57 protein-coding genes (1 of these 57 running past the window's edge) are annotated in these 55,940 nt (G+C 61.6%); 24 read left to right on the top strand and 33 right to left on the bottom strand.

Annotated elements, in window-relative coordinates; all coding sequences use genetic code 11:
- Positions 1 to 563 (bottom strand): AlgP family protein (locus tag BM110_RS22245; RefSeq protein WP_218189516.1); only part of this gene is annotated, 563 nt, incomplete at its 3' end.
- Positions 564 to 755: 192 nt separating this feature from the next.
- On the opposite strand from BM110_RS22245, the gene BM110_RS22250 reads away from it, so the two are divergent.
- Positions 756 to 1,433 carry an FKBP-type peptidyl-prolyl cis-trans isomerase gene (locus BM110_RS22250; protein ID WP_092241732.1) on the top strand — a complete coding sequence of 226 codons (678 nt, stop codon included), beginning with the start codon at positions 756 to 758 and terminating at the stop codon, positions 1,431 to 1,433.
- Between the two features lie 56 nt (positions 1,434 to 1,489).
- Here BM110_RS22250 and rsd read toward each other — a convergent pair whose 3' ends face one another.
- The 7 genes from rsd to BM110_RS22280 form a co-directional block, all read right to left on the bottom strand.
- Positions 1,490 to 1,948, bottom strand: coding sequence for a sigma D regulator (gene rsd, locus BM110_RS22255; RefSeq protein ID WP_092241730.1), 459 nt, complete (start codon positions 1,946 to 1,948; stop codon positions 1,490 to 1,492).
- Between the two features lie 210 nt (positions 1,949 to 2,158).
- The gene (locus BM110_RS22260; protein WP_071488036.1) at positions 2,159 to 2,680 is read right to left on the bottom strand and encodes a disulfide bond formation protein B; all 522 of its coding nucleotides are present in this window, start codon (positions 2,678 to 2,680) and stop codon (positions 2,159 to 2,161) included.
- Between the two features lie 236 nt (positions 2,681 to 2,916).
- Positions 2,917 to 4,158 carry a heme biosynthesis protein HemY gene (locus BM110_RS22265; RefSeq protein WP_071488037.1) on the bottom strand — a complete coding sequence of 414 codons (1,242 nt, stop codon included), beginning with the start codon at positions 4,156 to 4,158 and terminating at the stop codon, positions 2,917 to 2,919.
- A 5-nt stretch (positions 4,159 to 4,163) separates the two neighbouring features.
- Positions 4,164 to 5,276, bottom strand: a complete 1,113-nt coding sequence (locus tag BM110_RS29925; protein ID WP_093527184.1) for a uroporphyrinogen-III C-methyltransferase — start codon at positions 5,274 to 5,276, stop codon at positions 4,164 to 4,166.
- A gap of 18 nt (positions 5,277 to 5,294) precedes the next feature.
- Positions 5,295 to 6,053, bottom strand: a complete 759-nt coding sequence (locus BM110_RS29930) for a uroporphyrinogen-III synthase (RefSeq protein WP_092241727.1) — start codon at positions 6,051 to 6,053, stop codon at positions 5,295 to 5,297.
- The gene (gene hemC, locus BM110_RS22275; protein ID WP_093120456.1) at positions 6,050 to 6,991 is read right to left on the bottom strand and encodes a hydroxymethylbilane synthase; all 942 of its coding nucleotides are present in this window, start codon (positions 6,989 to 6,991) and stop codon (positions 6,050 to 6,052) included. The genes BM110_RS29930 and hemC overlap by 4 nt, the downstream gene beginning before the upstream one ends.
- Positions 6,992 to 7,129: 138 nt before the next feature.
- The gene (locus BM110_RS22280; RefSeq protein ID WP_093514192.1) at positions 7,130 to 7,876 is read right to left on the bottom strand and encodes a LytR/AlgR family response regulator transcription factor; all 747 of its coding nucleotides are present in this window, start codon (positions 7,874 to 7,876) and stop codon (positions 7,130 to 7,132) included.
- A gap of 504 nt (positions 7,877 to 8,380) precedes the next feature.
- Here BM110_RS22280 and argH point away from each other — a divergent pair.
- Positions 8,381 to 9,775, top strand: a complete 1,395-nt coding sequence (gene argH / locus BM110_RS22285) for an argininosuccinate lyase (RefSeq protein WP_071488042.1) — start codon at positions 8,381 to 8,383, stop codon at positions 9,773 to 9,775.
- Positions 9,776 to 9,803: 28 nt separating this feature from the next.
- Here the strand turns inward: argH and BM110_RS22290 are convergent, their stop codons facing one another.
- Complete coding sequence (locus BM110_RS22290) at positions 9,804 to 10,463, bottom strand: glutathione S-transferase family protein (protein WP_093514193.1); 660 nt, start codon at positions 10,461 to 10,463, stop codon at positions 9,804 to 9,806.
- A gap of 126 nt (positions 10,464 to 10,589) precedes the next feature.
- Between BM110_RS22290 and BM110_RS22295 the strand changes: the two genes are divergently transcribed.
- From BM110_RS22295 to BM110_RS22305, 3 genes are all read left to right on the top strand, one after another.
- The gene (locus BM110_RS22295) at positions 10,590 to 10,874 is read left to right on the top strand and encodes a hypothetical protein (RefSeq protein WP_058424213.1); all 285 of its coding nucleotides are present in this window, start codon (positions 10,590 to 10,592) and stop codon (positions 10,872 to 10,874) included.
- Positions 10,875 to 10,970: 96 nt separating this feature from the next.
- A complete protein-coding gene (locus BM110_RS22300) occupies positions 10,971 to 11,225 on the top strand; it encodes a TIGR02647 family protein (protein ID WP_010207442.1) in 255 nt (84 codons plus the stop codon).
- 168 nt (positions 11,226 to 11,393) lie between these two features.
- Positions 11,394 to 14,234, top strand: a complete 2,841-nt coding sequence (locus BM110_RS22305) for a class I adenylate cyclase (protein WP_092241720.1) — start codon at positions 11,394 to 11,396, stop codon at positions 14,232 to 14,234.
- Here the strand turns inward: BM110_RS22305 and rnk are convergent.
- The 3 genes from rnk to cyaY form a co-directional block, all read right to left on the bottom strand.
- Positions 14,231 to 14,644 carry a nucleoside diphosphate kinase regulator gene (gene rnk / locus BM110_RS22310; RefSeq protein WP_058424215.1) on the bottom strand — a complete coding sequence of 138 codons (414 nt, stop codon included), beginning with the start codon at positions 14,642 to 14,644 and terminating at the stop codon, positions 14,231 to 14,233. The genes BM110_RS22305 and rnk overlap by 4 nt on opposite strands.
- Positions 14,645 to 14,774: 130 nt before the next feature.
- Positions 14,775 to 14,993: a DUF1289 domain-containing protein gene (locus BM110_RS22315; RefSeq protein ID WP_092242377.1), complete on the bottom strand. Its 219-nt coding sequence runs from the start codon at positions 14,991 to 14,993 to the stop codon at positions 14,775 to 14,777.
- Positions 14,994 to 14,995: 2 nt separating this feature from the next.
- Positions 14,996 to 15,328 carry an iron donor protein CyaY gene (gene cyaY / locus BM110_RS22320; protein WP_092241718.1) on the bottom strand — a complete coding sequence of 111 codons (333 nt, stop codon included), beginning with the start codon at positions 15,326 to 15,328 and terminating at the stop codon, positions 14,996 to 14,998.
- A 238-nt stretch (positions 15,329 to 15,566) separates the two neighbouring features.
- On the opposite strand from cyaY, the gene BM110_RS22325 reads away from it, so the two are divergent.
- The 6 genes from BM110_RS22325 to BM110_RS22350 are packed head-to-tail and all read left to right on the top strand — an operon-like array spanning position 15,567 to position 20,152.
- Positions 15,567 to 15,737, top strand: a complete 171-nt coding sequence (locus BM110_RS22325; protein ID WP_010207449.1) for an LPS translocon maturation chaperone LptM — start codon at positions 15,567 to 15,569, stop codon at positions 15,735 to 15,737.
- 9 nt (positions 15,738 to 15,746) lie between these two features.
- Entirely contained in the window at positions 15,747 to 16,994 is a 1,248-nt protein-coding gene (gene lysA, locus BM110_RS22330) for a diaminopimelate decarboxylase (protein ID WP_092241716.1), read from the top strand.
- Between the two features lie 3 nt (positions 16,995 to 16,997).
- Entirely contained in the window at positions 16,998 to 17,828 is an 831-nt protein-coding gene (dapF, locus tag BM110_RS22335; protein WP_093120442.1) for a diaminopimelate epimerase, read from the top strand.
- 13 nt (positions 17,829 to 17,841) lie between these two features.
- A complete protein-coding gene (locus BM110_RS22340; RefSeq protein WP_071488047.1) occupies positions 17,842 to 18,558 on the top strand; it encodes a DUF484 family protein in 717 nt (238 codons plus the stop codon).
- A 2-nt stretch (positions 18,559 to 18,560) separates the two neighbouring features.
- A complete protein-coding gene (gene xerC, locus BM110_RS22345; RefSeq protein WP_093514194.1) occupies positions 18,561 to 19,460 on the top strand; it encodes a tyrosine recombinase XerC in 900 nt (299 codons plus the stop codon).
- Positions 19,457 to 20,152 carry an HAD family hydrolase gene (locus BM110_RS22350; protein ID WP_092241710.1) on the top strand — a complete coding sequence of 232 codons (696 nt, stop codon included), beginning with the start codon at positions 19,457 to 19,459 and terminating at the stop codon, positions 20,150 to 20,152. Before xerC ends, BM110_RS22350 begins: the two co-directional genes overlap by 4 nt.
- A 184-nt stretch (positions 20,153 to 20,336) precedes the next feature.
- On the opposite strand, the gene sutA is transcribed toward BM110_RS22350, so the two are convergent.
- The 4 genes from sutA to glnK all read right to left on the bottom strand — a co-directional run bounded on the left by sutA (position 20,337) and on the right by glnK (position 23,111).
- On the bottom strand, positions 20,337 to 20,660 hold the full coding sequence (gene sutA / locus BM110_RS22355) for a transcriptional regulator SutA (protein WP_092241708.1): 324 nt from the start codon (positions 20,658 to 20,660) through the stop codon (positions 20,337 to 20,339).
- 103 nt (positions 20,661 to 20,763) lie between these two features.
- The gene (locus tag BM110_RS22360; protein ID WP_010567185.1) at positions 20,764 to 21,189 is read right to left on the bottom strand and encodes a secondary thiamine-phosphate synthase enzyme YjbQ; all 426 of its coding nucleotides are present in this window, start codon (positions 21,187 to 21,189) and stop codon (positions 20,764 to 20,766) included.
- A gap of 211 nt (positions 21,190 to 21,400) precedes the next feature.
- Entirely contained in the window at positions 21,401 to 22,738 is a 1,338-nt protein-coding gene (locus BM110_RS22365; RefSeq protein ID WP_071488051.1) for an ammonium transporter, read from the bottom strand.
- A 34-nt stretch (positions 22,739 to 22,772) separates the two neighbouring features.
- Positions 22,773 to 23,111: a P-II family nitrogen regulator gene (glnK, locus tag BM110_RS22370; RefSeq protein ID WP_002555808.1), complete on the bottom strand. Its 339-nt coding sequence runs from the start codon at positions 23,109 to 23,111 to the stop codon at positions 22,773 to 22,775.
- A 422-nt stretch (positions 23,112 to 23,533) separates the two neighbouring features.
- On the opposite strand from glnK, the gene BM110_RS22375 reads away from it, so the two are divergent.
- Positions 23,534 to 23,797: an accessory factor UbiK family protein gene (locus BM110_RS22375; RefSeq protein ID WP_071488052.1), complete on the top strand. Its 264-nt coding sequence runs from the start codon at positions 23,534 to 23,536 to the stop codon at positions 23,795 to 23,797.
- Positions 23,798 to 24,010: 213 nt separating this feature from the next.
- On the top strand, positions 24,011 to 25,507 hold the full coding sequence (locus BM110_RS22380) for a YifB family Mg chelatase-like AAA ATPase (RefSeq protein ID WP_071488053.1): 1,497 nt from the start codon (positions 24,011 to 24,013) through the stop codon (positions 25,505 to 25,507).
- Here BM110_RS22380 and BM110_RS22385 read toward each other — a convergent pair.
- Positions 25,504 to 26,088, bottom strand: coding sequence for a TetR/AcrR family transcriptional regulator (locus BM110_RS22385; protein ID WP_071488054.1), 585 nt, complete (start codon positions 26,086 to 26,088; stop codon positions 25,504 to 25,506). The two genes, BM110_RS22380 and BM110_RS22385, sit on opposite strands and share 4 nt — an antisense overlap.
- A gap of 114 nt (positions 26,089 to 26,202) precedes the next feature.
- On the opposite strand from BM110_RS22385, the gene BM110_RS22390 reads away from it, so the two are divergent.
- On the top strand, positions 26,203 to 27,117 hold the full coding sequence (locus tag BM110_RS22390; RefSeq protein WP_093120431.1) for an ABC transporter six-transmembrane domain-containing protein: 915 nt from the start codon (positions 26,203 to 26,205) through the stop codon (positions 27,115 to 27,117).
- 3 nt (positions 27,118 to 27,120) lie between these two features.
- On the opposite strand, the gene BM110_RS22395 is transcribed toward BM110_RS22390, so the two are convergent.
- Both BM110_RS22395 and BM110_RS22400 read right to left on the bottom strand, forming a co-directional pair.
- A complete protein-coding gene (locus tag BM110_RS22395; RefSeq protein ID WP_093514195.1) occupies positions 27,121 to 29,097 on the bottom strand; it encodes a methyl-accepting chemotaxis protein in 1,977 nt (658 codons plus the stop codon).
- Between the two features lie 177 nt (positions 29,098 to 29,274).
- Positions 29,275 to 30,195, bottom strand: coding sequence for a LysR substrate-binding domain-containing protein (locus BM110_RS22400; RefSeq protein ID WP_093514196.1), 921 nt, complete (start codon positions 30,193 to 30,195; stop codon positions 29,275 to 29,277).
- Positions 30,196 to 30,344: 149 nt separating this feature from the next.
- On the opposite strand from BM110_RS22400, the gene BM110_RS22405 reads away from it, so the two are divergent.
- Positions 30,345 to 31,748, top strand: coding sequence for a NorM family multidrug efflux MATE transporter (locus BM110_RS22405; protein WP_093514197.1), 1,404 nt, complete (start codon positions 30,345 to 30,347; stop codon positions 31,746 to 31,748).
- A 66-nt stretch (positions 31,749 to 31,814) separates the two neighbouring features.
- Here BM110_RS22405 and BM110_RS22410 read toward each other — a convergent pair whose 3' ends face one another.
- On the bottom strand, positions 31,815 to 33,479 hold the full coding sequence (locus BM110_RS22410; RefSeq protein WP_071488058.1) for a putative bifunctional diguanylate cyclase/phosphodiesterase: 1,665 nt from the start codon (positions 33,477 to 33,479) through the stop codon (positions 31,815 to 31,817).
- 256 nt (positions 33,480 to 33,735) lie between these two features.
- On the opposite strand from BM110_RS22410, the gene rep reads away from it, so the two are divergent.
- Complete coding sequence (gene rep / locus BM110_RS22415) at positions 33,736 to 35,745, top strand: DNA helicase Rep (protein ID WP_093514198.1); 2,010 nt, start codon at positions 33,736 to 33,738, stop codon at positions 35,743 to 35,745.
- Between the two features lie 58 nt (positions 35,746 to 35,803).
- Positions 35,804 to 36,376, top strand: a complete 573-nt coding sequence (locus BM110_RS22420; protein ID WP_025856334.1) for a xanthine phosphoribosyltransferase — start codon at positions 35,804 to 35,806, stop codon at positions 36,374 to 36,376.
- A gap of 70 nt (positions 36,377 to 36,446) precedes the next feature.
- Here BM110_RS22420 and BM110_RS22425 read toward each other — a convergent pair whose 3' ends face one another.
- The 6 genes from BM110_RS22425 to dadA all read right to left on the bottom strand — a co-directional run bounded on the left by BM110_RS22425 (position 36,447) and on the right by dadA (position 42,543).
- Positions 36,447 to 38,369 (bottom strand): acetyl-CoA hydrolase/transferase C-terminal domain-containing protein, encoded by a 1,923-nt coding sequence (locus BM110_RS22425; RefSeq protein ID WP_093514199.1) that lies wholly within the window; start codon positions 38,367 to 38,369, stop codon positions 36,447 to 36,449.
- A gap of 137 nt (positions 38,370 to 38,506) precedes the next feature.
- The gene (locus BM110_RS22430) at positions 38,507 to 38,917 is read right to left on the bottom strand and encodes a c-type cytochrome (protein WP_043293857.1); all 411 of its coding nucleotides are present in this window, start codon (positions 38,915 to 38,917) and stop codon (positions 38,507 to 38,509) included.
- A 181-nt stretch (positions 38,918 to 39,098) separates the two neighbouring features.
- Complete coding sequence (locus BM110_RS22435) at positions 39,099 to 39,647, bottom strand: cupin domain-containing protein (RefSeq protein WP_003176893.1); 549 nt, start codon at positions 39,645 to 39,647, stop codon at positions 39,099 to 39,101.
- Between the two features lie 116 nt (positions 39,648 to 39,763).
- Positions 39,764 to 40,837 (bottom strand): alanine racemase, encoded by a 1,074-nt coding sequence (gene alr / locus BM110_RS22440; protein ID WP_093120418.1) that lies wholly within the window; start codon positions 40,835 to 40,837, stop codon positions 39,764 to 39,766.
- Between the two features lie 79 nt (positions 40,838 to 40,916).
- On the bottom strand, positions 40,917 to 41,270 hold the full coding sequence (locus BM110_RS22445; RefSeq protein ID WP_092241694.1) for a RidA family protein: 354 nt from the start codon (positions 41,268 to 41,270) through the stop codon (positions 40,917 to 40,919).
- A complete protein-coding gene (gene dadA, locus BM110_RS22450; RefSeq protein ID WP_092241692.1) occupies positions 41,242 to 42,543 on the bottom strand; it encodes a D-amino acid dehydrogenase in 1,302 nt (433 codons plus the stop codon). The genes BM110_RS22445 and dadA overlap by 29 nt, the downstream gene beginning before the upstream one ends.
- 156 nt (positions 42,544 to 42,699) lie before the next feature.
- Between dadA and BM110_RS22455 the strand changes: the two genes are divergently transcribed.
- Positions 42,700 to 43,188 carry an Lrp/AsnC ligand binding domain-containing protein gene (locus BM110_RS22455; protein WP_003176896.1) on the top strand — a complete coding sequence of 163 codons (489 nt, stop codon included), beginning with the start codon at positions 42,700 to 42,702 and terminating at the stop codon, positions 43,186 to 43,188.
- A gap of 68 nt (positions 43,189 to 43,256) precedes the next feature.
- On the opposite strand, the gene BM110_RS22460 is transcribed toward BM110_RS22455, so the two are convergent.
- Positions 43,257 to 43,610, bottom strand: coding sequence for a YkgJ family cysteine cluster protein (locus BM110_RS22460; protein ID WP_092241690.1), 354 nt, complete (start codon positions 43,608 to 43,610; stop codon positions 43,257 to 43,259).
- 115 nt (positions 43,611 to 43,725) lie between these two features.
- On the opposite strand from BM110_RS22460, the gene BM110_RS22465 reads away from it, so the two are divergent.
- The gene (locus BM110_RS22465; RefSeq protein ID WP_092241688.1) at positions 43,726 to 45,018 is read left to right on the top strand and encodes an NAD(P)/FAD-dependent oxidoreductase; all 1,293 of its coding nucleotides are present in this window, start codon (positions 43,726 to 43,728) and stop codon (positions 45,016 to 45,018) included.
- Here the strand turns inward: BM110_RS22465 and BM110_RS22470 are convergent, their stop codons facing one another.
- Positions 45,019 to 45,243, bottom strand: a complete 225-nt coding sequence (locus tag BM110_RS22470) for a DUF1127 domain-containing protein (protein WP_092242375.1) — start codon at positions 45,241 to 45,243, stop codon at positions 45,019 to 45,021.
- Between the two features lie 166 nt (positions 45,244 to 45,409).
- Here BM110_RS22470 and BM110_RS22475 point away from each other — a divergent pair, with 166 nt between their 5' ends.
- Both BM110_RS22475 and BM110_RS22480 read left to right on the top strand, forming a co-directional pair.
- The gene (locus BM110_RS22475) at positions 45,410 to 46,834 is read left to right on the top strand and encodes an aminotransferase-like domain-containing protein (RefSeq protein ID WP_092241686.1); all 1,425 of its coding nucleotides are present in this window, start codon (positions 45,410 to 45,412) and stop codon (positions 46,832 to 46,834) included.
- 62 nt (positions 46,835 to 46,896) lie between these two features.
- A complete protein-coding gene (locus BM110_RS22480; protein WP_093120408.1) occupies positions 46,897 to 48,462 on the top strand; it encodes a phospholipase D family protein in 1,566 nt (521 codons plus the stop codon).
- On the opposite strand, the gene BM110_RS22485 is transcribed toward BM110_RS22480, so the two are convergent.
- On the bottom strand, positions 48,459 to 49,601 hold the full coding sequence (locus tag BM110_RS22485) for an MFS transporter (protein ID WP_092241682.1): 1,143 nt from the start codon (positions 49,599 to 49,601) through the stop codon (positions 48,459 to 48,461). The two genes, BM110_RS22480 and BM110_RS22485, sit on opposite strands and share 4 nt — an antisense overlap.
- Positions 49,602 to 49,751: 150 nt before the next feature.
- Positions 49,752 to 51,245: an aldehyde dehydrogenase gene (locus tag BM110_RS22490; protein WP_093514200.1), complete on the bottom strand. Its 1,494-nt coding sequence runs from the start codon at positions 51,243 to 51,245 to the stop codon at positions 49,752 to 49,754.
- 229 nt (positions 51,246 to 51,474) lie between these two features.
- Here BM110_RS22490 and BM110_RS22495 point away from each other — a divergent pair, with 229 nt between their 5' ends.
- Entirely contained in the window at positions 51,475 to 51,837 is a 363-nt protein-coding gene (locus BM110_RS22495) for a cupin domain-containing protein (protein ID WP_092241680.1), read from the top strand.
- A gap of 70 nt (positions 51,838 to 51,907) precedes the next feature.
- Here BM110_RS22495 and rpmG read toward each other — a convergent pair whose 3' ends face one another.
- Both rpmG and rpmB read right to left on the bottom strand, forming a co-directional pair.
- Positions 51,908 to 52,063, bottom strand: coding sequence for a 50S ribosomal protein L33 (rpmG, locus tag BM110_RS22500; protein ID WP_003176906.1), 156 nt, complete (start codon positions 52,061 to 52,063; stop codon positions 51,908 to 51,910).
- 11 nt (positions 52,064 to 52,074) lie between these two features.
- On the bottom strand, positions 52,075 to 52,308 hold the full coding sequence (gene rpmB, locus BM110_RS22505; protein ID WP_010207494.1) for a 50S ribosomal protein L28: 234 nt from the start codon (positions 52,306 to 52,308) through the stop codon (positions 52,075 to 52,077).
- 458 nt (positions 52,309 to 52,766) lie between these two features.
- Between rpmB and BM110_RS22510 the strand changes: the two genes are divergently transcribed.
- A complete protein-coding gene (locus BM110_RS22510) occupies positions 52,767 to 54,359 on the top strand; it encodes an ABC transporter substrate-binding protein (RefSeq protein WP_093514201.1) in 1,593 nt (530 codons plus the stop codon).
- Positions 54,360 to 54,403: 44 nt separating this feature from the next.
- Here BM110_RS22510 and radC read toward each other — a convergent pair whose 3' ends face one another.
- Positions 54,404 to 55,078: a RadC family protein gene (gene radC, locus BM110_RS22515; RefSeq protein ID WP_092241676.1), complete on the bottom strand. Its 675-nt coding sequence runs from the start codon at positions 55,076 to 55,078 to the stop codon at positions 54,404 to 54,406.
- 152 nt (positions 55,079 to 55,230) lie between these two features.
- On the opposite strand from radC, the gene coaBC reads away from it, so the two are divergent.
- A protein-coding gene (gene coaBC, locus BM110_RS22520) for a bifunctional phosphopantothenoylcysteine decarboxylase/phosphopantothenate--cysteine ligase CoaBC (RefSeq protein WP_016970585.1) crosses the window boundary here: on the top strand, positions 55,231 to 55,940 show its 5' portion. It continues 499 nt past the right edge of the window; the window shows 710 of its 1,209 coding nt (coding positions 1–710); the start codon lies at positions 55,231 to 55,233; its stop codon lies beyond the right edge, outside the window.

The following is a 55,940-nucleotide window of genomic DNA, read 5'->3' on the forward strand; positions in this document are numbered from 1 at the left end:
GCAGCAGCGGTTTTAGCGGCTGGCTTGGCGGCTGGTTTTGCAGCAGCGGTTTTAGAGGCTGGCTTGGCAGCAGCAGGTTTTGCTACGGCTTTAGCGGGTGCCTTGGCAGCAACAGCTTTGCTCGCCGGCTTCTTCGCGCTCGCTGCAACAGCTTTAGCTGGGGTACGAGCGCCCAGCACCTTAGCAACGGCTTCCTTCACACGACCAACGCCCTGGGCCAGCTTCAGGCTTTCCTGAGCATCTTTTTTAAGTTGGGAAATGTAGGCGCGGGTTTCAGCTTGGCGATCCTTGAGGGCGTCCAGCAGATCCTCAAGTTCTTTGACAGCGTCTTTGGCTTTGGCTTGTGCCTTGGCCTTGCCGGCAGTAGCGGAGTCTTGCAGTTTGGTGCGGGATTTGTGCAGCTTCTCTTGCGCTTTACCGCGTTGTTTTTCCAGCTTGGCGAGCAGTTTTTCTGCATCGGCCAACGCTTGGGAACAAGCGCTTTCCAGATGCTCGAGCAAGCTGCCCGAGAGTTGTTGGAGTAAATGCAACGGGGTATTAACAGGCTTCTGTTTGGCCGACATGGTTTACCTCCTGGCTGACGTGGGTGCGGCTCATACTAGCCCTCTGCTCTTACCGCCGCTAGGGCATGTTGACAGTATCGTTTGCCTGGCGTTGCACCGTGAGAAAATTCTTATCGAGATAACGAAAATACGCGGCACTTTTTACGTCACCACACTGGCATAATCCGTCGCACTTTCGGCGGGAGGATGCCCATGTCGCGTTACTTTTTTCTTGTGCTTGGCCTGGCGATTTCGGTGGCCAATGCGAGCGAACAATCGCCGGTAAAAAACACCGACCAGAACCAGCACGACCTCGCCTACAGCCTGGGCGCCAGCCTCGGCGAACGCCTGCGCCAGGAGGTTCCCGACTTGCAGATCCAGGCGCTGGTCGAAGGCCTCAAACAAGCCTATCAAGGCAAACCCCTGGCGCTGGACAACGCACGCATCGAACAGATTCTTGCCCAGCACGAAGCACAAAGCGAAGCTGACGCGCAGGCACCTCAAAGCGAAAAAGCACTCGCGGCCGAACAACAATTCCTGAGCAAAGAAAAAGCCGCAAAGGGTGTGCGCGAGTTGGCGGATGGAATCCTGCTTACCGAGCTCACCCCAGGCACTGGCGACAAGCCGAAGGCCAGCGATCAGGTTCAAGTGAAGTACGTGGGACGGCTACCCGATGGGACAGTGTTCGACCAGAGCGCGCAACCTCAATGGTTTCGCCTGGACAGTGTGATCAGCGGTTGGAGCAACGCGTTGCAACAGATGCCGGTGGGCGCCAAATGGCGCCTGGTGATTCCATCGTCCCAGGCCTATGGCGCCGACGGTGCCGGCGAATTGATCCCGCCCTATACACCCCTGGTGTTCGAGATCGAATTGCTCGGTACCCGACACTGAGGCAACAAAAAACGGTGCGCCATGCGCACCGTTTTTTGTACCCCTATTATCGAGGATCAAGCCTGGGTAGCAGACTCTTCCTTGTGAGCGTTGTGCAGCACTTCGATCAAGCAGTCTTCCAGCTCGAATCGTTCGTGAAGCAACGCGCCCAATTCTTTGAATTTATCCGCCACACAGTTACCGGCATCGCACAGGTCGGTGAACTCGAGCAGCTTCTCAGTGATGACATCGATGCGCGGGTAGAGGGTCTCCGCCAAATCCAGGCCACGCTGATCGTCAAAGGCCTCCGCCTCCTTGGTCAGTTGCTCGTAGACACCGAAATGGCCGGCTGACACGTAGTCCACCAAGACACCACAAAAGTCCTGCAACGGTTCACGGTTCTCGGCCAGTGCTTCAGGCTTGGCGCCAAGAGCATCAAAGGCCCGAACCAGTTCGTGACGTGCCTTCAGCCAGCTGTCGATCAGCTTGTGCACCCCACCCCAGCGTTCCTGAGCATTCTGACAACTTTCCAGCATGATGATCTCTCTTCCCTAATAGGGGCGCTGCCGCCTGGTGCCCGCGCAACACTTCAAGGATAAAGCAGCAGCCGGACAAGGCCGCATCTGACAAACGGTTTGAACTACACGTGCGGGCCAGATTATGCCCGCATGACTATGGCTTCAAGGTACGCAGGAGAGAAAGTTCATACAAGTGTTTAATCCCGTCCTACAAACTGCGACCCGATATCAGCGCCTCGCCGGGCGCAAACGCTGGCTCAAAAACAGCTGTGAAAATTGCATGACGCCCAGTATCAACATCCCAATGAAGAACAGCAGGCTCCACTCCGGCAGGCTCAAGTCAAACAGCGTCCAGTTGATCTCAACGCAGTCGACGGTGCCTTTGACGGTCAATTGCAGAGCCTGCCAAAACGACAGGTTTTCGATCATGTAATGCAGGCTGGGCCAGCAATCAGCCGACTGTCCCGGTGCGGCGTTTTGCAGCAGTACCTGGCGTACGGCGGTAATGGCACCCAGCAGTGCGAAGCCCATGCTCGCCAGCCCATACAGGCAGATAACCGAGCGCTTGGGGTTATGAAGGGCGGCGACCAGATTGACTAATGTGAAACCGGCCAGGAAACCCCGCTGCATCTGGCACAGGAAGCAAGGACGCAACGAGACCCCGAACTCGAGGTAAAACGAGGCGCCCAATGTCAGCGCACCCGCCAGGAACGCAAGGACATACAAGGAGCGTGAAGGGGCCAAAGACATGCTTTATCCGCATCGCGAAAGATAGGTCGCTACGGTAGAGGAAAGGCCTGACCGCTTTCAATACATGCTGGAGCAGACGATTCCGCGAGAGGGTAAGGAGATCCCGCCAGAAGATGGAAGACTTTAGACAACAGAGGGTCGGACTTTACCTACAATCGCGCTGATAGCTGCTTTCCGAGGTCCTGAGGGATTGGCTGCCAGATATATCCGAGCCAACCCTCGCCTGTCTTCCTACCTCAAACCCGAGCCGGGACGGGTAACGGTGAGGCCAGCAAACGGTTATCCAGCAAACCCAGCCCTTCCTGGAACAATTGGTTACTGCGCTCGGTGTCACCCAGTTGGGCCAACAAGCGCGCCAGCTCGGCGCAGGCCTCAGGGTTACGCTGCACTTGCAGGCTGCTTTCCAGATAGTCTCGTGCCTTGCCCCACAAACTGTTTTGCAGGCACAGACGGCCCAACGTCAGCAGCAGGCTGGCATCGCCAGGATGATCCTTCAGCCAACCTTCGGCAAACTTCAGCTGCCGGGCCGGATCGCTGCCACGCAACAGACCATACAGCCGGATCAGGTGGCTGTCGTAACCACGCTTGATGGCGCCGCGCAATGCTTCCTCAGCCTTGGCGTCGGCGCCCAGTTGACGCAATTGCTCGGCATAGGCCAGGACCAATTGCGGCTCCTGACGCTGAGCGGATGTCAGTTGTTGCCAAGCCCGTTCAAGGGACTGCAAGCCGGCCTCGCCCTGTTCTTCACGTTGGGCTGCGAGGCTGAGGTTCTCGCCCCACGCACGACGCTCAAGCTCGGCCAGTTCACTGGCGGGCAGGACTTTGTCCTTGCGCAATTCCGGCAACAGGCGGATCACCGATGACCAGTCGCCCCGCTGCTGATGCAAGCGCTGCAATTGGCGCAGCACCTGCGCGTTATGGGGATGGCGTTCGTGCATCGCCTGCAAGGTGGTCAGCGCACCCTCCGTATCACCACGGTCCAGTTGCAGTTGGGCATGGCTCAAGGCAACCGCCAGCTCGGCCTGGGGCTGACGCTCCAGGGCACGCTCCAGCAAACCATCGGACTCTTCGTAGCGCCCCTGCTCATTGGCAGCACGGGCCGCGCCGAGGTAGTACAGCAGTGGCTGACGCTCGGCTTCGGCAGCGCGGTGCAGGTGTCGCTCGGCGCTGGCCCAGCGGCCTTCGGCGAGGTCCATCTGACCTTGTTCGATGGCGATCTGCACGCGGCGGCTGCGGTTGCGCCGCGACCACGGGTTGACCACGCCACCGGAAGTGGTGACCAGGCTCAGGAGCACGCGGATCAGGTAAATCGCCAAACCGATGGCAAACACCGCCACCACGGTCGCCCACAGGCTTGACTCGTAATGCAGCACGTGCGGGTAGGTGACCAGCACGTAACCGGTGTGTTTCGAAATGCCCACCGCCAGCGCCAGCGCGATGGCAATCGCCAGCACCAGGACCACATAGAAACGTTTCATCAGCTCTACTCCTGCTTCGCCGGCGTCGCCGCCGCCTTGGCTTCGTCGGCAGACAGATGACGCCGCTCAAGGTACGCCTGCACAGCCGCCAGGCTCGCAGCCAGGTCCGGCGTCACCACCGACACCGCCTTGGGCTCAAGCTCTGCAATACGCGCCAGCATCGCCTTGCTCTGTGGGTTGTCCTGGTTGAAGTTGTCCTGCAAGACGCTGCGCGCCTCGCCCAGGGAGCGGCTATAGACTGCCGACTCGCCATTGAGAGCGGCCCATTGTGCTTGCTCCAGGGCCAGGCTCAGGGCCAGGCGCACCTGGTTCAAGCCTTGGCCGGCCAGCAGCGGGCGGATGTTGTCATCCGGGTTGAAGTCGATGCGGAAGTAGCGGGAAATCTGCTCCCACCATTGGCTCCAGCGGCTTTCGGTGTCGGTGGTCGGGCGGCCTTGGGAGGCCGGCTCGGTCAACTGATATTCGGGGGCGATGGCCGCCAATTGCACGACCTGGTCGCGCAAGGCCGCCAATTGCAGGTACAGCCCGGTGCGGTCCGGCTGCTCGGTGCTACGCAGCGCGGCAAGGCTCTTGGCCAATTGCTCGCGTGCCGCGTAGGAGCCGGGATCGCTTTGCTCGCGAAGAATCTCGTCGGCACCCTGCACCAGCGCCTGCGCACTGTTGATGTCCTGCAGGGCAGACAGACGCAGGCTCGCCAGGCGAATCAAGTGTTCGGCCTCGGCCAGACGCCAGTCCTTGCGGCTGGCGCCCAGCACGGTTTCCAGGCGCTGGCTCAGACGTTGCTGGTCGCCCTGCAACTGGGCCACCAGACGACGGCGCTCCTCAAGCTCATCCGCACCCGGCAACTGCGCCAGGCGCGCCGCCAGTTGCTGCTGGCTTTGCTTGAGGGACTGGGACTGGTCATCGAGGGTCTGCACCTGGCCCAACTGCTGTAGGCTGCTGGCCTGCAGGGCGCGGACCTGCCAGATCCCCCAACCGCCGGCGGCAACACCGGCGGCTCCGAGCAGCAGGGCGACGATTGCCAGGCCATTGCCACGGCGCGGCGCGGTGACCGGTGACTCAACCGGCGCATCAAGTGCGGGTTGGGTTTCATCTTTAGGCAAGGCTGTTTCGCTCACGTATCCGTCCTTTGCGTTTCAGAGAGTGGGAACGGTATAGCTCCGTATCGCCACTAACAAAGCCGCGGCACTCGCACCACGACAATCCACAACTTTTTCTGCACCGGCGGCCCGCGCCATCTCCTGGACTCGCGGGCTCGGCACGAACAACGGTAGCTGTGCCACTTGCGGCCAATCGGCTCCGGCCAGGGCTTGCAGGTGTAGAAAACCCTGCCCACTGCTGACCACCAGGCCGTTCAAGCGTTCCAACTGGATGCGTTGCATCAGTACCCCGGCGTCGTAGGCCGGCAGGAAACGGCGATACAACTCCAGGTAGTCGACACTAGCACCTTGCTCACGCAAACGCTCCGCCAGCAGCTCACGACCACCCTCGCCTCGCAGGATCAAGACCTGGGCATCAGGGCGTGCGATAGCCTCGCGCAACGCAGGCAATTGAAGCAAGGCCTCGCTGTCGTCGCCAGTGGGGGGATAGTGAACGGTGAGGCCGTGATCAGCCAATACCTGCGCGGTGGCGGCGCCAACACTGAACCATGGCAACTGCGGCCATGCGCGATCCAACTGCGCGACCGCAAGTCGCGCCGCCGGCTTGCTTACCACGATCACCGCGCAGTAGCGGCTCAGGTCATGGAAGACAGCCTGCTGTTCAGGAGTGACCGGCAGCGGCTCAATATCCAGCAACGGCAAGCTGCTGCTGAAAACCCCCGCATCGGACAACGTGGCCGCCAGGGCCATCGATTCCTCGGCAGGCCGCGTCAGCAGCACACGCCATTCGGTCACTGCGGGCCGGCCTCGCCGTAGACTTTTTGCAGAATGGCACCGGCGCCCTTCTCCAGCAGCGCTTCAGCCACCTGGATACCGAGGGCCGTGGCATCACGTTGCGGGCCACGGACCTCGGCAGTCAGCAGGGTGCCACCCTCCGGATCACCCACCAGGCCACGCAACCACAGGTTTTCACCTTCGAGCACGGCGTAGCAGGCGATCGGCACCTGGCAGCCACCGTTGAGGTGCTTGTTCAGGGCGCGCTCGGCCGTGACGCGCACTTCGGTGTCCTGGTGATCAAGAGGTTTGAGCAGGGCGTGGATTTCTCGGTCGGCGGTACGGCATTCGATGCCAACGGCGCCTTGCCCACCGGCGGGAAGGCTGTCCTCGACGCTGATGGCCGAGGTGATGCGGTCTTCAAAACCGAGACGGATCAGGCCGGCGGCGGCGAGGATGATCGCGTCATATTCACCGGCATCCAGCTTCGCCAGGCGGGTGTTGACGTTGCCACGCAGGAAGCGGATCTGCAGGTCCGGACGACGAGTCAGCAGCTGCGCCTGGCGACGCAGGCTCGACGTACCGACGATGCTGCCCAGAGGCAACTCATCCAACGATGCATAAGTATTGGAAACGAAGGCGTCACGCGGGTCTTCACGTTCACAGATGCAAAACAGGCCCAGGCCTTCTGGAAAGTCCATGGGTACGTCTTTCATCGAATGCACGGCGATATCGGCTTCATTTTGCAGCAGCGCGGTTTCCAGTTCCTTGACGAACAGGCCCTTGCCGCCGATCTTCGACAGTGGCGAGTCGAGCAGCTTGTCGCCACGACTGACCATGGGCACCAGGGACACCTTGAGGCCAGGGTGGGCCTGCTCAAGGCGTGCTTTGACGTATTCGGCCTGCCACAAGGCCAGGGCGCTTTTACGAGTGGCGATGCGGATTTCGCGAGAGGACATGGATCAATCCGTACTGAATAGATACGGCAGATAATAACAGCTCAGGCAAATACGCTTTGATTTGAATCAGCAAGTGCGGGGCCTCCCTGGCCACCTCGCACCGGGATATGGAATGCAGGCCTCGCTACAACCCCTGGGCTAAAGCTGCTGCATCATCTTGCGCACACCGGCCACATGCCGCCGGCTGACGATCAACGCGTCGCCGTTAAGGCCTTTGAGGAAAAGCTGGAAATGCCCCAGGGGCGTGCGCTGCAAACGTTCGATGCGCTCACGGGCCACCAGCGCGTTGCGGTGGATACGCACGAAGCGGTCGCCGAACTCATCCTCAAGCGCCTTGAGCGGCTCATCGAGCAGCACTTCGCCGCCCTGGTGACGCAGCGTCACGTACTTGTGATCGGCAATAAAATAGACCACTTCACTCAGCGGGATAAGTTCGATGCCTTTACGGGTACGGGCGCTGATATGGCTGCGTGGCCCGTTACCACTCTGGGCGGCAGGCTGAGTCAGGGCGGCAAGCTGGACGCGGGTTGGGCGCTCAGCCTTTTTGAGGGCCTTGAGCAAGGCGTCGCCCACCACCGGTTTGATGAGGAAGCTGACACCGCTGGCTTCCAGCGTTTCCGTGGAAAACTCTTCACCGGTTGCGCAAAACACCACGGCAGGTGGCGACTCTCGCTCGCTCAATCGAGCCGCCACTTGCAAGCCATCGAGGCCCGGCATACGGATATCGAGCAACACCACATCCGGCTTGAGGCTGTCGATCAGCGTCAACGCCTCTTCGCCCGTGGTGGCGCTCGGCTCTAATACTGCGTAACCCTCGAGTTCACTGACCAGACGGCTCAGTCGCTCGCGGGCTTGGGGTTCGTCATCAACGATCAGGACATTCATATTGCGCTGGATTCCTGCGTGAGTCTCGCACAAGGATAGCGTAGACAGGTGCGGTGACTTGCGTCACAGCGATCCACGCTAAGACTAGCGCGAGCGGCAAAAAGTGCCCTGAGAGTGGCACCCATATTTACCCGGACCTGTTCAATAGCGCCCAAGACCTGCTGCCTTCGGGCATCGTCGTAGGGTTTGCTGATACACAATCCGAATACCCCCCTTTTTAATGGATAGTCTGGGCTCTGACCGCATTACCCGACTTTGGTGCATTCACACACTATCAGTCCAACTGTAGACGCTCGCCGAGACGACATTGCTCAATCGTCAAATATCGTTTCAATAAGCCCCTTTCCTCAGTCTCGTCCTGGACGCGGTCGACGGCAAGGCACTTAGCCATCCTTTGCACAAATAAAAATGCCGACGACCCGCAGCACCGCGTCCACGGGCAACCCTGTTATTATCGCCGGCACACTTCCATGCCTCTTTATTAAGCAGATCACGAGCGAATCCATGAGCACCGACAAGACCAACCAGTCCTGGGGCGGCCGCTTCAGTGAACCCGTCGACGCCTTCGTCGCCCGCTTCACCGCCTCCGTCACCTTCGACCAGCGCCTGTACCGCCACGACATCATGGGCTCCATCGCCCACGCGACGATGCTGGCCAAGGTCGGCGTGCTGACCGATGCCGAGCGCGATAGCATCATCGACGGCCTGACCACCATCCGTGGCGAGATCGAAGCCGGCACGTTCGACTGGCGCGTCGACCTGGAAGACGTGCACATGAACATCGAGGCCCGCCTCACCGACCGCATCGGTGTGACTGGCAAGAAGCTGCACACCGGCCGTAGCCGCAACGACCAGGTGGCCACCGATATCCGCCTGTGGCTGCGTGACGAGATCGACCTGATCCTGTCCGAAATCACCCGCCTGCAGAAAGGTTTGCTGGAGCAGGCCGAGCGTGAATCGGACACCATCATGCCGGGCTTCACTCACCTGCAGACCGCGCAACCGGTGACCTTCGGCCACCACTTGCTGGCCTGGTTCGAAATGCTCAGCCGCGACTACGAGCGCCTGGTGGACTGCCGCAAGCGTGCCAACCGCATGCCTCTGGGCAGCGCCGCCCTGGCCGGCACCACTTACCCGATCGACCGCGAGTACACCGCACAATTGCTGGGCTTCGACGCTGTTGGCGGCAATTCGCTGGACGGCGTGTCGGACCGTGACTTCGCCATCGAATTCTGTGCCGCCGCCAGTATTGCGATGATGCACCTGTCGCGCTTCTCCGAAGAGCTGGTGCTGTGGACCAGCGCGCAATTCCAGTTCATCGACCTGCCGGACCGCTTCTGCACCGGCAGCTCGATCATGCCGCAAAAGAAAAACCCCGACGTGCCCGAGCTGGTGCGTGGCAAGAGCGGCCGCGTGTTCGGCGCCTTGATGGGCCTGCTGACCCTGATGAAAGGCCAACCCCTGGCCTACAACAAGGACAACCAGGAAGACAAGGAGCCGCTGTTCGACGCCGCCGACACCCTGCGCGACTCGCTGCGTGCGTTTGCCGACATGATCCCGGCGATCAAGCCCAAGCACGCGATCATGCGTGAAGCGGCGCTGCGCGGGTTCTCCACGGCGACCGACCTGGCCGACTACCTGGTGCGCCGTGGCCTGCCGTTCCGCGATTGCCACGAAATCGTCGGCCATGCGGTGAAGTACGGCGTGGACACCGGCAAGGACCTGGCGGAAATGAGTCTGGAAGAACTGCGCCAGTTCAGCGACCAGATCGAACAGGACGTGTTTGCCGTGCTGACCCTGGAAGGTTCGGTGAACGCCCGCAACCACGTGGGCGGGACCGCCCCGGCGCAGGTAAAAGCCGCAGTGGTACGCGGCCAGGCCCTGCTCGCAAGCCGCTAAACAGGTGGGAGGTGCGGTGCAGCCTGGGTTATTTCTTGGCCGCAATCATGGCCCTGAACGCAGGCATCGCCGCCTCCCTGTCCTCCGCCACTTTCTGAGCGTTGGGCATCGCATGCAACATGTCCAGCAACGCCTTGGCCGCCGGCATTTCAGCCAGCAAATCCAGGCCGAACAGTTTTTCGCCCACCGCACAGGCGAGGTTCACGCTGTACATGAAGTACAAATCCGCAATCGTGAAGCTTTCCCCCGCCACATACGGCGCGAACTTGCCGTGCCTGCCCAGCGCACCGACCCCCAGCAGCAACTCGGACCTGGACTTCTCCTTGATCGCCTCCGGCACCGGCATGCCCATAAACGCTTCGGCGTAACACGCGCGGGCCGGCAGCTCGATGTACAACTCGATCTCCCTGCACAGCGCCAGCACCTGGGCTCGCTGGAACGGCTCGGCGGGCAACAGCGAAGGTCCTTCCTGGGTCTGTTCGATGTATTCGAGGATCACACTGGTTTCGTTGATAAACCCCTGCTTTACGCCGAGGGCCGGCACCTTGCCACGTGGGCTCACCGCAAAGACATCGGGGGTCTGCCCAGAGAAAAAGGGCACCTCTTCGAACGGCAGTCCCTTCTCCAGCAGCGCCAGCTTGACCATGTTGTAGTAGTTGCTGACCGAGAATCCGTAGAGCTTGAGCATTGCAGGTGCCTCCAGGCCGGGAATGGGGTTGGCTGCAAGGGTTATAGCCCCCAGGGCCCGGCCTTGCCAGCAGCATCACCCGCCTGAATGGGGGTAGACTGACGCCCTTTCCTTGAGGAGCCAGCCATGAGCGAGCCGACCGATATCGACAACGACGAAGAAGAATTCGCCGAAAACACCCTGATCGAAGCAATCGAGAACCAGATCGAAAGCGAAAACCCGCCGGCGGCCAAAGCCACGTTCAACAAGCTGACACTGGTGGGTTACGAGCGTGAAGAGATCCTGCAACTGATGGCCCACGTGCTGGCTGTCGAGATTGATGCGCTATTGGAAGAGGACCGTGCGTTCAATACCGAATGGTATGAAACTGCACTGCGCGCCCTGCCGGAACTGCCCCCGGAAAAGCAATAATCAGGGGGCGCAGCAACACGCTGGACAGTTCGGCAAAGTGCGTTCACCTTATGGCCTGCTAGCCTCTAATAAATTCTTAGAAAGTCTGGAGTCCTTATGTCGTATACCCCTGAGTTGGTTGCCGAACTGGAAATCCTTGTACTCTTCCCATTGGACAGCACCAAGGAAGGTCTGAAAGTTCACCAGACCGCCGCGCCCACTGCCATCGCTGCTGCCAAGCGCCTGCACGCGAAAGGACTTATCGACCAACCGGACGGGGGCTACCTGACCAGCCTTGGCCGGGACGCTGCCGAACAAGCCCAGACCCTGCTGACCATCCTGACCACTGCCACTACCAAAGAAGCTGCCTGATTCCCTACACCGCCCATGGAGTCCGCTACTGGCGGATTCCGGGGGCATTGCTTTGGAGGTGCGAAAATTCTGACGTCAAAATCCATTTCCCTCTAAACCTCCTACGCTACTGGCTGTAAACTCCTACATGGCCGCCCACGTCGGGCTCTGCGAGCCACCGACTTCGACATGACCCGCACCCATGAGATCCGCCCCGACCTGGACGAAGGCATCGACCGTAAGGTGCTGGCCCAATTGCGCGCGCGTTTCATGGCCCTCAACGAAGGGCGCATGGCCCGGGCTGTCGAAGGGCTGACTCCGCGTCAGCAAAGCGTGCTGACCTTGTTGCCGCTGTTCTTCCACGTCAATCACCCGTTGCTGCCCGGCTATGTATCGGGCAGTACACCGGCCGGCCTGTCGAATTTCGAACCCGACGCCCAGGCACTGACCGAAGCCCAGCGCCTGACCCGCTCGTTCTCCTACAAGCCACGCCACGGCAACCCACCGCGACCGATTCACGGCCTGTTTCTGATGGGCAGCCTTGGGACGCTGGCCCAGGCCGACCAGAGCGATATGGATGTGTGGGTGTGTCACGCCGCCGACCTGAGCGAGGTGGAACTGGCCGAACTGCGCAAGAAATGCCAACTGCTGGAAGCCTGGGCCCTGACCATGGGTGCCGAGGCGCACTTCTTCCTGATCGAGCCGACACGCTTTGTGCTCGGTGAGCGCGACACACAACTGAGTTCCGACGATTGCGGCACCACCCAGCATTACCTGTTGCTGGACGAGTTCTACCGCACCGCCATCTGGCTCGCCGGGCGTACACCGATCTGGTGGCTGGTGCCGGTGTATGAAGAGACTCGTTATGCCGAGTTCACCCACACGCTGATTTCCAAGCGCTTTATCCGTGCCGACGAAACCCTGGACCTTGGCCACCTGGCGCGCATCCCTCCGGGCGAATTCATCGGCGCCGGGTTGTGGCAGCTGTTCAAGGGCATCGAGTCGCCCTACAAGTCGGTGCTCAAGCTGCTGCTGACCGAGGTCTATGCCAGCGAACACCCGAACGTGCACTGCCTGAGCCTGCGCTTCAAGCGCGCGGTATTCGCCAACCAGATGGACCTGGACGAGCTGGACCCCTACATCGTGGTCTACCGCCGTATCGAGGAATACCTCAAGGCCCGCAACGAGCCAGAACGCCTGGAGCTGGTGCGGCGTGCGCTGTACCTCAAGGTCAACCGCAAGCTCAGCGCCGGCCAGCGCAGCACCAGCTGGCAACGCCTGCTGCTGGAGCGCCTGGCCCATGAATGGGGCTGGGACCAGCGCCAACTGACACTGCTGGACAGTCGCAGCCAATGGAAAGTACGCCAGGTCGCCTCCGAGCGCCGCGCACTGGTCAACGAGCTCAATTACAGCTATCGCTTCCTGACCCAGTTCGCTCGCACCGAACAGACCGTCAGCCTGATCAACAAGCGCGACCTCAACGTATTGGGCCGGCGCCTGTATGCCGCCTTTGAACGCAAGGCCGGCAAAGTCGAGTTCATCAACCCCGGCATCGCCCCGGACCTGGCCGAAGACACCCTGACCCTGGTGCAATCGCCCAATCGCAAGGAGCCGGGCCAACACCACTGGGGCCTGTACAACGGCAACCTCACGGCCCTGGAATGGGAGCACTTCGCGCCGATCAAGCGCAGCCGCGACCTGCTGGAGATGCTCACCTGGTGCCATCGCAACGGTGTGATCGACAGCAGCACCCGCCTGGCCCTGCACCCCGGCACCAGCGACATGACTGAGTTCGAGCTGTTCAACCTGCTGGGCAGCCTGCAACAGAGCGTCGCCCTGCCCCTGGCCAGCGTCGATGAAGAGCGCCTGCTGCGCTCGGCGGTGCCTGAGGAAGTCCTGCTGCTGATCAACGTCGGCGTCGACCCGCTCAAGCACCACCGCGACCTGAACATCCTGATGACCACCGAACGCACCGACTCCCTGAGTTATGCCGGTGTGCGCGACAACCTGGTGCTGACCCTGGACCAGGTCACGCTCAACAGCTGGAACGAGGTGATGGTCAGCCGCTACGACGGCCCTCACGCCCTGCTCGACTGCCTGCGCGACTACCTCAATCAATTGCCGGCGGACCATCTGCCACGGCTGCGGGTGCGCTGCTTCTGTCACAACCGCGCACAGTTCATTGCCCAGCGCGTGGAAGAAATCTTCGACACCGCCCAGAACCTGCTGCTCGGTCAGGGCAATCACCGTTACCTGCTCCAGGTACAGCAGCACTATCACGTGATGGAGCTGATACCGGGCCAGGCGACCCACGTGTCACTGCCCACCCAGGACGCGCTGATCGCCTACCTCAGCGAAGAACTGGCCTGCTACAGCCCGCTGCATCTGGACGCCATGGCCCTGGAAGACCATGACCTGGCGCTGCTGCTGCCGATGGGGCTAGCCGATTGCGTGCAGGTGTTCTACCGAGTCAACGAAGGCTTCGCCGAGTTGTATGTGCTGGATGAATTCAACGCGTTGTGGCAGCAGCGCTTGCCGTTCCATGACGAACAGAGCCTGCTGGCGCCGTTGCAGCGCTTTTTGCAGTCGATCATTTATCGCCGCGACGCGCTGTCACCGCTGGACACGCATGAGCCACTGGGCGCAGTGCAAACCTTGTATTACCAACTGTTGCCGTCGGGCAGCGGTCGCGCGCGCGGCATCGAGCCTCGCCCTGCGCCGTCGAACCCGGCGAATAAACCGTTCTATGACGTGCAGGCGATTATCGGCAAGGCAGCGCCGGGCCAAGTGGGGATCACCCTGTACTGCAATCAGCGGGAGTTTTCCGAGCTGGAATTTGGCGACCAGCTGTTTGCAGTGGTCGCCCAGGAAATCGTCGGGCAACGCCGGGAGCCCGAACGTTACCGCTGCTACATCACCGACTTAGACCTGTCCGGCCTGCTCGGTGATGTGCAAAGCCCCAGCAACCTGTACCTGCGCTACAAGGCCGAGCTGGAACTGTCGCTCAACGAGGCGCTGAGCCGGATTTAAAGAGGGAAGGCACCGCCGTCCTTGGGCTGGCCTTCAACACTGAGCAATTCCAGCTTGAGCGTCTTGCCGCCAGGGGCCGGCCAGTCGATATGCTGGCCAACCTGCAGGCCAAGCAAAGCACTGCCTACCGGTGCCAGGATCGAGATCTTGCCTTCATCGGCATTGGCATCTTTCGGGTAGACCAGGGTCAGGTGGTAGTCCTTGCCGCTGCCTTGCTCACGGCAATGCACGCTGGAGTTCATGGTCACGACACCCGCAGGCACTTCATCGTGGCCAACCACTTCTTCGGCGCGGTCGAGTTCGGCTTGCAACGCTTCGACGCCGGGAGATTCGTCGCCCAGGCGGTCGATCAGTTGCTCCAGACGCTGCACGTCAAGACGGGTGAGGATGATGGACGGTGCGGTGGTCATGATTCAGGCAGACTCCTTTTTTCTGCACAAAAAAGCAAAACCCCGCCAGGAAAGGCGGGGTTCTCACGGGCCTCGATGAGTTGAGGCGTATCCGGACACTACCACAGCGTCACAAATAAACAAGACGGCCTCAGGCGCGGGCCCGGCGCTGCTCGGCCTCGGCGCAGATGATCCGGCGCCGTGCATCGTCGGCAGAGCGCCATTCACGGATGTCTTCCACATGGCGGAAACAGCCGAGGCAGACTTTCTGCTCGTCCAGGCGACACAAACTGATACAAGGTGACGGCACCGCCGGGCTGACATTACTGAACAGCGGCTTGGGCGGACGGACGGGAGCAGGCTGGGTCACCATCAAATCTCGTCGAAATCCAGGTCGGCGCCGGCTTGTTCCTTGACCAGGCGCGCGAGCATTTCACTGAGCAGTTCATCGCTGGTGTCACACTGCCAATTGTTGTCTTCTTCGTTGAAATCAAAGTGAAAACCACCGGAACGCGCAGCCAGCCACAACTGACGCAGCGGTTCCTGGCGGCTGAAGATCAATTGAGTGCCGTTTTCAAACTTGACGGTCAGTACACCGGCCGAGTTTTCCAGGTCCACGTCCAGGCCGCTGTCGTCGAAAATATCTTCCAGCGCCTGCTGGGTCGAATCCACCAGGTCGTGAAAACGGGCTTCGGTCAAACTCATTGTGGCAACCTCAAAAGTGTCTGGTTTTGCTCGAGCGCCGCACGATACGGGCGAGCCCCGCCGATTGCAAAGGATACCGATTCCATCACGATTGGCGGTACGAAATATCCACGGCCAGCGTAGTCCACTTCATCTTCATGTCGGCAACCCCCCGCCGGACGGGTATTCCAGCGCATAGGCAAGCTGGCGGGTGGTCGGTATACTCGGGCGCAATTAATGCATATTCAAGGATTTCGCCATGAAGCGCCTGATCTCTTCCCTTGCTGCGCTCGTCGCGGTCGCTTGCCTCGTTAGTGCCTGTGGTCAAAAAGGCCCGCTGTACCTGCCCGATGACAGCAAAGACCCGAATGAACAGGCGCAATCGTCGCAAAAACCATCCAAAGCGCATAAGCACGACACCTACGAATAAGGGTACTCCATGGACGCTTTTAACTACCGGGACGGCGAGCTGTTCGCGGAAGGCGTGGCGTTGTCCGCGATTGCCGAGCGCTTTGGCACCCCGACCTATGTGTATTCCCGTGCGCATATCGAAGCCCAGTACCGCTCGTTCACCGATGCGCTCGACGGCGTGCCGCACCTGGTGTGCTACGCGGTCAAGGCCAACTCCAACCTGGGTGTACTGAATGTCCTGGCGCGCCTCGGCGCTGGTTTTGACATCGTCTCCCGTGGCGAGCTGGAACGTGTGCTGGCTGCCGGCGGCAAAGCCGACAAGATCGTGTTCTCCGGCGTCGGCAAGACCCGCGAAGACATGCGCCGCGCCCTGGAAGTCGGCGTGCATTGCTTCAACATCGAATCCACCGATGAACTCGAGCGCCTGCAGGTCGTGGCCGCCGAGATGGGCGTTCGCGCGCCGATCTCCCTGCGCGTCAACCCGGACGTCGACGCCGGCACCCACCCGTACATTTCCACCGGTCTCAAAGAGAACAAGTTCGGCATTGCCATTGCCGACGCCGAAGATGTGTACATCCGCGCCGCCCAACTGCCGAACCTGGAAGTGCTGGGCGTCGACTGCCATATCGGCTCGCAACTGACCAGCCTGCCTCCGTTCCTGGATGCCCTCGACCGCCTGCTGGCGCTGATCGACCGTCTCGGCGAATGCGGTATCTACCTGCACCACATCGACCTCGGTGGTGGCGTGGGCGTGCGTTACCGCGATGAAGAGCCACCGCTGATCGCTGACTATATCCAGGCCGTGCGCGAGCGCATCGAAGGCCGCGACCTGACGCTGATGTTCGAGCCGGGCCGCTATATCGTCGCCAACGCGGGCGTGCTGCTGACCCAGGTCGAGTACCTCAAGCACACCGAGCATAAGGACTTCGCAATCGTCGATGCGGCGATGAACGACCTGATCCGCCCGGCGCTGTACCAGGCCTGGATGAATGTCACCGCCGTGACGCCTCGCGCCAGTGAAGCCCGCGCCTACGACATCGTCGGCCCGATCTGCGAGACCGGCGACTTCCTGGCCAAGGATCGTCAGCTGGCCCTGGAAGAAGGCGATCTGCTGGCCGTGCATTCGGCCGGTGCCTATGGGTTTGTCATGAGTTCCAACTACAACACCCGCGGGCGTACCGCCGAGGTGCTGGTGGACGGTGATCAAGCGTTTGAAGTGCGTCGCCGCGAGACGGTAGCCGAGTTGTATGCTGGCGAAAGCCTGCTGCCGGAGTAAGCCATGCTGCTGCGTTTTACCAAGATGCACGGGCTGGGCAATGATTTCATGGTCCTCGACCTGGTCAGCCAGCACGCGCATATCCTGCCCAAGCACGCTAAACAGTGGGGCGATCGTCACACCGGCATTGGTTTCGACCAGTTGCTGATCGTCGAGGCGCCGAGCAACCCGGAGGTGGATTTCCGTTACCGGATCTTCAACTCCGACGGCTCCGAAGTGGAACAGTGCGGCAACGGTGCACGCTGCTTCGCGCGCTTTGTGCTGGACAAGCGCCTGACCGCCAAGCGGCAGATCCGCGTCGAGACCAAGAGCGGCGTGATCGAGCTGGATATCCGCAGCGATGGCCAGATCAGCGTCAACATGGGCGCGCCACGCCTGGTGCCGGCGGATATTCCGTTCCAGGCCACCGAGCAGGCTGTCAGCTATGCGTTGGACGTGGACGGCAAGACCATCGATATTGCCGCCGTATCCATGGGCAACCCCCATGCCGTGCTGCGGGTCGACGACATCAACAATGCGCCCGTGCATGAATGGGGGCCGAAGATCGAACACCACCCGCGCTTTCCGGCACGGGTCAACGTGGGCTTCCTGCAGGTGATCGACCGTTCCCGCGCGAAATTGCGCGTGTGGGAACGCGGCGCCGGAGAAACCCAGGCCTGCGGCACCGGTGCGTGCGCCGCTGCCGTGGCCGCGATCAGCCAGGGGTGGATGGATTCGCCACTGCTGATCGACCTGCCCGGCGGACGCTTGTCCATCGAGTGGGCTGGCCCTGGCCACCCGGTGATGATGACCGGGCCGGCCTCGCGCGTATACGAAGGACAGGTCCGTCTATGAGTGAGCCAAGCCAATGACCGATAAGCCTCAAGTACCCGCACAAGCATCCCCGAGCAACAGCCTGGAGGCCGCTGCTGTCGCGGCGTACCTTGAGGCTAATCCGGACTTCTTCGTCGAACACGAAGAGCTGTTGCCGGCCCTGCGCATCCCTCACCAGCGCGGCGATACCGTATCGCTGGTAGAGCGGCAGATGAAGATACTGCGCGAGCGCAACATTGAAATGCGCCACAAGCTCTCGCACCTGATGGACGTCGCCCGCGACAACGATCGCCTGTTCGAGAAAACCCGCCGCCTGATCCTGACCCTGATGGATGCCACCAGCCTTGAAGAAACGGTGATCGCGGTGGAAGACAGCCTGCGCCAGGACTTCCAGGTGCCGTTCGTGAGCCTGATCCTGTTCAGCGACAACCCGATGCCGGTGGGTCGTTGGGTCAGCGGCAGCGACGCACAAACCACCATCGGTGGCCTGCTGTCCGAAGGCAAGACCATCAGCGGCACCTTGCGTGAGCATGAGCTGGACTTCCTGTTTGGGGCCGAACAGCGCAAGCAGATCGGCTCCACTGCCGTCGTCGCCCTCAGTCATCAAGGCCTGCATGGCGTGCTGGCCATCGCCAGCCGCGATCCTCAGCACTACAAAAGCTCCGTGGGTACCTTGTTCCTGACCTACATCGCCGAAGTACTGGGCCGCGTCTTGCCGCGTTTCACCACCGCCCTGCGCGCGGTGCGCTAGCCATGGATCGGCAACTGGACGCTTACTGCGCTCACCTGCGCAACGAGCGCCAGGTGTCGCCCCATACCCTGGAAGCCTATCGACGGGACTTGAACAAGGTCCTGACGTACTGCGAAAAACAACAGATCAGCAGCTGGCAGGCCCTGGATATCCAGGGCCTGCGCAGCCTGATCGCGCGACTGCATCAGGCCGGCCAATCCTCGCGCAGCCTGTCGCGCCTGCTCTCGGCGGTGCGTGGGCTCTATCACTACCTGAACCGTGAAGGCCTGTGCGACCACGACCCGGCCAACGGCCTGTCGCCACCCAAGGGCGAGCGGCGCCTGCCCAAGACCCTGGACACTGATCGTGCCCTGCAACTGTTGGACGGTGCGGTCGAGGATGATTTCCTGGCCCACCGCGACCAGGCGATTCTGGAATTGTTCTATTCCTCGGGCCTGCGCCTTTCTGAGCTGACCGGCCTGAACCTGGATCAACTGGACCTGGCCGACGGCCTGGTGCAAGTGCTCGGCAAGGGCAGCAAGACCCGCGTCCTACCGGTAGGCCGCAAGGCACGGGAAGCATTGCAGCTGTGGTTGCCGCTGCGCCTGCTGACCAACCCGGCGGACGATGCGGTGTTCGTCAGCCAGCAAGGCCGGCGTCTTGGACCAAGGGCGATTCAGGTGCGGGTGAAGGCCGCCGGGGAGCGAGAGCTGGGGCAGAACCTGCACCCACATATGCTGCGACACTCTTTCGCCAGCCATCTGCTGGAATCGTCCCAGGACCTGCGCGCCGTGCAAGAGCTACTGGGCCACTCCGATATCAAGACCACACAGATCTATACCCATCTGGATTTCCAACACCTGGCAACGGTATACGACAGCGCCCACCCAAGGGCCAAACGCATCAAGGACGGCGACTCATGAGTATCAAGCTGATCACCTTCGACCTGGACGACACGCTCTGGGACAACGTACCTGTCATCATCAGCGCCGAGGCGTCGATGCGCGAATGGCTGGCGCTTAACGCCGCCAAGGTCGGCGATTTGCCGCTGGAACACTTCGCCAGTCTTCGCCAACAGGTGCTGGAGCGCCATCCCGAGCTGAAACACCGCATCAGCATCCTGCGTCACCGGGTGTTGATGCATGCATTTGAAGAGGCTGGTTATCCGCAGCCTGAGGCCACGGAAATGGCCGATGTGTGCTTCGAAGCATTCATTCATGCGCGCCACCAGCTCACTCCGTTTCCCGAAGCCGAGCCTATGCTCCAGGCGCTACGCCAGCACTTCCTGCTGGGTGTGATCACCAACGGCAATGCCGATGTGCAGCGTGTTGGCCTGGCGGACTACTTCCATTTTGCACTGCGGGCCGAAGATATCGGCATCGCCAAGCCAGATGCGCGGTTGTTTCAGGAGGCCTTGCAGCGTGGTGGCGTGGACGCAAGTGCGGCGGTGCATGTTGGCGATCATCCGGGGGATGACATTGCCGGGGCGCAGCAGGCGGGGTTACGGGCAGTGTGGTTTAACCCGACGGGTAAGGCATGGGAGGGGGACAAGCGACCGGATGCGCAGATTCGTAGCCTGACAGAGTTGCCGGAACTGCTGCGCAGCTGGAAGTAACACCGTAGGTCAGCATGTGGGAGGGGGCTTGCCCCCGATTACAGTGGGTCAGCCAATATATTCGTTGGCTGATACACCGCTATCGGGGGCAAGCCCCCTCCCACATTTTTTATCGCCGGTAACGTCCAGGCATGAAAAAACCCGCAGCGACGGCGGGCTTTTTCTTACAAGCAGGTGACTGACCTCAAATAGGTCGGCTGCCGTACTTGTTATCCGGCTTCTTCGGTGGGTCTGCCACCACGTTGGCCTCGACTTCCTGCACTTTGCCGCCTTTAGCGAGGAACTCTTCCATCGCACGGGCCAGGGCATCACGCTCTTTGTTCTTGGCTTCAACGCTTGGCAATTCATCTACCGACACAGCTGCCTTGGCTTTGCCTTTGGCGGCCGGGACAGGCGCATCATCGCCACTGTCGTCGTCGGCAACGTCTTCCGCCGCCTCAAGGCCTTCTTCGGTGTCGTCTTCGTCACCTACTTCGAGTTCGTCGTTTTCCAGATCATCGTCGCTCATGTTCTACCTCATGACTTGCGAAAAGCAGATTAGTTATAGCCCAGCTTCACCCTCTGTCGACGGCTGCCGGAAAAAAATCAACATCCACTGGTTAACCAGTGGCTTATGCCCCATCACCGTGCAAGGTGGCGAGGACTTTACGAGCACCGCCATGATCACGGTGCTCGCCCAGATAAACACCTTGCCAGGTCCCCATCGCCAAGCGGCCGGCCTTCACCGGCAAACTCAGCTGGCAGCCCAGGAGACTGGCCTTGAAGTGCGCCGGCAGGTCGTCCGGACCTTCGTCGTTGTGTTCGAACCCTGCGAGGCCTTGCGGCACCAGCGAATTGAAATAACGTTCGAAGTCACGGCGTACCGCCGGGTCGGCATTCTCGTTGACGGTCAACGAGGCCGAGGTGTGCTGCAGCCACAGATGCAACAAGCCCACGCGACAGGCCTTCAATTCAGGCAAGCCGGCCAGCAACTCATCGGTTACCAGGTGAAAGCCCCGGGGCTTGGCCCGCAGGGTAATCAGGGTCTGTTGCCACATACAGTTCTCCGCCCATCGGCGCGCATTCTAGCGCGCTCAGGGAAAAAACAAAGTGCCGAATACGCCTACATGCCTGTAAGACATTGGCATGCGGAAAAGTGCCGTGTGCATCCCATCACAAACACTGGATAAAAACCGGTACAGCTCGTTATGACTGACAAACAACAGACAAAAAAATGCCCGGCAAGCCGGGCGTCTTTTTTTCGCGTACTTACAGGTTGTAGCCGCGCTCGTTGTGTTGCGCCAGGTCGAGGCCGACCGCCTCTTCCTCTTCGGTCACCCGCAGGCCCATGACCATGTCCAGCACCTTGAGGATGATGAAGGTCACGATAGCGGTGTAGATCACCGTGAAGCCGACCCCTTTGGCCTGGATCCAGACCTGTGCAGCCACGTCAGTCACCGTGCCGAAGCCGCCCAGCGCAGGGGCTGCGAATACACCGGTGAGGATCGCGCCGACGATACCGCCGATACCGTGCACGCCGAATGCGTCCAGGGAGTCGTCGTAGCCAAGCTTGCGCTTGAGGCTGGTGGCGCAGAAGAAGCAGATCACACCGGCGACCAGGCCGATCACCAGGGCGCCCATCGGCCCGACGGTGCCAGCGGCTGGGGTGATGGCTACCAGGCCAGCCACCACACCCGAGGCGATGCCCAGTGCGCTTGGCTTACCGTGGGTGATCCACTCGGCGAACATCCAGCCCAGCGCCGCAGCAGCAGTAGCGATCTGGGTGACCAGCATCGCCATGCCGGCAGTGCCGTTGGCCGCAGCGGCCGAGCCGGCGTTGAAGCCGAACCAGCCGATCCACAGCATGGCCGCGCCGATCAGGGTGTAACCGAGGTTGTGCGGTGCCATCGGGGTGGTCGGGAAGCCTTTACGCTTGCCGAGCACGATGCACGCCACCAGGCCAGCCACACCGGCGTTGATGTGCACCACTGTGCCACCGGCGAAGTCCAGCACGCCCCAGTCCCACAGCAAGCCACCATTACCGCTCCAGACCATGTGTGCGATTGGCGCATAGACGAGGGTGAACCAGATGGCCATGAAGATCAGCATCGCGGAGAACTTCATACGCTCGGCGAACGCACCGACGATCAGCGCCGGGGTAATGATGGCGAAGGTCATCTGGAAGGTGATGAACACCGCTTCCGGGAACAACGCCGCAGGCCCGGTGATGCTGGCCGGGGTTACGCCCGCCAGGAACGCCTTGCCCATGCCGCCGAAGAAGGAGTTGAAGTTGACGACGCCCTGCTCCATACCGGTCGTGTCGAACGCGATGCTGTAGCCGTAGATGACCCACAACACGCTGATCAGGCCAGTGATGGCGAAGCATTGCATCATCACGGAAAGAATGTTTTTGGAGCGCACCATGCCGCCGTAGAACAGCGCCAGGCCTGGAATGGTCATGAACAGCACCAGCGCGGTGGATGTGAGCATCCACGCTGTGTCACCGGAATTGAGGACTGGAGCCGCCACTTCGTCTGCCGCCATGGCCAGGCTTGGCATTACGATGGACAACAGGGCTCCGAGCCCTGCGAATTTACGCAGAGTCATATTGTTTTCTCCTGGGGCGTTGGGGTTTGGCGGCTTAGATTGCGTCGGTATCGGTTTCGCCGGTACGGATACGAATAGCCTGTTCCAGATTGACCACGAAGATCTTGCCGTCACCGATCTTGCCAGTGTTGGCGGCCTTGGTTATCGCCTCGATAACCCGGTCAAGATCCTTGTCGTCAATCGCGACATCAATCTTCACCTTCGGCAGGAAATCGACTACGTATTCCGCGCCGCGATACAGCTCGGTGTGACCCTTCTGCCGACCGAAGCCTTTGACCTCAGTAACGGTAATGCCCTGCACGCCGATCTCGGACAACGACTCGCGTACATCGTCCAACTTGAACGGCTTGATGATGGCAGTGACTAGCTTCATGAAAACTCTCTCCCGAATTGGTGGACTTGCCCCAGGAAAACAAACCCGTCTCAAGTCTAAGCGCAGTGCCTGGCTTTGTAACGCGTCGTCGCCTCGGCATTTGCCGTTGCGACGCCAGCGAACCACTGGTGACGAAACCTGTACCCCTGATCCGTCGGCGCACTGCATTCGTCACAGCGACTGCATCAGTGCATGGGTCATGATCGTCTAAGCAGAAACCTTGCCAGCTCCGTAAAAATCACTGAAATCAGTCCTTTGCTCACTTTTGCCCAACTGCGGGGCTTTTTGATGGCGGCAATGCGCACAAAAACAGTGCGCAACCGCCCGACCCGCTGCGCGAAAAGCGTGCGCTCGCCGCCACGGAAAAGACTATAGACGCTGCGTGGTACACTGCCGGCCAACAGTATTCCGGAATATTTCCCATGCTCGCGCCCAAAGACCTCCTCGACGCCCTGAGCGGCCACGCCTCTCGCCTGTTCAGCGGCGACACCCCGCTGCCCCGCAATGAAATCGAAAGCCAGTTCAAGGCGCTGCTGCAAAGCGGCTTCAGCAAACTCGACCTGGTGAGCCGGGAAGAGTTTGATAGCCAGATGGTGGTGCTGGCCCGCACACGTGCGCGGCTGGAGAGCCTGGAGGCGAAGGTGGCGGAGCTGGAAGCACGACTGACGCCGCCCTCTGCTGAATAAACGCGGTCAGTGTGGGAGCTGGCTTGCCTGCGATGCAGACGCCTCGGTGTATCAGTTGCACGTAGGCGATGCTATCGCAGGCAAGCCAGCTCCCACATAAAGCGCTGCGAACGACGCTGGATACGTTCTGTAAAACCTCCCTCGCCTCGCATTTCTCCACCTCGTCTACCCTTGAAAAACCGCAGGAAGCGGCCCTCTTTTCAAGGAACGAGCATGTCCCTCGCCATCGTCCACAGCCGCGCCCAGATCGGCGTCGAAGCCCCTGCCGTCACCGTCGAAGTGCACATGGCCAACGGTTTGCCATCCCTCACCCTGGTGGGTTTGCCGGAAACCGCCGTCAAGGAAAGCAAGGACCGGGTGCGCAGCGCCATTCTCAACTCCGCCCTGCAATACCCTGCCCGGCGCATCACCCTCAACCTGGCACCCGCCGACCTGCCCAAGGACGGCGGACGCTTTGACCTGGCGATAGCGCTGGGCATCCTGGCGGCCAGCGTTCAAGTGCCGGCGCTGATGCTCGATGAGGTGGAATGCCTCGGCGAGTTGGCGCTGTCCGGCGAAGTGCGAGCAGTGAAAGGCGTGCTGCCGGCCGCGTTGGCGGCACGCAAGGCCGGGCGCACCGTGATAGTGCCGCGGGCGAATGCCGAGGAGGCGTGCCTGGCCTCGGGGTTGAAGGTGATTGCGGTAGATCATTTGCTGCAGGTCGTGGCGCACCTGAATGGGCATCAGCCCATAGAGCCCTACAAGTCCGACGGCTTGCTGTACCTGAACAAGCCATACCCGGACCTGAGCGAAGTACAGGGCCAGCTCGCCGCCAAGCGCGCACTGCTGATCGCGGCGGCGGGCGCGCATAACCTGCTGTTCAGCGGCCCGCCCGGCACCGGCAAGACACTGCTTGCCAGTCGCCTGCCGGGTTTGTTGCCACCGTTGAGCGAGCAGGAAGCCTTGGAAGTGGCGGCTATCCAGTCGGTCGTCAGCCTGGCACCGCTGAGTCACTGGCCACACCGACCGTTTCGCCAGCCGCACCACTCTGCATCAGGTCCGGCATTGGTGGGCGGCGGGTCGAAACCGCAGCCTGGGGAGATTACCCTGGCCCATCACGGCGTACTGTTCCTCGATGAATTGCCGGAGTTCGACCGCAAGGTGCTGGAGGTGCTGCGCGAGCCTCTGGAATCGGGCCACATCGTCATTTCCCGCGCCCGCGATCGCGTCAGCTTCCCGGCCCGCTTCCAACTGGTAGCCGCCATGAACCCCTGCCCTTGCGGGTACATGGGCGAACCCAACGGGCGTTGTCGCTGCACGCCGGAGCAGGTTCAGCGCTATCGCAACAAGCTCTCCGGCCCTTTGCTGGACCGCATCGACTTGCACCTCACTGTGGCGCGGGAAACCACCGCGTTGAATCCAACCCAGCAGGTGGGCGATAACACGGCCGAGGCATCGGCACGGGTCGCCCAGGCCCGCGATCGCCAACGGCAACGCCAGGGCTGTGCGAATGCGTTCCTTGATCTGCCAGGGCTGCGCAAGCACTGCAAGCTGACGAAGACCGATGAAGGCTGGCTGGAAACCGCCTGTGAACGGTTGACGCTATCCCTGCGCGCGGCCCATCGCCTGCTCAAAGTGGCGCGTACCCTGGCTGACCTCGAGCACGCCGATAACATCACTCGACCGCACCTGGCGGAAGCGCTGCAATATCGGCCCGCGGCCGTCGGCTAGGGCGCCTCTGGGAAGTCCAGCAGCAGCCGCGCCACTTCCATCACTTCATCCAGGGCCGCTTCGGCCGACTCCATGGAGGGTTTGAGCATCAGGTCGTCGGCATAGCCCATCGCCACGGCAAAGATCTGGCGGGCAGCGCGTTGTGGCGAGTCACAACGCAAGACGTTGGCAGCCACACCCCGCTCGATCACTTCGGCGAGCATGCCTTGCCATTGGGCGTTGATCGCCAGGTAAGCCTGGGCCATTTCCGGGTCCTGCATGGCTTCGTCCCAGGCATCCAGCCACAGCGCCCACCCCGCATCGGCGGTGCTTGGCAGGCAGTCGCGCAAAAACCCCACAAAGGCTTCCAGGGGCGCTGCTTCTGCCAGGGGCGCGCGTACTTCGTCCAGCTGTTCGTTGGCAAATCGCACGAAGGCTTCGCGGCGCAGCTCCTTCCAGTCGCTGAAGTAGTGATAGACGTGGCTGCGGGACAGGCCTGCATGTTCGGCCAGGTCGCGGGTGGACACATCGGCAAAACCCTTGCTGCGAAACAGTTCCAGGGCGGCGGCGATGATCTGGTCTTTACGGTCGATACGCGACATGGGCAATTCCTTCCAGGCACCGGCAGATAAGCGGCGCTTGCTTTTTGAGCGATCGCTCAAGGATACTTGAGCAGTCGCTCAATAATAGCGTCTATCACTCCTTTGGTGCACCCCATGTCATCCGTCACACCGCAAATCCTGATCGAAGAAAGTCAGAAAATCGGCCAGCAATCCGCCGGCCAGACGCTCAAGGCCATTGCCAAAGCCTATCCGGGCAAGCTGTCCGCCACGCTGTCGCTGGTCGCGCTGGAGAACGCGCTGCTGCTGGCCTACCCGTTGTTTGCCGGGTTTGCGGTGGACGCGATCATCCGCGGCGACACGGGTAACGCGCTGCTCTACGCCGCCGTGGTCCTGGCGTTCTGGGTGGTCGGCGCGGCGCGCCGGGCGTTGGATACGCGGACTTTCACGCGGATCTACGCCGATCTGGCGGTGCCGGTGATCCTCAACCAACGCCTGCAGAACCACAGCACGTCGAAATCGGCGGCGCGGGTGGTGCTTGCTCGGGAGTTCGTCGACTTCTTTGAAAAGCATGTACCGATCATCGCCACGGCGCTGGTGTCGATTATCGGCGCGGCAGTGATGTTGATCGTGATCGAGCCCTGGGTAGGCCTGGCGTGCCTGGGCGCGCTGGTGCTGTGCATCACGTTGTTGCCACGCTTTGCCCGGCGCAACCAAGCGCTGCATGAACGGCTGAACAACCGGCTGGAAAAAGAAATCGGCCTGGTGGAAAAGGTCGGCGCACCGACCCTGCGGCGCCACTACCAGGTGCTTTCGCGCCTGCGCATCTGGCTGTCAGACCGCGAGGCGGCTGCGTACCTGTTTCTTGGCACGCTGGCCGCCTTGCTGTTTGTGGTCGCCATCAGCCAGTTGGCACAGTCACCTGCGGTCAAGGCCGGCCATATCTATGCAGTCATGACTTACCTGTGGACCTTCGTCACCAGCATGGACGAAGCCCCCGGCATGGTCGACCAACTGGCGCGCCTGAAGGACATCGGCAAGCGCGTGGACCCCGGCCTGGGCGACCGCTAGGCCTCAACGAAACCGATCTACCTCATGCCGCAAGCCTGCCGCCAGGGTCTCCAGTTCCTTGGCGGTAATCGCCAGGTTCGACACCACTTCCCGCTGCTCGCTATTGGCCAGCGCGATGCTCTGCAAGTTGCTGCTGAGCAAGGTCGCGGTGCTGCTCTGTTCCTGAGTGGCGGTGGTGATCGCGGCAAACTGCTGACCGGCCGAGCGGCTTTGCTCGTCGATACGCGCCAGGGCCGACGCCACGTCGGCGTTACGCGACAGGCCTTCCTGCATCAACACATTGCCGCGCTCCATAGTGCTGATGGCGTTGCCGGTTTCCTGCTGGATGCTCTGGATCATTCCGGAGATTTCGTCAGTGGCCTCTCGAGTACGCGACGCCAGGTTGCGCACCTCATCGGCGACCACCGCAAACCCACGGCCTTGTTCACCAGCGCGGGCAGCCTCGATGGCGGCGTTGAGCGCCAGCAGGTTGGTCTGTTCGGCAATCGAGGTGATCACACCGACGATTCCGCCGATCTCTTGGGAGCGTTGTCCCAGGGTGTTGATCACCGTGGCTGTGCTGTTGAGCGCGGCAGCGATGTGTTCCAGGGATGACGACGCCTCTTGCATCGAGTTGCGCCCGATGCGGGTTTGTTGGGCGTTTTCCTGGGCCAGGCGTTCGGTGCTGCCCATGTTGTCGGCGATGTTCAGCGAGGTGGCGCTGAACTCTTCCACCGCGCCGGCCATGCTGGTGATCTCGCCGGACTGCTGCTCCATGCCTTCATAGGCGCCACCGGACAAGCCGGACAGCGCCTGCGCACGGCTGTTGACCTCTTCAGCCGCCTTGCGGATATGCGAGACCATGGTCGACAGCGCTTCACCCATCTGGTTGAAGCTGCGCGCCAGTTGGCCGATTTCGTCATGACTGGACACATTCAAGCGCGCGCTCAAGTCGCCCGCGCCCAGGGCTTCGGCCTGGCGCACCAGGTCGCCCAACGGCGCCAGCTTGCTGCGCAGCAGCCACACCGTTGCACCAACCGCCAGCAGCATGGCCAGCACGCTGCCTATGACCAGGCGGATACCGACGTCCCACGTCACCGAGCGGATCTCAGCCTTGGGCATGCTCGCGACAACGGCCCATGGCCCGCCCTCGAAGGGTACCGACACGCTGTAGAAATCTTCGTTTTTGTCTGCCCAGAAGCGCCCGGTGCCCGGCGTCTTGGCCAGGTCCAGCATCACGGGTACGGCTTGATCCAGCGCCTGCACGCCTGCCGGCGGTACAAGCCAGCGCTTCTGCTCATCCAGCAAGGCGAGGGAGCCGGTCTGGCCGATGCGGAAACGCTTGAGGTTCTCGAACTGGGCATTCTGCGCATCGGTGTAGTCGAACCCGATGAACAACACCGCGATCACCTGCCCACTGCTGTCGCGCACCGGGCTGTACTGGGTCATGTAGGAGCGGTCGAACAGCACCGCGCGGCCGATATAGGTCTGCCCGCCGAGCACCCGCTGGTAAGCCGGGCCCTGGCGATCCAGCACCGTGCCGATGGCCCGGTTGCCATCCTGCTTGGTCAACGAGGTGCTGATGCGGATAAAGTCTTCGCCGCTGCGCACGAATACCGTGGCCACGCCGCCGGACATCTGCTTGAACTCATCCACTTCATTGAAGTTGTTGTTCAACACCTGATTGCCCAGGTACAGGCTAGGCGTCTGCACACCGGCCACGGTCACAGGCTGGTCCGCATGCACGCTCAAGCCGGCGCCGAAGCGCTTTTCAAACAGCCCGCCCAAACGCTGGGTACTTTCGCGCAAGGTGCTGTGGAAGGTGTTGAGTTGGTCGGCGAGCAAACGTGCCTCGCTGGCCAGGTGCTCCTCGCGGGTAGCGAGATTGGCGGAGTCGAGGGAACGCAAGGCAAACACGGTGCTGCCGCTGATGACGACAGCCAGAATCACGGCTAATGCCAGGCCTAACTGGGAGGCTATCCGGGCGCGAGGTTGAGACATGACGGCTCCTGGCCGAGGCCAGGATCATCCTGATCTCATAGCGTTGCTCGGCAAATTATCCAGTGGGAAACGTTGGTGTACGATGGTTCCAACACACCTACTTCGGCGAGCCGAGGCAATACTTGAGCGATCCGCAGGGGTATCACGCAAACGATTGCACAAACAGTCTGTCGCCCCTCACTCGAGGCGTTCGACCTGAGGCAATTCCATCGCCTTGACTTCCGCCTGCAGAAACTCCGCCAAGCGCCGCAAACGCTCACCGCCGGGGCGGGTTTTCGGCCATACCAGGTAGTAGTTTTCGCCACTGGCCACCGCCGTTGGCCAGGGCAGGCTCAATCGACCCTGGGCCACGTCTTCGGCCACCATCAGCAAATCGACCATGGACACACCGTAGCCCCGCGCAGCGGCGATCATGCCCAGTTCGAGGGTATCGAATACCTGCCCGCCCTTGAGCGACACCTGGGATGACAACCCCATGCGCTCCAACCAATTGCGCCAATCGCGACGGTCGGGCGTGGGGTGCAGCAATTCAGCGGTGGCCAGGCGTGCAGCATCCCAGGGCCCGTCCTCCAGCAGGTTCGGCGCACCTACCGGGATCAGCAGCTCCGGAAACAGGTAGCTGGCCTCCCAGTCCGCCGGGAAGTGCCCGTAGCTCAGCAGCACCGCGCAGTCGAAGGGCTCCTGGTTGAAATCCACCTCGTCCACGCTCATCCACGCGCTGGTCAGTTGCACCTCATTGCCTGGCTGCAACGCGCGGAAGCGGCTGAGCCGCGCCAGCAGCCAGCGCATGGTCAGGGTCGACGGTGCCTTCATGCGCAGGATGTCGTCTTCGGCGTTCAAGGTATGGCAGGCCCGCTCCAACGCTGCAAAACCTTCGCGCACGCCGGGCAAGAGCAGGCGCGCCGCCTCGGTGAGCTGCAAGGTGCGGCCACTGCGCTGGAACAGGCGACAGGCGAAATGCTCTTCCAGCGTGCGGATATGTCGGCTCACCGCACTTTGCGTGATGGAGAGCTCCTCCGCTGCCCGAGTGAAGGAATTGTGCCGAGAGGCGGCCTCGAATGCGCGCAAGGCATACAGCGGAGCAAGGCGACGAGACATCGGTAAATTCCTGCATAGCGATCCACCAACACTATCAGATCAATACACATGAGTTTAAGTCATGTACACCATCGCTTTAATCCTTTTGTGTAATTAACCCAGAGCGCCGAGAATCAAGCCTTCCCCAACCCTCTGACTTGTCGAGCGTGATGATCATGCAACATCCGGCACGTACCGAACTCTGGGCCATTCTGCGGCTGTCAGGGCCGTTGATTGCCTCACAGTTGGCACACATGCTGATGGTGCTGACCGACACCCTGATGATGGCGCGCCTGAGCCCCGAAGCCCTGGCCGGTGGCGGCCTGGGCGCGGCGACCTACTCGTTCGTGGCGATTTTCTGCATCGGCGTGATTGCCGCCGTGGGCACGCTGGTGGCCATCCGTCACGGCGCGGGCGATATCGACGGCGCCACCCGCCTGACCCAGGCCGGGCTATGGCTGGCGTGGCTGATGGCCCTGGCGGCCGGTTTGCTGCTGTGGAATCTCAAGCCAGTGCTGCTGATGTTTGGCCAGACCGAGACCAACGTGCACTCGGCCGGGCAATTCCTGACGATCTTGCCGTTCGCCCTGCCCGGCTACCTGAGTTTCATGGCCCTGCGCGGCTTCACCAGTGCAATCGGCAAGGCGACGCCAGTGATGGTGATCAGCCTTGGCGGCACGGTAGCCAACTACCTGCTCAACCACGCGCTGATCGAAGGCATGTTCGGCCTGCCCAAGCTCGGCCTGATGGGTATCGGCCTGGTCACGGCCATCGTTGCCAATGGCATGGCGCTGACGCTGATGTGGTACATCCGCAGCAACCGCACCTATGCGGCCTACCCGCTGAGCACAGGCCTGTTTCGCCTCAACACCCAGTACCTGCGCGAATTGTGGCGCCTGGGCCTGCCGATCGGCGGCACCTATGCGGTGGAGGTCGGGTTGTTTGCGTTTGCGGCGCTGTGCATGGGCACCATGGGCAGTACGCAGTTGGCGGCGCATCAGATCGCATTGCAGATCGTCTCGGTGGCGTTCATGGTGCCTGCGGGAATGTCCTACGCGGTGACCATGCGCATCGGCCAGCACTACGGCGCCGGGCAGTTGCTGCAGGCGCGCCTGGCCGGTCGTGTCGGCATCGGCTTTGGCGCGGCGATCATGCTGGGATTTGCTGCCGTGCTGTGGCTCTATTCCGACCCGCTGATCGGACTGCTCATCGACCACAACGACCCGGCGTTCCACGACGTGATCGTCCTGGCCGTCAGCCTGCTGGCCGTCGCCGCCTGGTTCGAGCTGTTCGATGGCGTGCAGACCATCGCCATGGGCTGCATTCGCGGGCTCAAGGACGCCAAGACCACCTTCCTGATCGGCGCGGGCTGCTATTGGTTGATTGGCGCACCATCGGCCTGGCTGATGGCCTTCACCCTGGGCTGGGGACCGACCGGTGTGTGGTGGGGCCTGGCGCTGGGCCTGGCATGCGCGGCAGTGAGCCTGACCTGGGCGTTTGAGGCGAAGATGAAGCGGATGATTCGCCAGGAGCCGCCGCGGCAGGAAATGTGGGAGGGGGCTTGCCCCCAATAGCGTTGGGTCAGTTGCAGATGAACTGGCTGACACTCCGCCATCGGGGGCAAGCCCCCTCCCACATTCCTAACCGAGCAAAGCTTGCTGGCTTTTGCCGAAGGTCAGGTACTCCACCAACTCCGGCAACGGCAGCGGCTTGCTGATCAGGTAACCCTGGGCCTGGTCGCAGCCAAACAAACGCAACAGCGCCAGTTGCTCAGGCGTTTCCACCCCTTCGGCCACCACCTCCAGGTTGAGGTTGTGCGCCAGGTTGATCATGGCATGCACCAGCTTGCGGTTTTCTTCGCGCTCCTCCATGCCACCGACAAAGCTCTTGTCGATCTTCAACAAGGCAATCGGCAGGCTGTTGAGGTGCACGAACGATGAGAAACCCGTACCGAAGTCATCCAGGGAAAACCGCACACCCAGGCGGCCGAGGGCATCCATGGTCTGCTTGACCAGGTCACTGCGGCGCATCACGGCGGTTTCGGTCAGTTCGAACTCCAGCCATTGCGCCTCCACGCCCCGCTCGGCAATCAGCCGGCTGAGTGTGGAGAGCAACTGGCTGTCCTGGAACTGGCGGAACGACAGGTTGACCGCCATGTGCAACGCCGGCAGGCCGCGTTCGCGTAGGTCTTGCATGTCGCGCAGGGCCCGGGAGATCACCCAGTAGCCCAGCGGCACGATCAAGCCGCTTTGCTCGGCCAACGGCACGAATTCACTTGGCGGCAACAGGCCGCGCTCGCCATGACGCCAGCGCACCAGGGCCTCCAGGCCGACGATATGGCCGTCGTCCAGGTCCAGGCGTGGCTGGTAATGCAGCTCCAGTTCGTCACGGCGCAAGGCGCGGCGCAGCTCGCTTTCCAGGTCGGCCAGGCTGCGCGCGTTGCGGTTGATACGTTCGTTGAAGATATGAAAGGTGCAGCCTTGGGTGCTCTTGGCCTGCTGCATGGCGATATGAGCGTGCCACATCAAAGGGTCGGCACCGGCGCGAGCGCGGGCATGGGCCACGCCCAGGCTGCAACCGATCAGCAGGCTTTCGCCATCCACCCAATAGGGTTCGGCCATGACCTCGGTAATGCGCTCGGCCATCCACTCGGCACGCTGGGGTGCACGGCGGGTATCGATCAGCAGGGCGAATTCATCGCTGCCCAGGCGCGCCAGTTGGTCGCCGACCTCCAGCTGGCTCTTGAGCCGTGACACCACTTGCAGGATCAACCGGTCGCCGGCCTGGTGGCCGAGGGCATCGTTGGCGTGGCGGAAGTTGTCGAGGTCCAAGTGACCGAGGGCCAGGCCACGCCCTTCATTCTCGGCCAGACGCGCGGTCAACAGGGTCTGGAAGCCCTGGCGGTTGGCGATGCCGGTGAGCGGGTCCTGCTCGGCCAGGCGTTGCAGGGTGTTTTCCAGCACGCCGCGCTCGCGGACGTGGCGCAGGCAGCGGCGCACTGTATCGGCATCCAATACATCACGCACCAGCCAATCGCTGACGCCAAGCGGTGAAACCAGCGGTTCCTGTTCCAGCAACAACACGCACGGCAGGCTGCAACGGCCAGGCCCGGGTTGCAGGCTGGGCGTGGTCAATAGCACGGCGCTGTGGTCGTCATCGAACAGACGGCTCACGGATTCCCAGTTTGGTGCGCTGATCAGCACAGCCCCATCGCCCATCGGCGCCAGGCACTCGCGCAATAACGCTGCCCACGCGGGCTCATCGGCCAGCAGCAGCAAACGCAAGGGTTCGACAGGCGTAGACAAGCTAGCTCCCTAGACTCTGCAAAAATTCGTGGCGACGGGCATTATGACGTGCGGCCTGAGAATCACCAATGATAGGGGTTTTCAAACACGCGAACTGTGAACATTAGCCTCAAAACAACCCTCACATCCTGCGGCAAAGTATCAAAACCGGCAAATTTAGATCGAGTGGTACGTCACACTGTCGTTCTGACAGAGCAGAATCCTGCCAGCCTGTTAAAATGCCCGCCCTTTTGAACAACGACTCCCTGAATTCTGTATGTCCCGACTCAATCCCCGGCAGCAAGAAGCCGTGAACTACGTCGGCGGCCCTCTATTGGTGCTCGCCGGCGCAGGCTCCGGCAAGACCAGCGTGATCACCCGCAAGATCGCGCACCTGATCCAGCACTGCGGCATCCGCGCCCAGTACATCGTCGCCATGACCTTCACCAACAAGGCCGCGCGGGAGATGAAAGAGCGCGTCGGCACCTTGCTCAAGGGTGGCGAAGGCCGTGGCCTCACCGTGTGTACCTTCCACAACCTGGGCCTGAACATCATCCGCAAGGAGCATGCGCGTCTGGGCTACAAGCCGGGCTTCTCGATCTTCGACGAGACCGACGTGAAGTCGCTGATGACCGACATCATGCAAAAGGAATACGCAGGCGACGACGGCGTGGATGAGATCAAGAACATGATCGGCGCCTGGAAAAACGACCTGATCCTGCCGCCCCAGGCCCTGGAAAACGCACGCAACCCCAAGGAACAGACTGCCGCCATCGTCTACACCCACTACCAGCGCACGCTCAAGGCGTTCAACGCAGTGGACTTCGACGACCTGATCCTGCTGCCGGTAAAGCTGTTCGAGGAACACGCCGACATCCTCGAAAAATGGCAGAACAAGGTGCGCTACCTGCTGGTGGACGAATACCAGGACACCAACGCCAGCCAGTACCTGCTGGTAAAAATGCTGATCGGCAAGCGCAACCAGTTCACCGTGGTCGGTGACGATGACCAGTCGATCTACGCCTGGCGCGGCGCGCGCCCGGAAAACCTGATGCTGCTCAAGGACGACTACCCGTCCCTGAAAGTGGTGATGCTGGAGCAGAACTACCGCTCCACCAGCCGCATCCTGCGCTGCGCCAACGTGTTGATCTCGAACAACCCCCATGAGTTTGAAAAACAACTGTGGAGCGAGATGGGCCACGGCGACGAGATCCGCGTGATCCGCTGCCGCAACGAAGACGCCGAAGCCGAACGCGTGGCCGTCGAGATCCTCAGCCTGCACCTGCGCACCGACCGGCCTTACAGCGATTTCGCGATCCTCTATCGCGGCAACTACCAGGCCAAGCTGATCGAGCTGAAATTGCAGCACCACCAGGTGCCGTATCGCCTGTCGGGCGGCAACAGCTTTTTCGGACGCCAGGAAGTAAAAGATCTGATGGCCTACTTCCGCCTGATCGTGAACCCGGACGACGACAACGCCTTCCTGCGCGTGATCAACGTGCCGCGTCGCGAGATCGGCTCCACCACCCTGGAAAAGCTCGGCAACTACGCCACTGAGCGCAAGATCTCGATGTACGCCGCCACCGACGAGATCGGCCTGGGCGAACACCTGGACTCGCGCTTCACCGATCGCCTGTCGCGCTTCAAGCGCTTCATGGACAAGGTGCGCGAGCAGTGCGCCGGCGAAGACCCGATCAGCGCGCTGCGCAGCATGGTCATGGACATCGACTACGAGAACTGGCTGCGCACCAACAGTTCCAGCGACAAGGCCGCGGATTACCGCATGAGCAACGTCTGGTTCCTGATCGAAGCGCTGAAGAACACCCTGGAAAAAGACGAAGACGGCGAGATGACCGTCGAAGACGCCATCGGCAAGCTGGTGCTGCGCGACATGCTCGAACGCCAGCAGGAAGAGGAAGACGGCGCCGAAGGTGTACAGATGATGACCTTGCATGCCTCCAAGGGCCTGGAATTCCCCTACGTGTTCATCATGGGCATGGAAGAGGAAATCCTCCCGCACCGTTCCAGCATCGAAGCCGACACCATCGAAGAGGAACGCCGCCTGGCCTACGTGGGTATTACCCGCGCGCGTCAGACCCTGGCCTTCACCTTCGCCGCCAAGCGCAAGCAGTACGGCGAAATCATCGATTGTGCCCCCAGCCGGTTCCTGGATGAACTACCGCCGGACGACCTGGCCTGGGAAGGCATTGACGACACCCCGACCGAGGTGAAGGCCGTTCGCGGCAACACCGCCCTGGCGGACATACGCGCAATGTTAAAGCGCTAGAATCGACTACTTTTCAATCTACTTTCGGCGCACAACGCGCCATTAGAGGAAGCTTTCCGTGGAAGCACTGCACAAGAAAATTCGCGAAGAAGGCATCGTGCTTTCCGATCAGGTACTCAAGGTCGACGCCTTTCTGAACCACCAGATCGACCCGGCACTGATGAAGTTGATCGGCGACGAATTCGCCGCGCTGTTCAAGGACTCGGGCATCACCAAGATCGTCACCATCGAAGCGTCGGGCATAGCGCCAGCGATCATGACCGGCCTGAACCTGGGTGTACCGGTGATATTCGCGCGTAAGCAACAGTCCCTGACCCTGACCGAAAACCTGCTGTCGGCAACGGTGTATTCCTTCACCAAGAAAGTCGAAAGCACCGTGGCGATCTCGCCGCGCCACCTGACCAGCAGCGACCGCGTGCTGGTGATTGATGACTTCCTGGCCAACGGCAAGGCATCCCAGGCGCTGATCTCGATCATCAAGCAGGCCGGCGCGACCGTGGCAGGCTTGGGGATCGTGATCGAGAAGTCGTTCCAGGGCGGACGTGCGGAATTGGATGCGCAGGGTTATCGGGTTGAATCGCTGGCGCGGGTCAAGTCGCTGGAAGGTGGCGTCGTCACCTTCATCGAATAACTCCTGCCTCAAAGTGGTGGTAAAAGTGGGAGGGGGCTTGCCCCCTCCCACATCGAACCTGTGTTGTCGGTTAGTGCGCGGTGGCCTGCAGGCCGGCGAGCAGGAGCCGCTGGTACAGATCCTCTTTCAAGCCTTCCGGCTTGGTCAACTGCATGCGTTCCAGATGCTTGGGAAACACCTGCGCCTGCGGCGCATCCAACGCCGCCTTGCCCAGCTCCAGAATCTCCGTCAGCTTGAATTTGCTCTTGAGCCAGTTCAGCGCCCGCAACAAATCCCGCTCTTCATCGGTGAAATCGCTTCCCAACGGATACTCCGGAAACAACCGACGATGGCGTGCCTGAATCCCCTGCAACCGCTCCGGCGTGTTCTCGGCAAAGCGCGGATCCAGCTGGAAATCCTTGGGCAACTTGCCAGCCTTTTGCGCCTGCTTGATCAAATCGTCCTGGAAGCGTGAGTCGGTGATATTGAGCAACGCCTCGATCACCTTGGCATCCGTCTGCCCGCGCAAGTCTGCAATGCCGTATTCCGTGATGACAATATCCCGCAGATGCCGGGGAATGGTGCAGTGGCCGTAGTCCCAGACGATATTGGAACTGACCTCCCCCGCCGACTCGCGCCAACTGCGCAGAATCAGGATCGACCGCGCACCTTCCAGCGCATGGCCCTGGGCCACAAAGTTGTACTGCCCGCCCACACCACTGAGCACACGACCGTCTTCCAACTGGTCGGCCACACCCGCGCCGAGCAGCGTCACCATGATCGCGCTGTTGATAAACCGCGCATCCAGGCGTTGCAGGCGCTTGAGTTCTTCCTGGCCGTACAGCTCGTTGATGTAGCTGATGCGCGTCATGTTGAATTCGAGGCGCTTGGCGTGGGTCATTTCCTGCAGGCGCTGGTAGAAACTGCGCGGGCCAAGAAAAAATCCGCCGTGGATCGAAATGCCGTCGGGCTGCGCCGCATCGTCGAGCGTGCCGGCGTTGGCCTGCTGTTGCGTCGCTACGTCCGGGTAGACCTTGCGACGGATAATCCCCGCGTCCGCCAACACCAGCAGGCCGTTGACGAACATTTCGCTGCACCCGTAAAGGCCCCGGACGAAGGGATCGACGCCGCCTTCACGGCTGATCAGCGGCGCCCACTGGTACACGTCCAGGTCCGTCAGCAGCGACCGATAGGACTCGTTGTCGGCCTGGCGCGCCAGCAGCGCGGCAGTCAGCGCATCGCCCATGGAGCCGATGCCGATCTGCAAGGTGCCGCCGTCGCGTACCAGGGTGCTGGCATGCAGGCCGATGAAGTGGTCCTGGAAACCCACCGGCATGTTCGGCGTGGAGAACAGCGTGGTGGTGTCTTTTTCATCGATCAGGTAATCGAAGGTATCCATGCCCAGCTCAGCGTCGCCGGGCATGTAGGGCAAATCGGTGTGGACTTGCCCGACAATCAGCACGGTCTCGCCGGCGTCGCGGCGCTTGGCAATCATCGGCAGCAGGTCGAGGGTGATATCCGGGTTGCAGCTCAAGCTCAGGCGATCAGGGTGTTCGGCACTGCTGGCGACCAACTGCGCCACCAGGTTCAGGCCGGCGGCGTTTATGTCGCGAGCGGCGTGGCTGTAGTTGCTGCTGACGTAATCCTGCTGCGCCGACTCGCTGTGCAGCAGGCTGCCGGGCTGCATGAAAAACTGTTGGACGTGGATATTGTTCGGAAGGCTGTCGTTGTGCAGGTCGGCGAGGAAATCCAGTTCGGGGTAATCGCCGAACACCCGCTCGATAAAGGGTTCGAGAAAGCGTTTCTGCAAACCATCGCCCATCGTCGGGCGGCCCAGGCTTAACGCGGTATAGATCGTCAGCGCCCGCTCCGGCAACTTGGCGATGCGCCGGTACAAGGCATTGGCAAACCGGTTCGGCTTGCCCAGCCCGAGGGGCATGCCCATGTGGATATGCGCCGGCAACCGCGCCAGTACGTCGTCAACTGCTTGCTCGATTGAACACAACTGCACCATCCGACCCTCCTGAACATTCCATGATTAGGGGTTGGACCGAGCTTGCCGGGTCTTTGCTGCAATGAACAGCGCTGAAACACGAACCCCAGGCACAAAAAAGCCGCTCGTAAGCGGCATTTTTGACGAAGATCGGCGGATCAGAGGCCGGACATCTTCTTGATTGCACCCTTGAGGTCATCATCCGAGCAATCGGCGCAGGTGCCTTTTGGCGGCATGGCGTTGATCCCGGTGATCGCCTTGGCCAGGATGCCATCGAGGCCGCCCTGGTGATCGGCGCGTTCTTTCCAGGCTGCGGTATCGCCGATTTTCGGCGCGCCCAACAGGCCGGTGCCGTGGCAAGCATTACAGTGCTTGGCGATGATGTCATCCGGCGTCTTCGCAGCGCCACCGCCTGCGGCGACCGCCACTTCCATGCCCTTGCATTCCTGGCCCTGGACGCAGACCTGGCCAACAGGCTCCAGGCGCTTGGCAATATCATCATTGGTCGCAGCTTGAGCGCTGACAGCCCATAGGGCCAGTACGGTTGCTGGTGCAGCCAGCATTTTCATAATTAGGTTCACGCGTTCACCCTCAATGGTGGCTATTCACGCCTGCGGCCACGGTTTCGCAGGCGGCGAAAGTATAACGGTTAGCCCGCCTGGCCGAAACAACCCTATTAACTAAAGGGAGATTCGACCCCGCGGAATACAGCTCGGGTGCCTCTGCAACGCTGGCAGGACGCCTCTTTTCTTAAAAGTTCGCAGGCGTGGCTGCGCTGATTAGTCGCGCCGGCACGTCGAACGGATTGCGAAAACGATGGGGCTTGGTGCTTTCAAAGTAGTAGCTATCGCCAGCTTCGAGCACAAAAGTTTCAAGACCGACCACCAACTCCAGGCGACCCTCCACCAGAATCCCGGTTTCTTCACCTTCGTGGGTAAGCATTTCTTCGCCTGTGTCGGCGCCCGGCGGGTAGATCTCGTTGAGAAACGCGATGGCCCGGCTGGGGTGCGCCCGGCCTACCAGCTTCATGGTGACGGCGCCGTCGGAGATGTCGATCAGCTCATTGGCTTTATAGACGATCTGCGTCGGTATTTCCTGGAGGATCTCCTCGGAAAAGAACTCGACCATCGACATGGGGATGCCGCCCAGCACCTTGCGCAAGGAGCTGATCGAGGGGCTGACGCTGTTTTTTTCGATCATCGAAATGGTGCTGTTGGTGACACCCGCGCGCTTGGCGAGCTCGCGCTGGGACAGACCCTTCAGTTTACGGATGGATTGCAGTCGTTCGCCGACGTCCAATGCAGGAGCCTCCTAGGATTCAGGCTTTGTTGTAATTGAGCGTTATCATGGCGACAGCGTTCAGTATTTACAACACTTGGGCCTAAATCCCGGGCGGTTGCGTTCGTACCCGGCGGTCAAGCGCCGGAATAGAGCCTCGGCACGCGGCGCAGGTTGCAAAAGAGCTGATACGGAATGGTCTCGGCGGCGACCGCGACGTCACTGGCGAGGATATTTTTGCCCCATAGCTCCACGGTGGAACCGAGGACAGCCTGAGGCACGTCCGTGAGGTCGATGCACAGCATGTCCATGGATACACGGCCCAGCAATTGGCTGCGCTGCCCGGCCACCAGTACCGGCGTACCCGTCGGCGCGTGACGCGGATAGCCATCGGCATAGCCCATGGCAACCACACCGATACGCATGGGTTTGGGCGTGATGAACTTGGCGCCGTAACCCACCGGCTCACCGGCCGGCAGTTCACGGACGCAGATCACCTTGGATTCCAGGGTCATCACCGGCTGCAAACGCGCGGCCACGGCCTGGTCCTCGGCAAACGGCGTCGCGCCGTAGAGCATGATGCCAGGGCGCACCCAATCGCTGGACACAGCCGGCCAGCCCATCACCGATGGCGAATTGCGCAGGCTGACCTCGGCCGACAAACCCTGGCGCGCCGCGTCAAACACAGCCACCTGTTCATCACTGCGCACACAGTCGAGCTCATCGGCGCGGGCGAAATGGCTCATCAACACGATCTTGGCCACCTTGCCGCTGGCCAGCAGGCGCTGGTAAGCCTCGTGATAGTCCTTGGGGTGCAGGCCGACACGGTGCATGCCGGAATCGAGCTTGAGCCAGATGGTCAGCGGCTTGCTCAGTCTGGCCTGCTCGATGGCCTCCAATTGCCACAGCGAGTGCACCACGCACCAGAAATCATGTTCGATGATCAGCGGCAGCTCATCCGCCTCGAAGAAACCTTCCAGCAGCAGCACCGGCGCACGAATCCCGGCGGCGCGCAGCTCCAATGCTTCCTCGATGCAAGCCACGGCAAACCCGTCCGCCTCGGCTTCCAGCGCCTGGGCAACGTGCACGGCACCATGGCCGTAGGCATCGGCCTTGATCACGGCAAGGGCCTTGGCACCCGTGACTTCACGGGCCAATTGGTAGTTGTGACGCAGGGCTTGGAGGTCGATCAGGGCACGGGCAGGACGCATGGCGGCAGGCTTCTAGGCGGCAAAGTGAAGAAAAACCGGCACCGACCAACGGCTTCGGCACCGGGAGAGGGATCGTTGTTTAAGGCAGCGCGGCCACGACGGACAGCTCCACCAGGATTTGCGGTTCGCACAGCTTGGCTTCAACCGTGGCACGGGCCGGGGCAACGCCTTTTGGCAGCCACTTGTCCCACACCGCATTCATGCCGGCGAAATCTGCGTCGATGTCCTTCAGGTAGATCGTCACCGACAGCAACCGGGTCTTGTCAGTACCGGCCAGGTCGAGCAAACGCTCGATATTGGTCAGGGTTTCACGGGTCTGCTGTTCAATCCCGGCGTTCATGTCGTCGCCGACTTGCCCGGCCAGATACACGGTACCGCTGTGGACAACGATCTGGCTCATGCGCTCATTGGTGAGCTGGCGCTGGATTGACATGTTTTGCAGACTCCTGGTGGTTGCCATAACGGGAAATATCGAGGCCTTCGGCACTGATCTGCGGCGTTTTCTTGGCCATCAGGTCGGCCAGCAAACGACCGGAGCCACAGGCCATGGTCCAACCGAGGGTGCCGTGGCCGGTATTCAGGAACAGGTTCTTGAACGGGGTGGCACCGACAATCGGCGTGCCGTCGGGGGTAGTCGGGCGCAGGCCGGTCCAGAAGGTAGCTTCGGTCAAATCGCCGCCCTGAGGATAAAGGTCGTTGACGATCATCTCCAGGGTTTCCCGCCGGCGCGGGTTCAGCGACAGGTCAAAACCGGCTATTTCAGCCATGCCACCGACGCGGATGCGGTTGTCGAAACGAGTGATCGCGACCTTGTAGGTCTCGTCGAGAATGGTCGAGGTCGGCGCCATCGCCGGGTTGGTGATCGGCACGGTCAGCGAGTAGCCCTTGAGCGGATACACCGGCGCCTTGATTCCCAACGGCTTGAGCAACTGCGGCGAGTAGCTGCCGAGGGCCAGCACGTAGCGGTCGGCGGTTTCCAGCTTGCCGTCGATCCACACGCCGTTGATGCGATCACCGGCGTAGTCGAGGCGCTGGATGTCCTGCTCAAAACGGAATTCCACACCCAACTGTTTGCACATCTCGGCCAGGCGGGTGGTGAACATCTGGCAGTCGCCGGTCTGGTCATTCGGCAGGCGCAGTGCGCCGGCGAGGATATCCGTGACGCTGGCCAGGGCCGGCTCGACCCGGGCGATACCGGCGCGGTCGAGCAGCTCGAACGGCACGCCGGACTCCTTCAACACGGCGATGTCCTTGGCGGCGCCATCGAGTTGTGCCTGGGTGCGGAACAGTTGGGTAGTCCCAAGGCTACGGCCTTCGTAGGCGATGCCGGTCTCGGCGCGCAGTTCGTCGAGGCAGTCGCGGCTGTACTCGGACAGGCGCACCATGCGCTCCTTGTTCACCGCATAACGGCTGGCGGTGCAGTTGCGCAGCATCTGCGCCATCCACAGGTATTGGTCGATGTCGGCGGTGGCCTTGATCGCCAGCGGCGCATGGCGTTGCAGCAACCACTTGATGGCCTTGAGCGGCACACCCGGTGCGGCCCATGGCGAGGCATAGCCTGGAGACACCTGCCCGGCGTTGGCGAAACTGGTTTCCATGGCAGCGGCAGGCTGACGGTCGACGACAACCACTTCAAAGCCGGACCGCGCCAAATAGTAGGCACTGGTCACACCAATGACGCCGCTACCCAAGACCAGAACGCGCATTTTTATATCCTCATCGCGGGCATGGCCGCTGACGTGTGTTGTTCGAGCAATGATGAGCGCAGTGTAAAAAACAATGACCAGTGCATTTCACTATATAACTGCCTATATTTGGCGACAATTCTCGGCAAAAACCCTTTTCACAGAGGCGTATCCCCTATGCGTACCAACACCCAGACCAAGCGGGAGCTGGACAAGATCGACCGCAACATCCTGCGCATCCTGCAAACCGACGGGCGCATTTCGTTTACGGAGCTGGGGGAAAAGGTCGGGCTGTCGACCACGCCCTGTACCGAGCGTGTGCGGCGGCTGGAGCGTGAAGGGATCATCATGGGCTACAACGCGCGGCTCAACCCCCAGCATTTGAAGGGCAGTTTGCTGGTATTTGTCGAGATCAGCCTGGATTACAAGTCCGGCGACACCTTCGAGGAATTCCGCCGCGCGGTGCTGAAACTGCCCCATGTGCTCGAGTGCCACCTGGTTTCTGGCGACTTCGACTACCTGGTGAAAGCGCGGATATCCGAGATGGCGTCGTACCGCAAATTGCTCGGCGACATCCTGCTCAAGCTGCCCCATGTGCGGGAGTCCAAGAGCTATATCGTGATGGAAGAGGTGAAAGAGAGCCTGAACCTGCCGATCCCGGACTGACCTGACACACTCGGGTCAACATGTGGGAGGGGGCTTGCCCCCTCCCACATTTGGACGGTGTAAAACCGCTAAACCAGCACCTGCCGGGTGCTCGCCATGTACTCGTGGATCTGCTTCTCCACCCGTGGATGAATCAGCTCCACCGGGCGCCGCCCATTCGGACACGGCAAGGTCTTGGTGGTGCCGAACAGCCGGCAGATCAACGGGCGCTCGTCGTACACCGTGCAGCCGTTCGGCCCCAGGTGCACGCAGTTCAGCTCCTCCATGGCCGCGTCCTGCTCGGCGGCGGTCTTGCGCGGCAGGCGCGACATTTCCTCGGGCGAGGTGGTCACCGGCCCACAGCAGTCATGGCAACCGGGGACGCACTCGAACGAAGGAATCTGCCGGCGCAGCGCACTGATTTTCTGACTGTTGCAACTCATCGAAACACGTACCGAACGGCGAATAGGCGTGGATTCTGCCGCAAAACGCCCCGCGCAGACAGCTTCGTCCGACCGCTGTATCCTGCGTCAAATTTTCCAAACAGGGATGCTCCCCATGACTGCCAGCGCCCGGCATACCGCTTCCTACTACGCCGCCAGCAGCGTGCCGCAAACTGATTACCCGGTATTGACCGGCGAACTGACGGCGGATGTGTGCGTGGTCGGCGGCGGTTTTTCCGGGCTGAACACCGCGCTGGAGTTGGCCGAACGCGGTTTCAGCGTAGTGTTGCTGGAAGCGCGCAAGATCGCCTGGGGCGCCAGCGGGCGTAACGGCGGCCAACTGATTCGCGGTGTCGGCCATGGCTTGGACCAGTTCGCCAGCGTGATCGGCACCGAGGGCGTACGCCAGATGAAGTTGATGGGCCTGGAAGCGGTGGAGATTGTGCGTGAGCGCGTCGCGCGCTACCAAATCCCCTGCGACCTGACCTGGGGCTACTGCGACCTCGCCAACAAACCCCGCGACCTGCACGGCCTGGCCGAAGATGCCGAAGAACTGCGCAGCCTCGGCTATCGTCACGACATACGCCTGCTGCAAGCCAACGAAATGGGCAGCGTTATCGGCTCCGAGCGCTACGTGGGCGGCATGATCGACATGGGCTCCGGCCACCTGCACCCGCTGAACCTGGCCCTCGGCGAAGCCGCCGCCGCGCAGCAATCGGGCGTGAAGCTGTTCGAGCAGTCCGAAGTCACCCGCATCGACTACGGCCCCGAAGTCAACGTACACACCGCCCAAGGCAACGTGCGCGCCAAGACCCTGGTGCTGGCCTGCAATGCCTACCTCAACGGCCTCAACCCGCACCTCAGCGGCAAAGTGTTGCCTGCCGGCAGCTACATCATCGCCACCGAACCGTTGGGCGAAGCCCAGGCCGCCAACCTGCTGCCGCAGAACATGGCGGTGTGCGACCAGCGTGTCACGGTGGACTACTTCCGACTGTCCGCCGATCGCCGCCTGCTGTTCGGCGGTGCCTGTCATTATTCCGGTAGAGACCCGAAGGACATCGGCGCCTATATGCGCCCGAAGATGCTGCAGGTGTTCCCACAACTGGCCGATGTAAACATCGACTTCCAATGGGGCGGCATGATCGGCATCGGCGCCAACCGTCTGCCGCAGATAGGCCGCCTGGCCGACCAGCCCAACGTGTATTACGCCCAGGCCTACGCCGGCCATGGCCTCAACGCCACCCACCTGGCGGGCAAGTTGCTGGCCGAAGCCATCAGCGGCCAGCAACACGGGCGCTTCGACCTGTTCGCCCAGGTGCCGCACATCACCTTCCCCGGCGGCAGGCACCTGCGCTCGCCGCTGTTGGCGCTGGGAATGCTCTGGCACCGCCTCAAAGAGCTGGTCTGATCAATCGCGCCAGAACGGTTTCAGGCCTTCGTGGCGCGCCTGCTCGGCGGTCAGCCCGACATCGCGCAATTGCTCGCGGGTCAGGTGCAGTAAAGCTTTGCGGGTGTGGCGACGGCGCCAGAACAGACCCCAGCGACTGATATCGCGCCGCGCCGTCGCCCGCTCCTGCCCAGCCACCAGTTCCTGACTGTGTAACGCCAGCCGCACATCGCCCATGCCGTTCATTTTGCTGCCCCTCAGTTGCTTGTTGCCTTGAGTGACCAGCATGAGCGCGCAGCTAAAACCATTACAGATTCAACCCACCTTTATTAAATCCATACAGATACTGCCTATATACCGCTGAATCCTGTATTTTCTGCCTATCTGTAATGGTCCCTCTGGAGCGACCGCCATGACCCTGTACATGAACCTCGCCGAATTGCTGGGCACCCGCATCGAACAAGGCTTCTATCGCCCCGGTGATCGACTGCCTTCCGTACGGGCGTTGAGCGTGGAACACGGGGTCAGTTTGAGCACCGTGCAGCAGGCCTATCGCTTGCTGGAGGACAACGGTCTGGCGATGCCCAAGCCGAAATCCGGCTACTTTGTTCCGGTGGGCCGCGAGTTGCCGGCCCTGCCGGAAGTCGGTCGTCCGGCTCAGCGCCCCGTAGAAATTTCCCAATGGGACCAGGTGCTGGAATTGATACGCGCAACGCCGCGCAAGGATGTCATACAGATGGGCCGCGGCATGCCGGATGTATTGTCGCCCACCCTCAAGCCCCTGCTGCGCAGCCTGGCCCGCGTGAGTCGCCGCCAGGATTTGCCGGGGCTGTATTACGACAACATCCTGGGCTGTATGGAACTGCGCGAACAGATTGCGCGCCTGTCCCTGGATTCCGGCTGCCAGCTGACGGCCGAGGACATCGTGATCACCACCGGCTGCCATGAGGCGCTGTCCGCCAGCATCCATGCCATCTGTGAGCCGGGCGATATCGTTGCGGTGGACTCGCCGAGCTTTCACGGCGCCATGCAGACCCTCAAGGGCCTGGGCATGAAAGCCCTGGAAATCCCCACCGACCCGATCACCGGCATCAGCCTCGAAGCCCTGGAGCTGGCGCTGGAACAGTGGCCGATCAAAGTCATCCAACTGACCCCCAACTGCAACAACCCCCTGGGCTACATCATGCCGGAGGCGCGCAAGCGGGCATTGCTCACCTTGGCGCAGCGCTTTGACGTGGCGATCATTGAAGACGATGTCTACGGCGAACTGGCCTTCAGCTACCCGCGCCCGCGCACCATCAAGTCTTTCGACGAAGACGGACGCGTCCTGCTGTGCAGCTCGTTCTCGAAGACCCTGGCGCCCGGCCTGCGCATCGGCTGGGTAGCGCCCGGACGTTACCTGGAGCGAGTGCTGCACATGAAATACATCAGCACTGGCAGCACCGCCACGCAGCCGCAAATCGCGATTGCGGAATTCCTCAAAGGTGGTCACTTCGAACCGCATTTGCGGAGGATGCGTACCCAATACCAGCGCAATCGCGACTTGATGCTCGATTGGGTCAGCCGCTACTTCCCCACAGGCACTCGCGCCAGCCGCCCTCAAGGCAGCTTCATGCTGTGGATCGAACTGCCGGAAGGCTTTGATACGCTGAAGCTCAACCGTGTCCTGGTAGAACAAGGTGTCCAGGTGGCCGTAGGCAGCATCTTCTCGGCGTCGGGCAAGTACAGGAACTGCCTGCGCATGAACTACGCTGCCAAGCCAACCGCGCAGATTGAAGAAGCCGTGCGCAAGGTCGGGGCTGCGGCGATCAAGATGCTGGCAGACACGGCCGACTGACCTTTCACGGGAAATTGCCGTCATATATCGACAACCGCCCTGATCTGGAAGCCGCTCCCTTGATGATTCAACGGCTATTACCGTTTTGCCTGCTGGGAGCCCTGATCCTGGGCGGCTGCGCCAGCGTGAGCACGCCACGCGTCCCCAGTGACGCCCTGCCCGCCGCACAGTCATCGTTCGGCCGCTCGATCCAGGCCCAGGCCGCGCCCTATCAAGGGCGCTCGGGCTTTCGCCTGCTGCCCAACAGCAGCGAGGCATTCATGGCCCGTGCCGAGCTGATCCGCAACGCCCAGACCAGCCTCGACCTGCAGTACTACATCGTGCACGACGGCATCAGCACCCGCATGCTGGTGGACGAACTGCTCAAGGCCGCCGACCGTGGCGTACGTGTGCGCATCTTGCTGGATGACACCACCAGCGACGGCCTGGACCAGATCATCGCCACCCTCGCCGCCCATCCCAAAATCGAGATCCGCCTGTTCAACCCGCTGCACCTCGGGCGCAGCACCGGCGTAACGCGGGCCATGGGCCGCTTGTTCAACCTGTCGCTGCAACATCGACGCATGCACAACAAGCTGTGGCTGGCGGACAATAGCGTGGCCATCGTTGGCGGGCGTAACCTGGGGGATGAGTATTTCGATGCCGAGCCCAACCTGAACTTCACCGATATCGACATGCTCAGCGTCGGCCCGGTGGCCGAGCAACTGGGCCACAGTTTCGACCAGTACTGGAACAGCGCACTGAGCAAGCCCATCGATGATTTCGTCTCCAACGCACCGTCCAAGGGTGACCTGGCCGCCGCGCGCGTACGCCTGGAAGCGTCCCTGGCCGAGTCACGCCAGCAGAACCACGCACTGTACAACCGCCTGCGCACCTACCAGACCCAACCCCGCATGGACACCTGGCGCCGCGAGCTGATCTGGGCCTGGAACCAGGCGCTGTGGGATGCGCCGAGCAAGGTGCTGGCCAAGGAGGACCCTGACCCCAGGTTGCTGCTCACCACGCAACTGGCGCCGGAACTGGAAGGGGTCAATCACGAACTGATGATGATTTCGGCGTACTTCGTGCCGGGACAGCCAGGCCTGGTGTACCTGACGGGGCGCGCCGATGCGGGCGTGTCGGTGAGCCTGCTGACCAACTCCCTGGAAGCCACCGACGTGCCCGCGGTGCACGGGGGTTATGCGCCGTACCGCAAGGCGCTGCTGGAGCATGGGGTCAAGCTCTATGAGTTGCGCCGCCAGCCCGGGGATGGCGGCGGCAGTGGCCCGCACCTGTTTCGCCGAGGCGCCTTCCGGGGCTCGGATTCCAGCCTGCACAGCAAGGCGATGATCTTTGATCGGGAGAAATCCTTTATCGGCTCGTTCAACTTCGACCCACGCTCGGTACTGTGGAACACCGAAGTCGGTGTGCTGGTCGACAGCCCCGAGCTGGCGGAACACGTGCGCAACCTTGCACTGCAAGGCATGGCGCCGCCCCTGAGCTATGAAGCGAAATTGCAGGACGGCCAAGTGGTGTGGGTGACCGAAGACAACGGCCAGTTGCACACCCTGACCCGCGAGCCGGGGAGCTGGTGGCGACGGTTCAATGCGTGGTTTGCCACCAGCGTCGGCCTTGAGCGCATGCTCTAGGCCGGCTGCGCCGCGCCGAATGCACCCTGGCGCAGCAGCAACATCACCAGGCCCAGCGCACCCGCTGCCATCAGCAGCGGCAACGCATGCCCGCTGATCCACTGGCTACCCGCCCCCGCCACCAGCGGGCCGATCAGGCAGCCAATACCCCACAACTGCGCCACGTGGGCATTGGCGCGCACCAGCGCGTCGTCGCGGTAACGCTCGCCGATCAGGATCAACGACAGGGTGAACAAGCCGCCGGCACTCGCGCCGAACACGACCCAGATCGGCCAGATCATTGGTGTGTGCATCAATAGGGGAATCGCCAGGCTCGACACCAGCAACAGCAGCGCACACCCCAGGAACAACGTGCGCCGAGGCAAGTAGTCGGCCAGTGCACCGATGGGCAATTGCAGTAACGCGTCGCCAACCACCACCGTGCTGACCATGGCCAAGGCGATCTCGGCGGTGAACCCTTGTTGCAGGCAGTACACCGGCAACAATGTCAGGATCATCGCCTCGAACGCAGCAAACAGCGCAACCGCCCAGGCAATCGCCGGCAGGCTCCGGCAGAAGCGCCACAGTTGCGCGAAGGTCACGCTGAAGGACTCGGCGCTCGGTGCACCGGAGCGCCCCAGCAGCAACAGCGGCGCGACCATCAACAGGCCGACGCCCACCCAGAAACCGTAGTCATGCTCGGTGCCGATCAGGCCCAACAGCAGCGGCCCCGACAGCTGGCTCAAGGCATAGCTGCAGCCGTACAACGCCACCAGCCGACCACGCCACTGCTCCACCACCAACTGGTTGATCCAACTCTCGCCGAGGATAAACACAATGGTCAGGATCACCCCGATCATCAGGCGCAGCACCAGCCACACCGGGTAGCTGGGCAGGATCGCCAGCAGGCCGATGGACACCGCGCCCGCCCACAGGCACAGACGCATGAGGTTGGCGGTGCCAAGCCAAGAGGCCAGGCGACTGGAAACCTTCGCCCCGAGCAACACGCCAAAGGCCGGCATTGCTGCCATCACGCCGATAGCGAAACTGCCGTAGCCCCAGCTTTCGAGGCGCAGGGATACCAGCGGCATGCTGACGCCAAGGGCCAGACCGACGCTGAGCACTGAGGCCAGGACGGCGAAATAAGTCGCCCAACGCATTTCCACACTCCTGCGGATCATTTTCAAGTTCACACAAACCAGTGTGGGAGAGGGCTTGCCCCCGATTGCGGTGAATCAGTGAGCACCGCTGGCGCCTGACACACTGCTATCGGGGGCAAGCCCCCTCCCACATTTAGCCTGCGGTGTTGCTTAGAGCTTGATCCAGGTGGCCTTCAGCTCGGTGTATTTGTCGAACGCATGCAGCGACTTGTCGCGACCGTTGCCCGACTGCTTGAAGCCACCAAACGGTGCAGTCATGTCGCCGCCATCGTACTGGTTGACCCACACGCTACCGGCACGCAGCGCCTTGGCAGTCAGGTGGGCCTTGGAGATGTCCGCCGTCCACACCGCTGCAGCCAGGCCGTATTGGGTGTCGTTGGCGATGGCAATTGCTTCCTCGGCGCTGTCGAAGGTGATCACCGACAAGACCGGGCCGAAGATTTCTTCCTGGGCGATCTTCATGGCATTGGTCACACCGTCGAAAATCGTCGGTTCAACATAGGTGCCACCGGTTTCTTCCAGGGTCCGCTTGCCGCCGGCGACCAACTTGGCGCCATCTGCGTGACCCGCTTCGATGTACGACAGCACAGTGTTCATCTGCTGGGTGTCCACCAGTGCGCCCACATTGGTTGCCGGGTCCAGCGGGTTGCCTGGCTTCCAGCCCTTGAGGGCATCGATCACCAGCGGCAGGAATTTGTCCTTGATGGAACGCTCCACCAGCAGGCGCGAACCGGCGGTGCAGACCTCCCCCTGGTTGAAGGCGATGGCGCCGGCGGCGGATTCGGCGGCGGCTTGCAGGTCCGGGGCATCGGCGAACACGATGTTCGGGCTCTTGCCGCCGGCTTCCAGCCAGACGCGCTTCATGTTCGACTCACCAGAGCGGATCAACAGTTGCTTGGCGATCTTGGTGGAACCGGTGAACACCAGGGTGTCGACATCCATGTGCAACGCCAGCGCATTACCCACGGTATGACCATAGCCCGGCAGTACGTTGAACACGCCTTTTGGAATACCGGCTTCCACGGCCAGGGCCGCAATGCGGATAGCGGTCAGCGGGGATTTTTCGGACGGCTTGAGGATCACCGAGTTGCCGGTGGACAGCGCAGGGCCCAGTTTCCAACAGGCCATCATCAGCGGGAAGTTCCACGGCACGATAGCGCCAACCACGCCAACCGGCTCGCGCGTCACCAGGCCCAATTGGTCATGCGGGGTCGCGGCGACTTCGTCGTAGATTTTGTCGATCGCTTCGCCGCTCCAGCTCAGGGCATTCGCCGCGCCGGGTACGTCGATGTTCAGGGAGTCGCTGATCGGCTTGCCCATGTCCAGGGTTTCGAGCAGCGCCAGCTCTTCGGCATTGGCCTTGAGCAACGCGGCGAAACGGATCATGGCGGATTTGCGCTTGGCCGGCGCCAGGCGTGACCACACACCGGAGTTGAAGGTGGCGCGGGCGTTTTCGACGGCGCGCTGGGCGTCGGCGGCGTCACAGCTGGCAACGGTGGCCAGCAGGCGACCATCGACCGGGCTGATGCATTCGAAGGTGTCACCGGAAACAGCGGCGGTGTACTCGCCATTGATGTAGGCGCGGCTTTCGATCTTCAGATCCTTGGCACGTTGTTCCCAGTCGGCACGGGTCAGGGTGGTCATGCGAGTGTCCTCCTCTTATTGAATACAAGGGCCATGGGATGTCCCACGGCAGCCTTAAAGAATTCTTGCCCGCCAGCCAATGGTTCGGCGCAAGGCAGCTGCCACCCTAAACCAGCGGCTGGGGGTGTTTCAATATATTTGACATAACGCCGGCAAACGCCCTTGCGATGTTCATTTTAATAAACATAGACTTTGGGCTCTCCAACCGCAGGCCAGACGGGACACGCACATGAGCATCCAGGACATCGTCGACTTCAGCCAAGCCAAGACCGCCGCCGAGCGCTACCGCCCTGCCGCCGAGAAAATCCTCAAGGGCGATCCCGAGCAAACGATCTACAACCACTACAACAGCCCCTGCGGCCAGATGAGCGCGGGCGTGTGGGAAGGTGAAGTCGGACAGTGGACGGTCAATTACACCGAACATGAGTACTGCGAGATTGTGCAAGGTGTATCCGTGCTGCGTGACGCCGACGGCAATGCCAAGACCTTGCGCGCTGGCGACCGATTCGTGATTCCCGCCGGCTTCAGCGGCACTTGGGAAGTGTTGGAGGCGTGCCGCAAGATCTACGTGGTGTTCGAACAGAAAGCCTGATCAGCCAAATCAACAGGCAAAAAAAAGCCCGGATCGTGAGATACGGGCTTTTTTTCAGGAGGAAAATCAATTACTTGATTTTGCCTTCTTTGTAGATCACGTGCTTGCGAACGCGCGGGTCGAACATTTTCTTTTCGAGCTTGTCCGGGGTAGTACGCTTGTTCTTGTCGGTAGTGTAGAAGTGACCAGTACCGGCGCTAGAGATCATTCGAATCAATTCACGCATGATATAGCTCCTTAGATTGTGCCAGCGCGGCGCAATTCAGCCAGCACGACAGTGATGCCACGCTTGTCGATGATGCGCATGCCTTTGGCAGATACGCGCAGACGGACGAAACGTTTCTCTTCTTCAACCCAGAAGCGGTGATGCTGCAGGTTCGGCAGGAAACGACGACGGGTTTTGTTATTTGCGTGGGAAATGTTATTCCCAGTCACCGGACCCTTACCGGTAACTTGACAGACTCTCGACATGCCTCAGCCCTCTAAAACCACATGCCCAACCCGGCATGGGTTGGCCGCTTAATCTCTCAGTCATTTGGCGCCAGGCGCCGCGTTTCTTTAGGGTCTTACCGGCTACACCTACAAGCGAAGGAACCGGGCCCCTAGAAAAGAGCGCTGCTTTATACCAGAAAGACCCCAGTGCAACAACAGCCCGCGTGTTTTTACTGGCGTAAATCTTGGCGGTAGACGCCTGAACCGTTGCCAGGAGGGGCCGCTGTCACAGCCGACCGCTCGTCGCACAGAATGATTTACAGCGCGCGCGGGCACAGTGAAGTGCACGACGAAACGCGCCGAGACGCCATCAAAACAGCATTTGGCGCAAAAGCACAGGCAAAAATGGGCTAGTCATTTACCTATCAGACCACTACGGTAGGACTTTTCCAGACTGCACTCGCAGATGGGCCTTCGATCTGCAAAGGAAACCGAACATGCGCCTCGCTGCCCTACCGCTATTGCTAGCCCCTCTATTTATCGCCCCGCTGGCCTCGGCCGCCAGCAACTTGAGCGTCTGCACCGAGGCCAGCCCCGAAGGGTTCGATGTGGTGCAATACAACTCGCTGACCACCACCAACGCCTCGGCCGATGTGCTGATGAACCGCCTGGTGGACTATGACGCGACCAGCGGCCAACTGGTGCCCAGCCTGGCGGACAGCTGGAACGTCTCGCCGGATGGCCTGACCTATACCTTCAAGCTGCACCCGGATGTGAAGTTCCACCGCACCGAGTACTTCACCCCAAGCCGCACCCTGAGCGCCGAAGACGTGCGCTTCAGCTTCGAGCGCATGCTCGACCCGGCCAACCCCTGGCACAAGATCGCCCAGAGCGGCTTCCCTCACGCTCAGTCGCTGCAACTGCCGACGCTGGTAAAAAAGATCGACGCTCTCGACCCACTGACCGTGCGTTTCACCCTGGATCACGCCGACTCCACCTTCCTCGCCGCGTTGAGCATGGGGTTCGCGTCGATCTACCCGGCGGAATATGCCGACAAACTGCTCAAGGCCGGCACGCCGGAGAAGCTCAACAGCCAGCCGATCGGCACTGGACCGTTTATCTTCAGCCGCTTCCAGAAAGATGCCGTGGTGCGCTACAAGGCCAACCCGGACTACTTCGCCGGCAAACCGGCTGTGGATAACTTGATCTTCGCCATCACTCCCGACGCCAACGTACGCCTGCAGAAGCTGCACCGCGATGAGTGCCAGATTGCGCTGTCACCCAAGCCGCTGGACGTAGGCGAGGCCGAAAAGGACCCGGCGCTCAAGGTGGAGAAGACCGCGGCCTTCATGACCGCCTTCGTGGCCATCAACAGCCAGCACCCACCCCTGGACAAGCCAGAAGTCCGCCAGGCGATCAACCTGGCGTTCGACAAGGGCAGCTACCTCAAAGCCGTGTTTGAAGGCACCGCCGAGGCCGCCAACGGCCCTTATCCGCCGAACACCTGGAGCTACGCAAAGGACCTGCCGGGTTATCCACAGGATCTCGCCAAGGCCAAGGTGCTGCTCGACCGCGCCGGACTCAAGGACGGCTTCAAGACCACCCTCTGGACCCGCCCCACCGGCAGCCTGCTGAACCCCAACCCGAACCTTGGTGCACAACTGCTGCAGGCTGACCTGGCCAAGGTCGGCATCCAGGCCGAGATCCGCGTGATCGAATGGGGCGAGTTGATCCGCCGCGCCAAAGCCGGCGAACACGACCTGCTATTCATGGGCTGGGCCGGTGACAACGGCGACCCGGATAACTTCCTGACCCCGCAGTTTTCCTGCGCGGCGGTAAAGTCGGGTACCAACTTCGCCCGCTACTGCGACCCTGCGTTGGACAAGCTGATCAGCGCTGGCAAGACCACCAGCGAGCAAGGTGTGCGCAGCAAGCTGTACCAGCAGGCCCAGGCACAGATCCAGCAGCAGGCCTTGTGGTTGCCGCTGGCGCACCCGACGGCGTTCGCCCTGGCCCGCAAGACTGTCGAGGGCTACCAGGTGAGCCCGTTCGGCCGCCAGGATTTCTCGAAAGTCAGCGTCAAGCCCTGAGCTGAAAGCTGCAAGCCCGCTTGAGGCTTGCAGCTGCTTCCCGCCTACATCCACCCATACTCCGCCATCGACAACGGATCTCCATCCCCCACAATGATGTGATCCAGTACCCGCACATCCACTACCTCCAAGGCCTTCTGCAGCAATTTGGTCAATTTTCGATCAGCAGCGCTCGGCTCCAGGCTCCCGGAAGGATGGTTGTGGCACAGGATCAACGCCGCCGCGTTGTAGGCCAATGCGCGTTTGACCACTTGCCGGGGATACACCATCGCCGCGTCGATGGTGCCTTGGGACAACGCCTCAAAACCCAACACCCTGTGCCTTGAATCAAGGAACAGACAGCCGAATATCTCGTGGGGCTCATGGCGCAACATGGCCTTGAGGTAATCGCGCACCGCCACCGGGCTTTCCAGCACCGAGTCGTGTCGCAGGCGCTCGGCCATATGACGCTTGGCCATTTCCAACACCGCCTGCAACTGGGCAAACTTCGCCGGCCCCAGGCCCAATTGCTGGCTGAACAGCGTCTGGCTGGCCTCCAGCAACGGGCGCAAGCCGCCGAATTGCGCCAGCAGATGGCGCGCCAGGTCCACCGCGCTCCTGCCGGAAACCCCGGTACGCAGGAAGATCGCCAGCAACTCGGCATCCGACAGACTCGCCGCCCCCCACTCCAGAAGCTTCTCTCGCGGCCGCTCTGCCGCCGGCCAATCACGAATACTCATCCCTCCTCCCTCTCCCTGTATGCCATGCGTGCCGCTGTTGCCTTGCGGACGCTGTGTTATCGTAGGCCCTCTTTTTTGCAGGCGATTTCCCCTGGGGAGGGGGCATCGCAGGCGTCATTGAACTGGCAACACTGAACTGGAAAGGCAAACCAATGCAGCGTCTGTATCGGAAACGCATCGTTCTCGGCGTTGGCGGCGGCATTGCCGCCTACAAGAGCGCAGAGCTGGTCCGCAGGCTCCTGGACCAGGGCGCCGAAGTGCGCGTGGTCATGACGCGCGGTGGTAGTGAGTTCATTACCCCGCTGACCATGCAGGCCTTGTCCGGGCACCCGGTTCACCTGGATCTCCTGGACCCTGCGGCCGAAGCCGCCATGGGGCACATCGAACTGGCCAAATGGGCCGACCTGGTGCTGATCGCTCCGGCCACCGCCGACCTGATCGCGCGCCTGGCCCAAGGCATCGCCGATGACCTGCTGACCACTCTGGTACTGGCCACCGACGCCACTGTCGCCATCGCCCCGGCCATGAACCAGGCCATGTGGCGCGACCCTGCGACCCAGGCCAACACCCAGCTTCTGCAAAGCCGAGGCCTCAAGGTGTTCGGCCCGGCATCCGGCAGCCAGGCCTGCGGCGACGTTGGCATGGGCCGCATGCTTGAAGCCACCGACCTGGCGCTGTGCGCCGCCGAGTGCTTTCAGCACCTGGCCCTCACTGGCAAGCACGTGTTGATCACTGCCGGCCCGACCCAGGAAAACATCGACCCGGTGCGCTACATCACCAACCATAGCTCAGGAAAAATGGGCTTTGCCCTGGCTGAAGCGGCGGTCGAGGCAGGCGCACGCGTCACCCTGATCACCGGTCC

Origin of the sequence: Pseudomonas sp. NFPP28 (assembly GCF_900115535.1) — a bacterium.
Classification (GTDB): domain Bacteria; phylum Pseudomonadota; class Gammaproteobacteria; order Pseudomonadales; family Pseudomonadaceae; genus Aquipseudomonas; species Aquipseudomonas extremorientalis.

Bases quoted from the DNA above. Each gene is read 5' to 3' on its own strand.
- BM110_RS22250 (WP_092241732.1), top strand. From the start codon at position 756: ATGTCGCGTTACTTTTTTCTTGTGCTTGGCCTGGCGATTTCGGTGGCC.
- rsd (WP_092241730.1), bottom strand. From the start codon at position 1,948: ATGCTGGAAAGTTGTCAGAATGCTCAGGAACGCTGGGGTGGGGTGCAC.
- BM110_RS22260 (WP_071488036.1), bottom strand. From the start codon at position 2,680: ATGTCTTTGGCCCCTTCACGCTCCTTGTATGTCCTTGCGTTCCTGGCG.
- BM110_RS22265 (WP_071488037.1), bottom strand. From the start codon at position 4,158: ATGAAACGTTTCTATGTGGTCCTGGTGCTGGCGATTGCCATCGCGCTG.
- hemC (WP_093120456.1), bottom strand. From the start codon at position 6,991: ATGTCCTCTCGCGAAATCCGCATCGCCACTCGTAAAAGCGCCCTGGCC.
- BM110_RS22280 (WP_093514192.1), bottom strand. From the start codon at position 7,876: ATGAATGTCCTGATCGTTGATGACGAACCCCAAGCCCGCGAGCGACTG.
- argH (WP_071488042.1), top strand. From the start codon at position 8,381: ATGAGCACCGACAAGACCAACCAGTCCTGGGGCGGCCGCTTCAGTGAA.
- BM110_RS22290 (WP_093514193.1), bottom strand. From the start codon at position 10,463: ATGCTCAAGCTCTACGGATTCTCGGTCAGCAACTACTACAACATGGTC.
- BM110_RS22295 (WP_058424213.1), top strand. From the start codon at position 10,590: ATGAGCGAGCCGACCGATATCGACAACGACGAAGAAGAATTCGCCGAA.
- BM110_RS22300 (WP_010207442.1), top strand. From the start codon at position 10,971: ATGTCGTATACCCCTGAGTTGGTTGCCGAACTGGAAATCCTTGTACTC.
- BM110_RS22305 (WP_092241720.1), top strand. From the start codon at position 11,394: ATGACCCGCACCCATGAGATCCGCCCCGACCTGGACGAAGGCATCGAC.
- rnk (WP_058424215.1), bottom strand. From the start codon at position 14,644: ATGACCACCGCACCGTCCATCATCCTCACCCGTCTTGACGTGCAGCGT.
- cyaY (WP_092241718.1), bottom strand. From the start codon at position 15,328: ATGAGTTTGACCGAAGCCCGTTTTCACGACCTGGTGGATTCGACCCAG.
- BM110_RS22325 (WP_010207449.1), top strand. From the start codon at position 15,567: ATGAAGCGCCTGATCTCTTCCCTTGCTGCGCTCGTCGCGGTCGCTTGC.
- lysA (WP_092241716.1), top strand. From the start codon at position 15,747: ATGGACGCTTTTAACTACCGGGACGGCGAGCTGTTCGCGGAAGGCGTG.
- dapF (WP_093120442.1), top strand. From the start codon at position 16,998: ATGCTGCTGCGTTTTACCAAGATGCACGGGCTGGGCAATGATTTCATG.
- BM110_RS22340 (WP_071488047.1), top strand. From the start codon at position 17,842: ATGACCGATAAGCCTCAAGTACCCGCACAAGCATCCCCGAGCAACAGC.
- xerC (WP_093514194.1), top strand. From the start codon at position 18,561: ATGGATCGGCAACTGGACGCTTACTGCGCTCACCTGCGCAACGAGCGC.
- BM110_RS22350 (WP_092241710.1), top strand. From the start codon at position 19,457: ATGAGTATCAAGCTGATCACCTTCGACCTGGACGACACGCTCTGGGAC.
- sutA (WP_092241708.1), bottom strand. From the start codon at position 20,660: ATGAGCGACGATGATCTGGAAAACGACGAACTCGAAGTAGGTGACGAA.
- BM110_RS22360 (WP_010567185.1), bottom strand. From the start codon at position 21,189: ATGTGGCAACAGACCCTGATTACCCTGCGGGCCAAGCCCCGGGGCTTT.
- BM110_RS22365 (WP_071488051.1), bottom strand. From the start codon at position 22,738: ATGACTCTGCGTAAATTCGCAGGGCTCGGAGCCCTGTTGTCCATCGTA.
- glnK (WP_002555808.1), bottom strand. From the start codon at position 23,111: ATGAAGCTAGTCACTGCCATCATCAAGCCGTTCAAGTTGGACGATGTA.
- BM110_RS22375 (WP_071488052.1), top strand. From the start codon at position 23,534: ATGCTCGCGCCCAAAGACCTCCTCGACGCCCTGAGCGGCCACGCCTCT.
- BM110_RS22380 (WP_071488053.1), top strand. From the start codon at position 24,011: ATGTCCCTCGCCATCGTCCACAGCCGCGCCCAGATCGGCGTCGAAGCC.
- BM110_RS22385 (WP_071488054.1), bottom strand. From the start codon at position 26,088: ATGTCGCGTATCGACCGTAAAGACCAGATCATCGCCGCCGCCCTGGAA.
- BM110_RS22390 (WP_093120431.1), top strand. From the start codon at position 26,203: ATGTCATCCGTCACACCGCAAATCCTGATCGAAGAAAGTCAGAAAATC.
- BM110_RS22395 (WP_093514195.1), bottom strand. From the start codon at position 29,097: ATGTCTCAACCTCGCGCCCGGATAGCCTCCCAGTTAGGCCTGGCATTA.
- BM110_RS22400 (WP_093514196.1), bottom strand. From the start codon at position 30,195: ATGTCTCGTCGCCTTGCTCCGCTGTATGCCTTGCGCGCATTCGAGGCC.
- BM110_RS22405 (WP_093514197.1), top strand. From the start codon at position 30,345: ATGATCATGCAACATCCGGCACGTACCGAACTCTGGGCCATTCTGCGG.
- rep (WP_093514198.1), top strand. From the start codon at position 33,736: ATGTCCCGACTCAATCCCCGGCAGCAAGAAGCCGTGAACTACGTCGGC.
- BM110_RS22425 (WP_093514199.1), bottom strand. From the start codon at position 38,369: ATGGTGCAGTTGTGTTCAATCGAGCAAGCAGTTGACGACGTACTGGCG.
- BM110_RS22430 (WP_043293857.1), bottom strand. From the start codon at position 38,917: ATGAAAATGCTGGCTGCACCAGCAACCGTACTGGCCCTATGGGCTGTC.
- alr (WP_093120418.1), bottom strand. From the start codon at position 40,837: ATGCGTCCTGCCCGTGCCCTGATCGACCTCCAAGCCCTGCGTCACAAC.
- BM110_RS22445 (WP_092241694.1), bottom strand. From the start codon at position 41,270: ATGTCAATCCAGCGCCAGCTCACCAATGAGCGCATGAGCCAGATCGTT.
- dadA (WP_092241692.1), bottom strand. From the start codon at position 42,543: ATGCGCGTTCTGGTCTTGGGTAGCGGCGTCATTGGTGTGACCAGTGCC.
- BM110_RS22455 (WP_003176896.1), top strand. From the start codon at position 42,700: ATGCGTACCAACACCCAGACCAAGCGGGAGCTGGACAAGATCGACCGC.
- BM110_RS22460 (WP_092241690.1), bottom strand. From the start codon at position 43,610: ATGAGTTGCAACAGTCAGAAAATCAGTGCGCTGCGCCGGCAGATTCCT.
- BM110_RS22465 (WP_092241688.1), top strand. From the start codon at position 43,726: ATGACTGCCAGCGCCCGGCATACCGCTTCCTACTACGCCGCCAGCAGC.
- BM110_RS22470 (WP_092242375.1), bottom strand. From the start codon at position 45,243: ATGAACGGCATGGGCGATGTGCGGCTGGCGTTACACAGTCAGGAACTG.
- BM110_RS22475 (WP_092241686.1), top strand. From the start codon at position 45,410: ATGACCCTGTACATGAACCTCGCCGAATTGCTGGGCACCCGCATCGAA.
- BM110_RS22480 (WP_093120408.1), top strand. From the start codon at position 46,897: ATGATTCAACGGCTATTACCGTTTTGCCTGCTGGGAGCCCTGATCCTG.
- BM110_RS22485 (WP_092241682.1), bottom strand. From the start codon at position 49,601: ATGCGTTGGGCGACTTATTTCGCCGTCCTGGCCTCAGTGCTCAGCGTC.
- BM110_RS22490 (WP_093514200.1), bottom strand. From the start codon at position 51,245: ATGACCACCCTGACCCGTGCCGACTGGGAACAACGTGCCAAGGATCTG.
- BM110_RS22495 (WP_092241680.1), top strand. From the start codon at position 51,475: ATGAGCATCCAGGACATCGTCGACTTCAGCCAAGCCAAGACCGCCGCC.
- rpmG (WP_003176906.1), bottom strand. From the start codon at position 52,063: ATGCGTGAATTGATTCGAATGATCTCTAGCGCCGGTACTGGTCACTTC.
- rpmB (WP_010207494.1), bottom strand. From the start codon at position 52,308: ATGTCGAGAGTCTGTCAAGTTACCGGTAAGGGTCCGGTGACTGGGAAT.
- BM110_RS22510 (WP_093514201.1), top strand. From the start codon at position 52,767: ATGCGCCTCGCTGCCCTACCGCTATTGCTAGCCCCTCTATTTATCGCC.
- radC (WP_092241676.1), bottom strand. From the start codon at position 55,078: ATGAGTATTCGTGATTGGCCGGCGGCAGAGCGGCCGCGAGAGAAGCTT.